54 protein-coding genes (1 of these 54 running past the window's edge) are annotated in these 56,322 nt (G+C 63.1%); 17 read left to right on the top strand and 37 right to left on the bottom strand.

The window, feature by feature from the left end; all coding sequences use genetic code 11:
• Positions 1–45 precede the first annotated feature (45 nt).
• Positions 46–345: a type II toxin-antitoxin system VapB family antitoxin gene (locus PJL15_RS02400; RefSeq protein ID WP_018778077.1), complete on the top strand. Its 300-nt coding sequence runs from the start codon at positions 46–48 to the stop codon at positions 343–345.
• Positions 346–403: 58 nt separating this feature from the next.
• Positions 404–1,051: a LytR C-terminal domain-containing protein gene (locus tag PJL15_RS02395; RefSeq protein WP_281449610.1), complete on the top strand. Its 648-nt coding sequence runs from the start codon at positions 404–406 to the stop codon at positions 1,049–1,051.
• A 2-nt stretch (positions 1,052–1,053) separates the two neighbouring features.
• Here PJL15_RS02395 and PJL15_RS02390 read toward each other — a convergent pair whose 3' ends face one another.
• A complete protein-coding gene (locus PJL15_RS02390) occupies positions 1,054–1,740 on the bottom strand; it encodes a TetR/AcrR family transcriptional regulator (protein ID WP_281449609.1) in 687 nt (228 codons plus the stop codon).
• A gap of 122 nt (positions 1,741–1,862) precedes the next feature.
• Between PJL15_RS02390 and PJL15_RS02385 the strand changes: the two genes are divergently transcribed.
• From PJL15_RS02385 to PJL15_RS02365, 5 genes are all read left to right on the top strand, one after another.
• Positions 1,863–2,861, top strand: coding sequence for a LacI family DNA-binding transcriptional regulator (locus PJL15_RS02385; protein WP_281449608.1), 999 nt, complete (start codon positions 1,863–1,865; stop codon positions 2,859–2,861).
• A gap of 182 nt (positions 2,862–3,043) precedes the next feature.
• Positions 3,044–4,378 carry an extracellular solute-binding protein gene (locus PJL15_RS02380; protein ID WP_281449607.1) on the top strand — a complete coding sequence of 445 codons (1,335 nt, stop codon included), beginning with the start codon at positions 3,044–3,046 and terminating at the stop codon, positions 4,376–4,378.
• Positions 4,379–4,414: 36 nt separating this feature from the next.
• Positions 4,415–5,362, top strand: a complete 948-nt coding sequence (locus PJL15_RS02375; protein WP_281449606.1) for a carbohydrate ABC transporter permease — start codon at positions 4,415–4,417, stop codon at positions 5,360–5,362.
• Positions 5,363–5,364: 2 nt separating this feature from the next.
• Positions 5,365–6,261 (top strand): carbohydrate ABC transporter permease, encoded by an 897-nt coding sequence (locus PJL15_RS02370; RefSeq protein WP_281449605.1) that lies wholly within the window; start codon positions 5,365–5,367, stop codon positions 6,259–6,261.
• Positions 6,262–6,312: 51 nt separating this feature from the next.
• A complete protein-coding gene (locus tag PJL15_RS02365; RefSeq protein WP_281449604.1) occupies positions 6,313–7,851 on the top strand; it encodes an alpha-N-arabinofuranosidase in 1,539 nt (512 codons plus the stop codon).
• 97 nt (positions 7,852–7,948) lie between these two features.
• Here the strand turns inward: PJL15_RS02365 and PJL15_RS02360 are convergent, their stop codons facing one another.
• Positions 7,949–8,647: a DsbA family oxidoreductase gene (locus tag PJL15_RS02360; RefSeq protein WP_281449634.1), complete on the bottom strand. Its 699-nt coding sequence runs from the start codon at positions 8,645–8,647 to the stop codon at positions 7,949–7,951.
• 128 nt (positions 8,648–8,775) lie between these two features.
• Here PJL15_RS02360 and PJL15_RS02355 point away from each other — a divergent pair, with 128 nt between their 5' ends.
• Positions 8,776–9,849: a glycosyltransferase family 4 protein gene (locus tag PJL15_RS02355; protein WP_281449603.1), complete on the top strand. Its 1,074-nt coding sequence runs from the start codon at positions 8,776–8,778 to the stop codon at positions 9,847–9,849.
• A gap of 52 nt (positions 9,850–9,901) precedes the next feature.
• Positions 9,902–12,037, top strand: a complete 2,136-nt coding sequence (locus PJL15_RS02350; RefSeq protein ID WP_281449602.1) for an amylo-alpha-1,6-glucosidase — start codon at positions 9,902–9,904, stop codon at positions 12,035–12,037.
• On the opposite strand, the gene PJL15_RS02345 is transcribed toward PJL15_RS02350, so the two are convergent.
• The 13 genes from PJL15_RS02345 to PJL15_RS02285 all read right to left on the bottom strand — a co-directional run bounded on the left by PJL15_RS02345 (position 12,034) and on the right by PJL15_RS02285 (position 26,007).
• Positions 12,034–12,564: a GNAT family N-acetyltransferase gene (locus PJL15_RS02345; RefSeq protein WP_281449601.1), complete on the bottom strand. Its 531-nt coding sequence runs from the start codon at positions 12,562–12,564 to the stop codon at positions 12,034–12,036. The genes PJL15_RS02350 and PJL15_RS02345 overlap by 4 nt on opposite strands.
• Positions 12,565–12,645: 81 nt before the next feature.
• Positions 12,646–13,989: a NosD domain-containing protein gene (locus tag PJL15_RS02340; protein WP_281449600.1), complete on the bottom strand. Its 1,344-nt coding sequence runs from the start codon at positions 13,987–13,989 to the stop codon at positions 12,646–12,648.
• On the bottom strand, positions 13,986–15,338 hold the full coding sequence (locus PJL15_RS02335) for a NosD domain-containing protein (protein ID WP_281449599.1): 1,353 nt from the start codon (positions 15,336–15,338) through the stop codon (positions 13,986–13,988). Before PJL15_RS02335 ends, PJL15_RS02340 begins: the two co-directional genes overlap by 4 nt.
• Before the next feature lie 32 nt (positions 15,339–15,370).
• Positions 15,371–16,324, bottom strand: coding sequence for a carbohydrate kinase family protein (locus PJL15_RS02330; RefSeq protein WP_281449598.1), 954 nt, complete (start codon positions 16,322–16,324; stop codon positions 15,371–15,373).
• A gap of 12 nt (positions 16,325–16,336) precedes the next feature.
• Complete coding sequence (locus tag PJL15_RS02325) at positions 16,337–17,896, bottom strand: glycoside hydrolase family 32 protein (protein ID WP_281449597.1); 1,560 nt, start codon at positions 17,894–17,896, stop codon at positions 16,337–16,339.
• Positions 17,897–17,937: 41 nt separating this feature from the next.
• Positions 17,938–18,978, bottom strand: coding sequence for a LacI family DNA-binding transcriptional regulator (locus PJL15_RS02320; RefSeq protein ID WP_281449596.1), 1,041 nt, complete (start codon positions 18,976–18,978; stop codon positions 17,938–17,940).
• Between the two features lie 71 nt (positions 18,979–19,049).
• Positions 19,050–19,913, bottom strand: a complete 864-nt coding sequence (locus PJL15_RS02315) for a carbohydrate ABC transporter permease (RefSeq protein ID WP_281449633.1) — start codon at positions 19,911–19,913, stop codon at positions 19,050–19,052.
• A 68-nt stretch (positions 19,914–19,981) separates the two neighbouring features.
• Positions 19,982–20,869 (bottom strand): carbohydrate ABC transporter permease, encoded by an 888-nt coding sequence (locus PJL15_RS02310; protein ID WP_281449595.1) that lies wholly within the window; start codon positions 20,867–20,869, stop codon positions 19,982–19,984.
• A gap of 80 nt (positions 20,870–20,949) precedes the next feature.
• Positions 20,950–22,236, bottom strand: coding sequence for an ABC transporter substrate-binding protein (locus tag PJL15_RS02305; RefSeq protein WP_281449594.1), 1,287 nt, complete (start codon positions 22,234–22,236; stop codon positions 20,950–20,952).
• Positions 22,237–22,521: 285 nt separating this feature from the next.
• Positions 22,522–22,914, bottom strand: coding sequence for a universal stress protein (locus PJL15_RS02300; RefSeq protein ID WP_281449593.1), 393 nt, complete (start codon positions 22,912–22,914; stop codon positions 22,522–22,524).
• Positions 22,911–24,497, bottom strand: coding sequence for a tripartite tricarboxylate transporter permease (locus PJL15_RS02295; RefSeq protein WP_281449592.1), 1,587 nt, complete (start codon positions 24,495–24,497; stop codon positions 22,911–22,913). The genes PJL15_RS02300 and PJL15_RS02295 overlap by 4 nt, the downstream gene beginning before the upstream one ends.
• A complete protein-coding gene (locus PJL15_RS02290) occupies positions 24,497–25,000 on the bottom strand; it encodes a tripartite tricarboxylate transporter TctB family protein (protein ID WP_281449591.1) in 504 nt (167 codons plus the stop codon). The genes PJL15_RS02295 and PJL15_RS02290 overlap by 1 nt, the downstream gene beginning before the upstream one ends.
• The gene (locus PJL15_RS02285; protein ID WP_281449590.1) at positions 24,997–26,007 is read right to left on the bottom strand and encodes a Bug family tripartite tricarboxylate transporter substrate binding protein; all 1,011 of its coding nucleotides are present in this window, start codon (positions 26,005–26,007) and stop codon (positions 24,997–24,999) included. The genes PJL15_RS02290 and PJL15_RS02285 overlap by 4 nt, the downstream gene beginning before the upstream one ends.
• A 257-nt stretch (positions 26,008–26,264) precedes the next feature.
• Between PJL15_RS02285 and PJL15_RS02280 the strand changes: the two genes are divergently transcribed.
• Complete coding sequence (locus PJL15_RS02280) at positions 26,265–27,863, top strand: sensor histidine kinase (protein WP_281449589.1); 1,599 nt, start codon at positions 26,265–26,267, stop codon at positions 27,861–27,863.
• The gene (locus PJL15_RS02275) at positions 27,860–28,528 is read left to right on the top strand and encodes a response regulator (RefSeq protein WP_281449588.1); all 669 of its coding nucleotides are present in this window, start codon (positions 27,860–27,862) and stop codon (positions 28,526–28,528) included. The genes PJL15_RS02280 and PJL15_RS02275 overlap by 4 nt, the downstream gene beginning before the upstream one ends.
• 73 nt (positions 28,529–28,601) lie before the next feature.
• Here the strand turns inward: PJL15_RS02275 and PJL15_RS02270 are convergent, their stop codons facing one another.
• Positions 28,602–28,793, bottom strand: coding sequence for a hypothetical protein (locus PJL15_RS02270; protein WP_281449587.1), 192 nt, complete (start codon positions 28,791–28,793; stop codon positions 28,602–28,604).
• 185 nt (positions 28,794–28,978) lie between these two features.
• Here PJL15_RS02270 and PJL15_RS02265 point away from each other — a divergent pair, with 185 nt between their 5' ends.
• Both PJL15_RS02265 and PJL15_RS02260 read left to right on the top strand, forming a co-directional pair.
• Positions 28,979–29,473, top strand: a complete 495-nt coding sequence (locus tag PJL15_RS02265; protein ID WP_281449586.1) for a hypothetical protein — start codon at positions 28,979–28,981, stop codon at positions 29,471–29,473.
• A complete protein-coding gene (locus tag PJL15_RS02260; protein WP_281449585.1) occupies positions 29,452–30,117 on the top strand; it encodes a nucleotidyl transferase AbiEii/AbiGii toxin family protein in 666 nt (221 codons plus the stop codon). The genes PJL15_RS02265 and PJL15_RS02260 overlap by 22 nt, the downstream gene beginning before the upstream one ends.
• Positions 30,118–30,142: 25 nt before the next feature.
• Here the strand turns inward: PJL15_RS02260 and PJL15_RS02255 are convergent, their stop codons facing one another.
• The 12 genes from PJL15_RS02255 to PJL15_RS02200 form a co-directional block, all read right to left on the bottom strand.
• A complete protein-coding gene (locus PJL15_RS02255; protein WP_281449584.1) occupies positions 30,143–30,619 on the bottom strand; it encodes a heme-degrading domain-containing protein in 477 nt (158 codons plus the stop codon).
• Positions 30,612–31,658 carry a Gfo/Idh/MocA family protein gene (locus tag PJL15_RS02250; RefSeq protein WP_281449583.1) on the bottom strand — a complete coding sequence of 349 codons (1,047 nt, stop codon included), beginning with the start codon at positions 31,656–31,658 and terminating at the stop codon, positions 30,612–30,614. The genes PJL15_RS02255 and PJL15_RS02250 overlap by 8 nt, the downstream gene beginning before the upstream one ends.
• 4 nt (positions 31,659–31,662) lie before the next feature.
• Positions 31,663–32,562, bottom strand: coding sequence for a TolB family protein (locus PJL15_RS02245; protein WP_281449582.1), 900 nt, complete (start codon positions 32,560–32,562; stop codon positions 31,663–31,665).
• 101 nt (positions 32,563–32,663) lie between these two features.
• Complete coding sequence (locus PJL15_RS02240) at positions 32,664–33,662, bottom strand: sugar phosphate isomerase/epimerase family protein (RefSeq protein ID WP_281449581.1); 999 nt, start codon at positions 33,660–33,662, stop codon at positions 32,664–32,666.
• 1 nt (position 33,663) lies between these two features.
• Positions 33,664–34,905: a Gfo/Idh/MocA family protein gene (locus PJL15_RS02235; RefSeq protein WP_281449580.1), complete on the bottom strand. Its 1,242-nt coding sequence runs from the start codon at positions 34,903–34,905 to the stop codon at positions 33,664–33,666.
• A 30-nt stretch (positions 34,906–34,935) separates the two neighbouring features.
• Positions 34,936–36,057: a Gfo/Idh/MocA family protein gene (locus PJL15_RS02230; RefSeq protein WP_281449579.1), complete on the bottom strand. Its 1,122-nt coding sequence runs from the start codon at positions 36,055–36,057 to the stop codon at positions 34,936–34,938.
• Positions 36,054–36,815, bottom strand: coding sequence for a sugar phosphate isomerase/epimerase family protein (locus tag PJL15_RS02225; RefSeq protein WP_281449578.1), 762 nt, complete (start codon positions 36,813–36,815; stop codon positions 36,054–36,056). The genes PJL15_RS02230 and PJL15_RS02225 overlap by 4 nt, the downstream gene beginning before the upstream one ends.
• A gap of 62 nt (positions 36,816–36,877) precedes the next feature.
• On the bottom strand, positions 36,878–37,771 hold the full coding sequence (locus tag PJL15_RS02220; protein WP_281449577.1) for a carbohydrate ABC transporter permease: 894 nt from the start codon (positions 37,769–37,771) through the stop codon (positions 36,878–36,880).
• A complete protein-coding gene (locus tag PJL15_RS02215; RefSeq protein WP_281449576.1) occupies positions 37,771–38,733 on the bottom strand; it encodes a carbohydrate ABC transporter permease in 963 nt (320 codons plus the stop codon). The genes PJL15_RS02220 and PJL15_RS02215 overlap by 1 nt, the downstream gene beginning before the upstream one ends.
• A gap of 11 nt (positions 38,734–38,744) precedes the next feature.
• Positions 38,745–40,064 (bottom strand): ABC transporter substrate-binding protein, encoded by a 1,320-nt coding sequence (locus tag PJL15_RS02210; RefSeq protein WP_281449575.1) that lies wholly within the window; start codon positions 40,062–40,064, stop codon positions 38,745–38,747.
• 129 nt (positions 40,065–40,193) lie between these two features.
• A complete protein-coding gene (locus PJL15_RS02205) occupies positions 40,194–40,997 on the bottom strand; it encodes a hypothetical protein (RefSeq protein ID WP_281449574.1) in 804 nt (267 codons plus the stop codon).
• Positions 40,994–42,112, bottom strand: a complete 1,119-nt coding sequence (locus PJL15_RS02200; RefSeq protein WP_281449573.1) for a Gfo/Idh/MocA family protein — start codon at positions 42,110–42,112, stop codon at positions 40,994–40,996. The genes PJL15_RS02205 and PJL15_RS02200 overlap by 4 nt, the downstream gene beginning before the upstream one ends.
• A gap of 192 nt (positions 42,113–42,304) precedes the next feature.
• Between PJL15_RS02200 and PJL15_RS02195 the strand changes: the two genes are divergently transcribed.
• Positions 42,305–43,522 carry an ROK family transcriptional regulator gene (locus PJL15_RS02195; protein ID WP_281449572.1) on the top strand — a complete coding sequence of 406 codons (1,218 nt, stop codon included), beginning with the start codon at positions 42,305–42,307 and terminating at the stop codon, positions 43,520–43,522.
• Between the two features lie 85 nt (positions 43,523–43,607).
• Positions 43,608–44,804 (top strand): MFS transporter, encoded by a 1,197-nt coding sequence (locus PJL15_RS02190; RefSeq protein ID WP_281449571.1) that lies wholly within the window; start codon positions 43,608–43,610, stop codon positions 44,802–44,804.
• Between the two features lie 230 nt (positions 44,805–45,034).
• On the opposite strand, the gene aceB is transcribed toward PJL15_RS02190, so the two are convergent.
• The gene (aceB, locus tag PJL15_RS02185; RefSeq protein ID WP_281449570.1) at positions 45,035–46,687 is read right to left on the bottom strand and encodes a malate synthase A; all 1,653 of its coding nucleotides are present in this window, start codon (positions 46,685–46,687) and stop codon (positions 45,035–45,037) included.
• Between the two features lie 209 nt (positions 46,688–46,896).
• Entirely contained in the window at positions 46,897–48,213 is a 1,317-nt protein-coding gene (gene aceA, locus PJL15_RS02180) for an isocitrate lyase (protein ID WP_281449569.1), read from the bottom strand.
• 153 nt (positions 48,214–48,366) lie between these two features.
• Here aceA and PJL15_RS02175 point away from each other — a divergent pair, with 153 nt between their 5' ends.
• Entirely contained in the window at positions 48,367–49,881 is a 1,515-nt protein-coding gene (locus PJL15_RS02175) for an XRE family transcriptional regulator (protein ID WP_281449568.1), read from the top strand.
• Positions 49,882–49,977: 96 nt separating this feature from the next.
• Here PJL15_RS02175 and PJL15_RS02170 read toward each other — a convergent pair whose 3' ends face one another.
• From PJL15_RS02170 to PJL15_RS02160, 3 genes are read right to left on the bottom strand one after another with little or no spacing between them, the layout of a single operon-like run.
• Entirely contained in the window at positions 49,978–50,517 is a 540-nt protein-coding gene (locus PJL15_RS02170; RefSeq protein ID WP_281449567.1) for a DUF6036 family nucleotidyltransferase, read from the bottom strand.
• Complete coding sequence (locus PJL15_RS02165; RefSeq protein WP_281449566.1) at positions 50,507–51,049, bottom strand: hypothetical protein; 543 nt, start codon at positions 51,047–51,049, stop codon at positions 50,507–50,509. Before PJL15_RS02165 ends, PJL15_RS02170 begins: the two co-directional genes overlap by 11 nt.
• A 28-nt stretch (positions 51,050–51,077) precedes the next feature.
• A complete protein-coding gene (locus PJL15_RS02160; protein ID WP_281449565.1) occupies positions 51,078–51,692 on the bottom strand; it encodes a TetR/AcrR family transcriptional regulator in 615 nt (204 codons plus the stop codon).
• A 302-nt stretch (positions 51,693–51,994) separates the two neighbouring features.
• On the opposite strand from PJL15_RS02160, the gene PJL15_RS02155 reads away from it, so the two are divergent.
• Entirely contained in the window at positions 51,995–52,924 is a 930-nt protein-coding gene (locus PJL15_RS02155) for a cytochrome b/b6 domain-containing protein (RefSeq protein ID WP_281449564.1), read from the top strand.
• Positions 52,925–52,988: 64 nt separating this feature from the next.
• On the opposite strand, the gene PJL15_RS02150 is transcribed toward PJL15_RS02155, so the two are convergent.
• The 4 genes in view from PJL15_RS02150 to PJL15_RS02135 are tightly spaced (at most 42 nt apart) and all read right to left on the bottom strand, a layout consistent with a single transcriptional unit that may run on beyond the window.
• Positions 52,989–53,825 (bottom strand): hydroxymethylpyrimidine/phosphomethylpyrimidine kinase, encoded by an 837-nt coding sequence (locus PJL15_RS02150; RefSeq protein ID WP_281449563.1) that lies wholly within the window; start codon positions 53,823–53,825, stop codon positions 52,989–52,991.
• A gap of 42 nt (positions 53,826–53,867) precedes the next feature.
• On the bottom strand, positions 53,868–54,845 hold the full coding sequence (locus tag PJL15_RS02145; RefSeq protein ID WP_281449562.1) for a TAXI family TRAP transporter solute-binding subunit: 978 nt from the start codon (positions 54,843–54,845) through the stop codon (positions 53,868–53,870).
• A complete protein-coding gene (locus PJL15_RS02140) occupies positions 54,838–56,253 on the bottom strand; it encodes a HAMP domain-containing sensor histidine kinase (protein WP_281449561.1) in 1,416 nt (471 codons plus the stop codon). The genes PJL15_RS02145 and PJL15_RS02140 overlap by 8 nt, the downstream gene beginning before the upstream one ends.
• Positions 56,250–56,322 carry the end of a response regulator transcription factor gene (locus PJL15_RS02135; protein ID WP_281449560.1) on the bottom strand. The gene runs 590 nt beyond the window's last position, so only the last 73 of its 663 coding nucleotides appear in the window; the start codon falls outside the window, past its right edge; it ends in the stop codon at positions 56,250–56,252. Before PJL15_RS02135 ends, PJL15_RS02140 begins: the two co-directional genes overlap by 4 nt.

Below are 56,322 nucleotides of genomic sequence, written 5' to 3'. Positions count from 1 at the left end.
GGGTCACAAGTTCCGTTAGGGCGGCTTCTTCCATAGGCTTGCAGGGTGATCTTCAAAGCAGTGGGCGAGGGACGCCCGTACCCTGACCATGGATACTCCGCGCCGCGGGACTGGGCGGCCCTGCCCCCGCGTCCCGTCCGCCTGGATGATCTGGTCACCACCAAGCGGACCCTGGACTTGGAGGCATTGCTGGCTGAAGACTCCACGTTCTTTGGAGATCTGTTCCCGCACGTCGTCCAGTACCAGGGCGTGATGTACCTCGAGGACGGCCTTCACCGGGCAGTCCGCACAGCCCTGCACCAGAGGACGGCCATTCACGCTCGTGTATTGGTCATCGATGGCTAGGCAGTCCGGTCCGGAGCAGGACACCGCCCGGCCAAAAAAACGTAAGCGTCCCAAGGATGTGACGCAGCTCCACGGCCACCACGTGGTGACGGGACCGGAACTCCGTGCAACTTTTGCCGATGACGCTCCCGTCCGGCGGGGCAGTTTCGGGCGCAGGCTGTTCCACGGGATTGTGCTGGTGCTGCTGCTCGGGGTTATTACTGCCGGTGCAGTAGGCGCCTGGGCTGTCATGAACGGCGTCATCAAAGTCCCCACGGCGATTGCCAGCAAGGCACCAGCCAGCCTCTGTCCTTCAGGCACGTTCGACTACGTGCCCAACGCTAACGTCCAACTCAATGTCCTCAACGCCACGTCCCGCGGCGGGCTGGCCGCAACGGTGGCTGACCAGCTCACGGCGCGCGGTTACAAGGTGGCGTCGGTTGGCAACAGCGACACCTCCTACTCAGGCACTGGAGTGGTGGTGTCAGGAGTCAAGGGCCAGGCGGCCGCTTTCAACATCCAGCGTAACCTTGCCGGTACGGACTACTTCCAGGACAACCGGGAAGACGAATCGGTGGACGTCATCATCACGCCGGGCTACCAAGGACTGGTGGATCCCCAGTTGGTGGACCAAACTCCCGGAAAGCTCCTATGTCCGCGTGAGGAACTGCGCATCGCCGACAACTCCAAGTGGCCAGTCATCCCCACTCGACCTGCGGGGCAGTAGGCTCAGCTTGCCAATGCGTCCCGCGCCGGAGCGTCCAGGCGAACGGGCTTGCCGTTGTCATCGAAGCGGGCACCCGAGCCGAGCTGGATGAACCGCACCGTTTGCGCGGTCAGAACCTCGACGTCGGAGGCCGGGGCCGGTGGGGGAGTCTCGCCGTCGGGCGTCCGGTTGCGTCGCGCGGCGCTGGCGGACAGCGTGCCGTGGATAAGCCGCGCGAGCTGGGCGACGTCGATGTCCGGAAGGTAGCCCTGCTGTACACCATCCTGGAGGATGTCCTGGAGCAGGGCGTTGAGGTCGCCCACGTGGTCCGCGAGCTTGGCGAAGGACCCCGGGGAGAGGACGGCAGCCATCGCCGGGCCCGGCGGCAGATGGCGGCGGCTGAGGTCCTCCACCTGGGCACGGACGTAGAGTGCCAGGCGATCCACCGGGTTTTCAAGCGCGGCCAGCGAGTCCCGGAGGTCCACGATGAAGCGTTCAGTCTCATCAAGGGCGTACGCGATGAGCAGCTGTTCCATGTCAGCGTAATAGTTGTAGACGGCGGTCCGGCCAACGCCGGCGTGCCGTGCAACGTCGGTCATGGTCAACCCCGGAAGGCCATGGGTGAAGAGGAGCTCACCAAACGCCGTGAGTATCCGACGCTGGGTCTCGGCACGTTGGGCAGCGTTCGTAGCAGCCGTGATCCTGGGCATATAGACACTTTACAGCGATCTGTCAGCAAACCGACTCCCGGCGCGGCTGGCACCCAACCGGGCGGTAACATCGTGGAAAACCGGGACACCAGATAACCGGAAAAATGCAGCAAGGGGGCGTCTTGCGCGCAACGGTCAAGGACGTAGCGCGCCGCGCGGGGGTCTCACCCAAAACGGTCTCCAACGTCATGAATGGAATCGTGCCGGTGAGCGGACCTACGCGGCTCAGGGTTGAGCAGGCCATGCAGGAGTTGGACTACGTCCCGAACCTCTCGGCGCGGGGACTTCGCAATGGGCGCTCGGGTGTCATTGGACTGGCGTTGCCGAACCTTGGCACTCCGTTCTCCGCGGAGATAGCGCAGTGCGTTGTTGAGGTTGCCCACGCGCAGGGTTGGAGTGTGCAGATCGAGGAAACGGGCTCCGATCCGCATCGCGAACAGGAGCTGATGACGCGTGCCCGGGCCAACCTGATCGACGGATTGATTCTCAACCCGGTGGTACTCAACGAGAGCGCTGTGAGGGTGGGTGTGGCCTTGCCGCCCGTCGTCCTCCTGGGGGAGGTGTCGCAGGAGTTGGCCGACCGCGTCTATGTGGACAGCTTCGCTGCGGCGAGGGACATGACCTTGGCCCTGGCCCGGCCCGGGCGGCGACGTATCGCGGTGCTTGGCATCAACAGGGGAAGGCAGTCGGCGACTGCGATCCAACGGACACAGGGGTACGAGGCCGCTTTGCAGTCACTGGGCATTCCCCGGGACGAAACCTTGATGATCGCCTGCGAAGAATGGACCCCGGGGTCCGCGGCGGATTCCTTGATGCAATATCTCGACTCCCACCCCGTTCCCGAGGCACTCTTTTGCTTCACGGACTCGATGGCCCTGGGTGCCCTCAATGCGCTCTGGAAGCGCGGGATCCGGGTGCCCGATGACATCGCCGTAGCGGGCTTTGACGACATCGCCGATGGCCGGTTCGCGGTGCCTTCGCTCAGCACGGTGTCCTTTGACAAGCGTGCAATTGCCGCGGAGGCCCTGCGCCTGCTCATCGAGCGGATGGCGGACAGGAGCCATCCGCAGCGCGTCGTCTCCGTTCCTTACACCATCGAGGAACGGGGCAGCAGCCGATAAGGCTGCCTGAAAGTAAAATTGTTCGCGCTAACAATTTCTCTTGCCCAGTCCATTACAACGATGTAATGTGAGAGCTGCGTCACCCCGGGGCCACCTTTTACCCACGCGAGGAGACGTACCGGAGCCGGACTTCAGTGCAGCAGTGTGTTTCCTTTCAGCGGACCCTTCCAAAGGAGTGACGGGTGAAGCAGTTTGAATCTTTGACCGGGAAAAATTTGTCCCGGAGACAGTTATTGGCAGGCTCGGCGCTGCTTGGCGGTGGGCTTTTGGCCACGAGCCTCACGGGATGTGGCGGATCAGCCGGAGCCGCGGCGGTGCCGACCATCAACTTCTGGCATCTCCTCTCCGGAGGTGACGGCACCAAAATGCAGGCCATGATCGCCAACGCCAACAACGGTAATCCTGGCTTCAAAGTCCACCCCACGGTGTTGGCCTGGGGTGCGCCGTACTACACAAAGCTGGCGATGGCATCTGCGGGTGGCCGGCCGCCCGAGGTCGCCATCATGCACGCAAGCCGCGTTCCCGGCTATGCCCCGGGTGGCCTCATTGAGCCCTGGGACCTGAAACTCCTGGCGGAAAACGGCATCACGCCGGAGAACTTCGCCCCGCGTATCTGGGAAAAGAGCCAGCAGGACGGAAAAGTGTTTTCCCTGGCCTTGGACTCCCACCCATTCATCATGTTCTACAACACGGACATAGCGGGTAAAGCCGGCTTGTTGGAAAGCAACGGCCAGTTGGGGGAGGTCAGCACCCCGGCCGAGTTCAAGGCTATGGCGCTGGAAATGCAAAAGGTCACCAAGTCCCACGGCCTGTCCTTCGGCTACTTGAACCTCGGCTCACAGATGTGGCGACTGTTTTACACGCTCTACAAGCAGCACGGGGCGGAAATCGTCCTCACTCCCGGCCAACCCATGCAGGCCGACCGGGACGCCGCCGTAGAGTCTCTGGAGTTCATGGCAACCCTCTTTGACGACACCATCGCCGCCAAAGGCAACGACATCAACACCGGCATCGCCGAGTTCGTCCGGGGCGACTCGGGAATGCTTTTCAGCGGCGGCTGGGAACTGCCCACCATGAAGAAGGCAAAGCTGCCCGTTGATGCGCTCACCATTCCCACCCTGTACGGGACGCCAGCTTCCTACGCCGATTCGCACTCGTTCGTCCTTCCGCGGCAGCTCGCTGTCGATGAGGAAAAGCGCAAGGACGCCTACAAGTTCGTCAGCGACATCCTCAAGGGTTCGTTGTCGTGGGCAGAGGCAGGCCACATCCCGGCGTACCAGCCCGTGGTGCAATCACAGGCCTATAAGGAGCTGACCCCGCAAGTCCACTACGCCAACGCGGCGGACATTATCTCTTACGATCCCGACGCCTGGTTCAGCGGATCCGGCTCGGACTGGCAGAACTATTTCGCCGAGTACATCCAGAACGTCCTTCTGGGGCGCAGCAAGGCAGCGGACGGGTGGGACGGCTTCGTGGCCCGCACCAACGACCTTCTATCCCGGCCCAACCCGGTCTGACCGGCATCAGCACACCGAGCGACAAAGGAGTCCTTCATGAGTTCCTCTACAGTGTCCCGGCAGACCCGCCAAGCACGGACAACACCAGCCCCCGGCCTAAAGCCCGGGCCCTCCCTGCGCACAAGCAGGAACAACGTAAGCGGTTGGGCATTCGCCGCCCCATTCCTCGTGTTCTTTTTGGTATTCCTCGTATGGCCCATTCTGTATGGCTTCTACATGAGCCTCACGGGCAAATCCCTGACAGGCGCCAATGACGCCCTCATCGGTTTTGCCAACTACTCCGAGGCCTTTGCCGATGCCGGGATGTGGCGTTCCCTGGGCAATACCGTCTACTTCACGGTCATCAGCACGGTTCCGCTGGTGGTGGTCGCTTTGGTGATGGCCGCGCTGTTGAATATAGGCCTGCCTGCCCAGTGGCTCTGGCGGCTTTCCTACTTTGCCCCGTTCCTGCTGGCCTCCACGGTTGTCTCCCTGTTTTTCGTCTGGATGTACAACCCGCAGCTTGGCCTGATCAACGATTTCCTGTCCAAGTTCGGAATCCCGAAAGTCGGTTGGCTCAACGATCCCAACGTGGCCATGTGGTCGATCGTCATAGCCACGCTCTGGTGGACGGTCGGGTTCAACTTCCTCCTCTACCTGGCAGCGATGCAAAACATCCCAGTGCAACACTATGAAGCGGCGTCGCTGGATGGTGCTGGAGCTTGGCGGCAGTTCTTCTCCATCACGCTGCCCCAGCTCACCCCCACCACGGTGATGATCGTGCTGCTGCAGATCCTTGCTTCCCTGAAGGTCTTTGACCAGATCTACCAGATGACCTCCGGCGGTCCGGGCGGGTCCACCCGACCCGTGGTCCAGTACATCTTCGAAACCGGGTTTACCGGATACCGGCTGGGATACTCCGCAGCCATCTCCTACATCTTCTTCGGACTGATCGTGGTGGTTTCTGCCCTGCAGTTCGTCATCACCCGCCGCAGGAGCGCATAGCCATGGCAAATACAACACTCACCCGTTCCATCCCGCGCAGCGATTCCGGACAAGCCATCCGCCAACCGCGCAAGAAGCTGAGCGCCGGCAAGATCGCCGCCGTCGTGGTCGCCGCGGTACTCGCCGTCCTTTGGCTGGTTCCCTTCGCCTGGGCGACGGTCACCGCCTTCAAGTCCGAAGCGGATGCCTCGGCGTCGAAGGTCAGCTGGTTCCCGCCGTCGGGCTTTACGTTCGATGCTTTCGTCAACGTGTTCCAAGCGGGCAACATCCCGCTCTGGACGTGGAACTCGCTCTACACGTCCGCGGCAATTACCCTCATCACGCTGGTGATCTCCGCCTTCATCGCCTATGCACTGTCCAGGATCGAGTTCAAGGGCAAGAAGGTGCTGATGATAGCCATCATCGCCAGCATCATTGTGCCGCCACCGGTGCTCATGATTCCGCTCTTCTACCAAATGCTCGCGTTCAAAATGATCGATACCCCGTGGGCCATCATCCTTCCGCAGGTGATCCACCCCGCCATGGTGTTTGTCCTCAAGAGGTTCTTCGACCAGATCCCGCATGAACTTGAGGAAGCGGCAGTGATGGACGGGGCCAGCCGGCTCCGGATCTTCATGCAGATCATCCTGCCGTTGTCCCGGCCTATCCTGGCCGCCGTCGCGATCTTCGTGTTCATCGGCGCGTGGAACAACTTCCTGTGGCCGTTCATCTCCACCAATGACGACTCCCTGCTGACCCTTCCCGTTGGCCTGCAGACCATCAAGAGCGCCTATGGCGTCCAGTATGCGCAGAACATGGCGTCCGCTTTGCTGGCCGCGCTGCCGCTGATTGTCGTCTTCCTGTTCTTCCAGCGCCAGATCATCAAGGGCATCTCGACGACGGGACTCGCCGGCACCTGACCGGCCCGCTTTTTACGCAGAACCAGACCTGAAACACAACCAAGGAGATCCATGTCCCGCGCACGCATCACCCTCGACCGCGACTTCACGGTTGGAGAAGTACCACGCCGCCTCTTCGGCTCCTTCGTGGAGCACATGGGCCGTTGCGTCTACACCGGCATCTACGAACCCGGGCACCCGGAAGCAGACGAAAACGGCTTCCGGCAGGACGTCCTCAAGCTGGTCAAGGAACTCGGCGCCACTGTCATCCGGTACCCGGGCGGCAACTTCGTCTCGGGCTACAACTGGGAAGACGGCATCGGCCCCCGTGAGAACAGGCCCCGACGCTTGGACGGCGCCTGGCACACCGTGGAGACGAACGCCTTCGGCCTGCACGAATTCGTCGACTGGTCCAGGCAGGCCGGCACCGAAATCATGGAAGCCATCAACCTGGGCACCAAGGGAGTGGAAGAAGCCCGCGCCATCGTGGAGTACTCCAACCACCCGGGAGGCACCTACTGGTCGGACCTTCGCGTCAAGAACGGCCACAAGGATCCGTTCGACATCAAACTCTGGTGCCTGGGCAACGAGATGGACGGGCCGTGGCAGATCGGGCACAAGACGGCCGACGAATACGGCCGCCTGGCCCAGGAAGCCGCCAAGGCCATGCGTTACGTGGATCCGTCCATCGAACTCGTGGCATGCGGCAGCTCAAAATCCGCGATGCCCACCTTCGGCGAGTGGGAGCAAACTGTCCTCACGCACACCTATGACGAGGTGGACTACGTTTCCCTGCACGCCTACTACTTCGAAGAAGAAGGCGACGTCGGCAGCTTCCTGGCTTCCGCCGTCGATACCGATTTCTTCATCGAGTCAGTGATCGCCACGGCCGATGCCGTGCGTGCCAAGGGCAAACACAAAAAGCACATCAACCTGTCCTTCGACGAGTGGAACGTTTGGTACCAGCGCGGCCGGGACACCGAGGACCAGCTGCGCAACATCGTCAAGGGTCCGTGGCGCGAGCACCCGCGGGTTATCGAAGACCACTACAACGTGACGGACGCCGTGGTGGTAGGGACCTTGCTCAACTCGTTGCTCCGGCACGGCGACAGGGTCAAGATCGCCAACCAGGCACAGCTGGTCAACGTGATCGCACCGATCCTTTCCGAGGAAAACGGACCGGCGTGGAAGCAGACCATTTTCCACCCGTTCGCGCGGATGGCGGAGCTCGCAAAGGGCCAGATTCTGCGGCTGTCGGTCGACTCTGACAAGTACTCAAACGACCGTTTTGGGGACACCGACCTGGTGGACGTCAGCGCCACGTGGAACGAGGAGACAGGCCGGGTCGCCTTGTTCTTCGCGAACCGCGGCCTGGAAGAGGCGGCCGACGTCGAGACCGCCCTGCGCGGTTTTGACGCCCGGCAGGTTGTCCGCGCCGAAGTCCTGGAGATTCCCGACGGCGGCGACCGCTTCAGCATCAACAGCCAGGACCAGCCTGGACGGGTGGCGCTCAAGCCGCTGGAAGGCGTGAAGGCGACTGGTTCGGAGCTACGCCTGACGCTGCCCGCCCTGTCCTGGGCCGTCGTCGAGCTTGAAGTGGCGAAAGCCTAACGCCGTTCCCAACTGTGTAACAGCAAACGTCGCAATGAGCGCTCATTGCGACGTTTGCTGTTACTTACTTGGGTAATGTACGACGGCGGGTGGCTGGCTAAACGGCGCAGCCGTCAGGGCCGCAGGCCTCGGCGTCGGAGGCACCCACCGGGATCAGCGGGTTGGCTTCCTGCCACGCCTGGTTCAGCGCCTGGCTGAAGAGCTCGGCGGGCTGGGCACCCGAGATGCCGTACTTGCGGTCGATGACGAAGAACGGAACGCCGGTGACACCGATGGCGCGCGCCTCGTTGATGTCCAGGTTCACTTCTTCGGTGAACTTGTCCGTGGTGAAGAGCTCCTGCACCTCGCTGGCCGGAAGCTCCAGGGCAGCGCCGAGTTCCGTGAGGTATTCCCGGCTTCCGATGTCCTTGCCGTGCTCAAAGTGGTCGCTGAGCAGCTTTTCCTTGGCAACATCCTGCTTGTCATGGGTGCCGGCCAGGTGGATGAGGCGGTGCGCAGTGAAGCTGTTGGCCACCACCACCTTGTCGAAGTGGTAGTCCAGGCCTTCGCCCTTGGCGGTCTCCGTGACGTGCGCGAACATCTGCTTGACCTGCTCCGGAGCCATGCCCTTGCGCTTGCTGAGGTAGTCCAGTTCCGTTCCGTCATAGTGCTCGGGAACAGACGGGTCCAGCTGGTAGCTCTTCCACTGGATGTCCACGGAGTCGCGGTGGGGGAACTGCGCCAGGGCGGTCTCCAAACGGCGCTTGCCGATGTAGCACCACGGGCATGCGACGTCTGACCAGATCTCTATCTTCATGTTCGCGTCAACCCCGCAGCCCGTGGAGGCATTCCGGTAACAGCCTGTTATTTTGCTCACGGGGCGAATAGCCTTGAGGAGGGTTGTGCAGCCAGCCCTCGGACTGGGGGTTATGCGCGGAGGCCCGGATGCGCATCGGACTCATTGTTGGACCATGGTTTACCGTCCCGCCCGAGAGATATGGCGGTACGGAAAGGGTGGTGGACGCCCTTGCCCGCGCGCTTGTTGATGCCGGGCACGAAGTCCTGTTGGCAGCGGCGTCGGACAGCACTTGTCCTGTGCCGCAAATGCCTGGATTCGGTCCCAGCCAGCCGGAGGAAATTGGACTCACCCTCAGCGAGTTGAGCCATGTCATTAAGGCGTACCGCGGGATGGGCGGCGTGGACATCGTCCATGACCATACGTTGGCTGGCCCCCTCTATGCCCACCGGCCCCCGGACATTCCCGTGGTCACCACCATCCACGGACAATTCACGGCCCAATCGGCGGAGCTGTACCGCGCCATGCAACAGGACACGTCCATCATCGCGATTTCCAACGACCAGCGATCGATGCTCCCGGACCTCAACGTTGCGGCCGTCATCCACCACGGGCTGGATCTGTCCACAGTGTCCGTGGGCGACGGTCAAGGCGGTTATGCATGCTTCGTGGGCCGGATGTGTCCGGACAAAGGGCTCATGGAAGCGGTGGCTGTTGCACGGGAGGCTGGTATACCCCTGAAAATAGCCGCGAAGATGCAGGCCAAGGACGAACGAGAGTTCTACAGGGACATCGTGAAGCCAGCGTTGGGGCCGCAGGAGGAATTCCTTGGCGAACTATCCGATCCCGAAAAATATGAGCTCATGGGCGGGGCCGTTGCCTTGGTCAACCCCATCCAATGGCCGGAACCGTTTGGCCTGGTCATGATCGAATCACTGGCCACGGGCACGCCCGTAGTGGCCACGCCGATGGGTGCGGCCCCGGAAATCGTCCAACATGGAAAGACCGGATTCCTGGGCGACGTCAGTGAGCTGGCAGGGTTCGTTGATGCTGCCGCCAACTTGAGCCGTGCGGACTGCCGGCGCTCCGTGGACGAGTACTTCAGCGCGGAACGCATGGCCGCCGAGCACCTGGACCTTTATTCACGCATCCTTGGACAATTCAGGAGCAAGGGGCTTCACGGCAGGCCCTTAGTGAAAGAGAATCAGAGGCAGGCCTCGTAGCCGAGGACATTTGTACGCGAAAACCGATCCCCTTTGAGGAGACCTGCCGCGCATGACCGCTTGGAACGCAGACACGGAAGCCGGAGCATCCGAACTGGGGGCGGTGACCGTCGTCGAAGGTTCGTCTTTCTGCATTTCCGCCCACGCCGGCGACATCCACGGCGGCGGTTCGCAAGGTGCGTACTACCAGGACACGCGCATCGTTTCCCGCTGGGTGCTGCGGATCAACGGCGAACCCCGGGAGCCGCTCGTGGCCCGGAACCCCGTGGCGTTCCAAGCCGAGTACGTGGGACGGGCGTGTACGGAGGACGGGCGTTTTGAAAGCCCGCTGCTGGTCCGGCACCAGCGCAGCGTGGGCTCGGGCCTGCGCGATGACCTCACCATCACCAACTATTCCGGTACGCCGTCAACCTGCACCATCGAACTGCTGATCGACGCCGACCTTGCCGACCTCTTCGACGTCAAAGGCGGCAGGGCGGGAACGGACGGGGAAACCATCCGGGTTGCGCGCGAAGACGGGCTGCACATCGACTCCGTGCATTCCACCGGGCAACGGCGAGGGGTGTTGTTCCAGGCGCAAGGGGCAAAAGTCACTGCGGAAGGACTCACCTTCAACGTCACCATCCCGGCCAGGGAGGACTGGACCACCACCATCATTGCCTTGCCACTGGTCAACGGCGAGGCCCCGGACGATCGCTTCACCGTTGGAACGCCCCTGCAGCACAGCACCGGAGCCCGCCGGCAAACCCAGTGGGAGGAGCACGTTCCACGCATCACGGTCACCGACCAGAACGTCACGGACGTGCTGGACCAAAGCCAGCGGGACCTCGGATCCTTGCGTATTTTCGATGACGAACACCCGGGCCGCGTCGCGATCGCCGCCGGTGCCCCGTGGTTCATGGCCCTGTTCGGGCGCGATTCACTCCTCTCTTCCTACATGTCCCTCATGGTTGATCCGGGCCTTGCTGCAGGGACGCTGCAGACACTGGCCGGCCTGCAGGGAACCAAGGTGGACCTCGACTCCGAGGAAGAACCCGGCCGCATGCCGCACGAGGTCAGGCTGGGAATCACCGCCGGGTTGTCCCTGGGAGGTACCGCCTACTACGGAACCGCCGACGCCACCCCGCTGTTCGTCTCCACCCTGGGCGAGCTCAGCCGGTGGGGCCTCGGGGAGGACATCATCGAATCCCTTCTCCCGCACGCCGACCGGGCCATCGAATGGATGGAGCAGTACGGCGACCGGGATGGCGACGGGTTCCTCGAATACCAGCGCCCCAACAACCACGGCCTGGTCAATCAAGGGTGGAAGGACTCCTGGGACGGGATCAACTTCGCCGATGGCCGGATGGCGGAGGCGCCCATTGCACTCTGCGAAGTCCAGGCCTATGCCTATGCTGCGTACGTTGCCCGGTCCCTGCTGGCGCGCGCGGCGGGCGATACCGCCGTCGAACGCCGTTGCGCCGACCGCGCGGAAGAGCTCAAGGAAGCCTTCAACAAAACCTTCTGGCTGCCGGACAAGGGCTATTTCGCGCTGGCGCTGGACAAGGACAAACAGCCCGTGGACTCGTGTACCTCCAACATGGGGCATTGCCTGTGGGTGGGCATCGTGGACGAGGACAAAGCGCCACAGGTGGCGGAACGGCTGATGTCCCCGGAGATGTTCACCGGCTGGGGGATCCGGACCCTCGGCTCCGACATGGGTGCCTATAACCCGGTCAGCTACCACAACGGATCGGTCTGGCCACACGACACGGCGCTCGCCGCCACCGGGCTCATGCGGTACGGCTTTGTGGACGAAGCCAGCCGGATAGCCAGCGGACTTTTCGACGCCGCCGAGCACTTTGGTGGGCAGCTTCCGGAGCTGTTCTGCGGCTTCGATCGTGGCGACTTTCCGGAGCCGGTCCCGTATCCGACGGCGTGTTCCCCTCAAGCGTGGGCGGCTGCGGCTCCGGTTCAACTGGCCAGGATCCTGCTGCGGTTCGATCCCGACTTCACCCGGGACGTGCTGCATTTGGCGCCGATCCTCCCGAGCTCGTTCGGCGAGTTCACGGCGGACAACGTACTGCTGGGGAAGTCCCGGATCACAGTGCGGGCATCCGGTTCCTCAGGAACCGTCACCGGGCTGCCGGAGGGACTCCAGTTGCGCAACGACCCGCGGCCGCCACTGACCGGGGACTTGTTTGGCTAGAGCCTGTTCTCCATGACGAAGTCGTGCTCCACGGTATTGCCAAGCTTGAATGACTTGGTGCCTACCCGCTGGAAGCCGCTCTTTTCATAGAAGCGGATGGCTTTGGCGTTCTCGCTGTTCACGCCGAGCCAAACACCTGCCGCGCCCTTGTCCGTTGCCAGCGCCAACGAGGCCTGGATCAGTCGGGACGCCGCGCCCTTGCCATGGTGGTCCGGGTGGACGTAGCACTTGCTCAGCTCTGTCGAGGGCAGCGCCGAAAGCACGGAGGCGACGTCGGGGTCCCCGGTTGGCTTGGCAATCAGCATCGTGTAACCGTTGAGCTGTCCGTCGTCGTCGAGCACCATGATGGTGATGTTCGGATCGGCGAGGTACTCCGAAAAGCTGGTTTCGCTGAGCGTCTTTTCCAGGTGCGCCTGGATGTCGGCCGGCGAGGAGCCCGGCGGGCACGCCAGCGGGAAGGTGACGGCGGCAAGCTCAGCCAGTTTCCCGGCGTCGTGGGCTGTTGCGGTTCGGATGGTCTCGGCCATGTGGTCCCCCTTGCGAGTTTGTGTACAGGTAATGCCCCTAAGAACGAATCTTAAGGGCATTAGCTGAAGGGAAACTGCTGGTCAGGGAGTGGGCCGGATGGCGGTGTCCGCGCTGTAGGAGGTGACAGCGGAGGCAGGTCCGCTGTCCAGGACCTTGGAGTGGCTCGTGGAAGAGTCGAGAACCACATGCTGGGCCGGGACGTTGCTCACCACGTGGTTGAGTGCCACCACGTTACTGTCCCCTCCCGCGACCAGTACGATCGTGGGCTGGGCGCCGGCAGGGACAACCTGGGCAGGTGGGACGTCATAGGCGAACAGATTGTTCGAAACAAGGTTGTTGTCGCCGGCCACATGAAGGACTCCGTAGAGATCATCCAGTCCGTTTGATCGGTTGAGAAATGGAGGGAAGCCCTCAACGCCTCGGCGGAAGTGGTTCGAAGTAATGAGGCTTTCTTTGCAGCCATTGAGCAGGCGCATGATGCCCGGGTAGAAGCCCTGAAGCCTGTTCGCAGTTACTGAGCATCGGTTGCAGCCCGTGAGTTGGATGAGGCTGCTTCCCCTGGGAAAGAGGTTGTTGCCTGTGACCAGGAGGCCCTCGTGGTTTTCGGCAAGGAGCGTTACGCCTTCAGGGCCTGCACCCATGAGGTTGTCGCTGACGATGGTGGCCTGCCCGGCACCGGTAAGCTCAACGCAGTTTCCGCACTCCGCGATCATGTTGTCGTGGACCCGGAGGGCATCCGCGCCGCGCACGATCAAAGCGTGCTCGAGGTACACGAACCCCATCCCAGTGATGTGCAGGGAATCGTTGTCGGAGGCCACCTCGATTCCTGTCCTGCCGTTCTTATAGCTGTTGGCATCCGGCGTGAACTCCACCCCGTCAAGGCAGAAATCCCTGAACACGATGCCGGAAAGCCGGGGACTTCCGCTCCGCCGGACCAGAAATGCCTGGGGTGCGTCCGCGGAGGTCAGGACGCGGATGTGGCTGCCGCCCGGCTGGATGTTGAGCCAACCGGTGGTGTCGACATTGTCTTTGATGCTCCGCGAAAAGAAGCCGTGTCCGAATCCGGCGATGGTCAGGTAATCGACGTCAACCACCACTTGCGTGCGGAGGTCGTAGTTTCCCGGCGGAATGATGATGACGGCACCCGGCCGGCTGTCCGGCGTCGACTGCCGTTGCTTGATGTCGGCGATGATGTCGTTGATGACCGCGCCGACGTCGGACTGTGCAGTGACCTTTGGCTGTCCCTTGATGCGCCAAGACGTCACGTCATAGGTGTTTGGCGAGGTCAGGGGAGTGCCTTCGGCTGCGTCCGCTTTGGGTGACAGCCCGAGGCTCAAGGCCGCCGCGAGGGTGCCGACCGCCCCTGTGCCGACCAGCAGCCGGCGGCTTGGATCTGCTGCGTCCATCTTTGTGACCGTTTTCATGCTTCTCCGTGGGTTGTGGGCGTAGCCCGGATGGCGTTGGCAGCCCTGTCCGCAAGTACTTGGGCTTCGCTGCCGGAATCGAGGATGGTGTTGCGGGTTGATTCGGGATCAACCAGGACAGCCGTCACGGCCAGGGCCTCAGCGGCGTCAGTCGCCAGCAGGGCGTCCACCTGTCCTTCGAAGCAGTCGTCGCTGGAAGTGGCGTGAACGTTCCTGGCAACCACGTGGTTGTTGGACACGAAATTTCCGGCGCCCTCGCGCAGCCGGATGGTGACCGGCGTCGCGCCTTCCGGACGAATGTGCTCCGAATCGATGATCTGTGAAAAGTGGTTGCCGATCACCGAGTTGTTGCTGCCGCTTACGCTGAGGACTCCGTGAAGATCATCGAGCCCGTTATCGATCCCCAGGAACGGCGTCCAGGGCTCGTGGTCGCGGAGGAAATGGTTGGTGGCCACGAGGTTTTCCGAGCTGTTCCGCTCCAGGACCACCATGCCGGGGTAGAAGGAATGGAGCCGGTTGTTGGTGATGCTGGAGCGCGTCACGCCGCTGAAAAAGACGCTGCTGGCTCCGCGTGGAAAAACGTTGTTCGCCGTCACCAGGAGCCCGCCATGGTTCTCCGCGTAGATCGAGTGGCCCTTGAAACCGGCGCCAATCAGGTTGTCGGTGATCTTTGACGCCTGTCCCCATCCGCGCAACTCAATGCAGCTGCCGCATTCCGCGATGAAGTTGTTGTGGATGGAAAGTGCGTCCGCGTTGTGGATGGTCAGGGCGTGTTCGAGGTAGATGAAGCCCATCTCGTTGACGCGGAAGGAGTCGTTGGCACTTGAGACGTGGATGCCGGTTTTTCCGTTGACGTACGTGTTTTCCGCTGGCAGCTCCGAGCCGTCCGGTGCGAAGTGGAGCCCATCGATGCAGAAGTTGGCGAACTCCACCGAACTGATCCGGGGGCTGCCCGTACGCTCCACGAGGAAGGCAGCTCCCTTGGCCGGGTCAGCGCCGTTGCCGGGAAGCTCAGGCAGGTCCACCAGGACCCGGCTGCCTCCGGGCCACAGCTCATGGAGATCGGGCCATTCGTCCTCGGGCACGTTGAACCTGATGCTTGAGGACGTAAACCCGTGGCCCGAGCCCTGGATCCTGAGGAAGCTGATGTCGATCAACACCTGGGTGCGCAGGCGATAGTCACCGGGCGGGAGGTAGATGACCGCTCCCGGCTTGCCGCCGTCGTTCACGTCTGAGGCGTTTTGCCGTTCCTTGATGTCGGCGATGATGCTGTTGATGACCTCGCCGACGTCCTCGGACGGGTCGCCGGTGGGCCAGGTGGTCACGTCGTAGTAGTTGCTGCTGGACATGGTGTGGATCCTCTTGATGGGGTTGAGCGTGGTCAGTTGGCGGGCTGGTGTTCGGCTGTTCCGGCCAGTTCAGGCAGTTCGGCCAGCAGCTCGTCCGACGTCGGCGGGTTGGCGCCCGCGCGGCGCACCGTGATGGCCGCGGCCTTGGTGGCGCGGCGGCCCAAGGACTCCAACGCCTCCGGTGTGAGCCGGTCAACGCCGGTGAGGAGAAGACCGTAGATCAGGGCGGACATGTACGAGTCCCCCGCGCCGATGGTGTCCGCCACCGTGGATTTCACGGACGGGACCAGGACCTGAGCGCCTGCGGTCGAGAGCATGGATCCTTCGGAGCCCTTGGTGACCACTACAAGTCCGGCCCCCAGGTCCAGGATGCGTTGCGAAGCGTCCTCGAGGGAGACCCCCGGGTAGAGCCACCGCGCGTCCTCGTCGCTGAGTTTGACCACGTCCGTGAAGGGAATCAGGTCCTCGAAGATGGCCTTGGCGCTGGCCTGGGTGCCCAGCAGGGCCGGGCGGATATTGGGATCGTAGGTGACAATGCATCGCTGATGTACCTGCCCAAGCAGCTCCCGTACCACTGCTGCTCCGGGTTCCAGGAAGGTGGCAATCGAGCCGGTGTGCAGGATCTTGGGCACCGTCATTGGAGCGATCCGGGGAAGCTCCCACTGGATGTCGAAGTCGTAGTGGGCTGAACCGTCCGACGCAATGGTGGCGGTGGCCGTCGCGGTGCGGCCGCCGAGGCTGGCGCCGCCCAGGAGTTCGACGCCGGCACTCGCCAGGTGCCGCTCGATGGCAGCACCGTGGTGGTCGTCTCCGATCGAGGTCAACAAAGCGGTAGGCACGCCAAGCCGTCCGAGGCCGTAAGCCACGTTCGCGGGAGATCCTCCCGGGTGTTCCACGCTGCCTTGGGACGAGACGACGATATCCACCAAGGCTTCGCCGACGACCACGACTTCTGTTTCCGGGTGGGTGTCTTGTACTTTTTGCATTCGGACTTCTCCTTAGGCGAGTGATGAAACCGCGAGCTTCAGAACTGTTGCAATGCCGCCCTCCGCGGCCAGCGAGTTCTCCTGGCTGTGGGCTTCCGGGAAGACAAGATCGGTCAGGACCACCTTTCCGTCCTGCGCGAAGACTTCCACGGAGCACTGATCCACCACGATGAGCAGTTTGAGGACACCGTCCTCCAAGCCAACGGGCGCGGATTCGACGGACGCGAACTTTTCGTGGAACGTGGTCTCTCCTGACCGGGAGCGGTCAAGGGTGAGCCGGCCATTGCCTGCGGCGTAGCTCAAGACAGTGCCTTGGCGGCCGTCGGAGCTGGCGAGCAGCCGCAGCTCAACACGCTCTGCGGTTCCCGGCGCGATTTCAGCTTCGATCACCTGGGCTGCACCCGGAACGGCGTCGGGCAAGCGCAGGGCTGATGCTCCCAACTCGATGTTGCCCGCGTGAAGCAGTTCTTCCTCCGAACCTCCAAGGACTGGATGCTGGACCAGCCGGGCGCCGCCATTCCCGGAACTTAGACGCAACTCGCGGGCAAGGGTCATGGAGGACCGCCAAGGTGCCGTGGGCAATTGGTTGGCGTAATCCCAGTTGTTCATCCAGCCGATGATGATGCGCCGGTCATCCGGGGCGTTGCTGAAGGACACGGAGGCATAGCAATCACGTCCCCAGTCCAGCCACAAGCTCTGCTGCAGTGCTTCCGACCGGGAAGCATCGTCCGGCAGCGAGGTGATTCCGGCAGGCGCCGCGAGTGAGCCTGCCTCCGGAACGAAACTGACGCCGTCGAACTGTCCCACGAAGTACTGGCCGCCCGAACCTCCCGCCACCGCACCGGGGTTGACGTTGACGATCAGTACCCAATTGACGTTCTCCGGATCCCCGTCCACCGGCAAAGGAAAGAGATCGGGGCATTCCCACTCGCCGGCGTCAGCGTTGGCCGGGCCAAAGTCGCTCAGGAAGTCCCAGGTTTTGAGGTCATCAGAGCGGTAGAGGACCACCTTCTGCTGCTGAGCTTCGACGGCGACCATCACCCAGCAGGAATCCTGTGCGCTTTCGTAGCGGAACACCTTGGGATCGCGGAAGTGCGCGGAGTCCCTGGTGAGAACAGGGTTCCGATCGTATTTTTGCCACGTCATTCCGCCGTCAACGCTGTACGCGAGGGACTGGGCCTGCGTGCCGCTGTGAACCGACCCTGCTTTGAAGGCGCTGGTGTAAATGGCCACCAAGGCCGGTGACTCCGCGGTGCCAAAACCGGAGGTGTTGCCGTGGTCCACCACCACGCTCCCGGAGAAGATGTCCTCTGTCTCATCGCCCGCGATGGCCACCGGATGTTCCGTCCAACGGAGGAGGTCGGTGGAGGTGGCGTGGCCCCAGGACATGTTGCCCCAGACGTTGCCGTAGGGGTTGTTCTGGAAGAACAGGTGGTACAAACCGTCGTGGAAAACCAGGCCGTTGGGATCGTTCAACCAGGTGTCCCGCGCCGTGAAGTGAACGGCAGGCCGGAATCTGGGTGTTTCGGCCGGGGCTGTTTCCGGGCGTGCGGCATCAAGGCTACTGGACATGTGGTGCGTTCCTTTTGGGACGTTGAAGGGCTGGGTGGGTGCTACCGGGGAGCTGCGACGGAATCGCGGCTTACCAAGGGGCAGCCCAGAATGGTCGGGTGGAGCGCCATCAAGGAGAGATCGTCCTTGCCCTCGATGGCGTCGATGAGGTGTTCAGTGGCCCAGGCCCCCATTTCGTAGTGGGGGAGGGCCACGGTGGTGAGGCCCGGATAGAGGTTGGCTGCGATCAGTTCCTGGTCGTCAAAGCCCACCACCGAAAGGTCGTGGGGGATACTCAGCCCCAGCTCGCTGGCGGCCCGATAGGCGCCCATGGCCATCCGGTCGTTGTAGCAGAACAATGCCGTAGGCCGGTCCGCCCGCGACAGGATCCGCTTGGCCGCTTCATAGCCGCCGTGCACCTCGGAGACCTCGGACTCCACAGGTGCCGCGTCGCCGTCGAGCCCTGTTTCGGTGAGCATGGCCCGGAAGGCCTGCAGCCGCTGGCGGGTCGCCGGAACGTCGTCGGTGTTGTTGATGAAGCCCACTTTGGTGTGGCCAGCGTCCAGGAGTGCTCCAACAGCGGCCCGGGCACCTCCGTCTTCGTCCGGGACCACGGCCGTGATGTTCCCGCCGATGGCCACGGAGTCCACCAGGACAGAGGGGACGCTGCCAAGGTTGGCCGGGAGTTCGACGTTGCGGTGGTACATGGTGGCATAAAGGATCCCGTCCACGCGGCGTTCCAGAAGGGCTTGGACATCGGCTTGCCTGGACTCGAGGCTCGCTGATCCCGGGGTATTGATGATCATCAGGTTGTAGCCCCTGGCCTTGGCGGCTTCGTCAGCACCGAGGATGATCCGGCCGGCGTGGGGAGTCGTGGCGATTTCCTCGCTCACCAACCCCAGCATGCCGGTCCTTTGCGTGCGGAGGGCCTGGGCCAGGCGATTGGGCCCGTAACCGAGTTGTTCGGCCGCCGTCCGGACCTTATCCCTGGTTTCTTCGCTGATCCGGGCGTAAGAGACCTCGTTGAGAACGTGGGAAACGGTGGTGACGGACACGCCGGCGGCGACGGCAACGTCCTTGATACCGATGTTCTTGCTGCTCATGTGGCTCCCACGTCCTTATGGTTTGTGATGCCCCGGAGGGGCTATCAGTAGGCTACTGCTTGATGGTGGCGCTAGCCCTTGACCGCGCCCAGCGTCATGCCCGCTACGATCTTGCGCTGCAGCAGGAGCGTCAGCAGGATGACCGGGATCGAGTAGACCGCAGCCAGGGCAGTCATGGAACCCCAGTCCAGTCCGAACTGCGTCTGGAAGTTAGCGATGACCACCGGCGTTGTTTGGGACCGGATGGCTGTCATCAGGAGGGCGAACAGGAACTCGTTCCAGGAAGCCAGGAAGGCGAAGATCGCCGTGACCGCAATACCGCCGGACACCACAGGGATCACCACCCGCCACAGTGCGCCAAGCCGGCTGCACCCGTCCACGGTTGCGGCTTCTTCCAAGTCACGGGGGACGGATTCGAAGAAGCTGGACATCAGCCAGATGGAGAGGGGAAGCGAGATGGTGGTGTGTGCAATGGACAGGGCAATCGGGGTATCTGCCAAGCCCACGGAAGCCATCATGGAAGCCAGCGGAATGCCGATGGCCACCGGAGGGACCATGCGGGTAACCAGAGCGGCCATGATGAACACCTGTCCGCTGGGGGTCTTGTACCGTGTGATGCCGTAAGCAGCCGGAACGGCCAGGACCAGGGACAGCACGGTGCTGATTACCGCTGTTTGGATGCTGTTGATGAACGATGCCACCACGCCGCTGCGGCCCAGGGCGTTGGTGTAGTTCTCCAGCGTCCACTCCCGGGGCAGGATGGTGGGCGGAACGGCGATGGTGTCGATCGGTGTCTTGAATGACGTGAACAGCAAGTACAGGAACGGGAAGCCGTAAAGCACCATGGCCGCGGCCAGCAGGATCCACAGGATGGTCCGGGTGCTGCGCCTGCCGGCTTCGAGGCCTTCCCGGTTGACTCCCCGCCGTCTCCTCATTGGCGGTTCGGTGGTGGAAACGTTCGACGACGGCTGCTCAGGTTTGGTGGCCAGGCTCGCGTTGCTCATCAGTTGTCCTTTCCTGGCCGCCAGATGGTGGCCACTGCAACGAAGGCAATGGCGAGCATTGCGAGGAGGTAGATGGTGCCCATGGCGCTGGCCAGGCCGGGGTCGCCGAAGCGGATCATGGTCCGGTAGATCAGCAGGCTCATCGTTTCGGAGGCCGACTGGGGTCCGCCGTTGGTTTGGATGAGGATGGTGTCGAAGGCCCGCGCGGCGTCAATACCGCGGACCACCAAGGCAACGGCGATCACCGGACGCAGCAGGGGAAGGATGATCCGGAACAGGAGTGCCGGAGCCCGTGCACCGTCCAGGCGGGCAGCCTCGAGGAGGTCGCCCGGGATGTTCTGGAGGCCCGCGAAGAGCACCAAGCACATGAAGGAGGTGGTGAGCCAGATGTCCGGGATGGCAACGGAGAACAACACAATGTTGGGATCGGACAGCCAACCGATCTGGTTGGGGTCGGAGAGGATGCCTGCCTGGTGGAGGAGCGTTCCGATGAGGCCGAAGTTATCGATCATCAGGAATTTCCACAGCAGGCCTGCCACGATCGGGGCGATCATCAGCGGGTAGAGGAAGACGGTCCGCCAGATCTGGGATTTCTTACCCAGCGTGGTGAACAGCAGGGCCATGCCCAGGCCGAGTGCGAATTCGAGGGTCACCACCACCAGGGTGTAGGCGAGGGTCCGCCATCCGGCATTGGTGAACGCTTCGGAGGTGAAGGCGGTGACGTAGTTCTGGAACCCCACGAAATCGCGGGGTCCGCCGGCGATGGGGGAGATCTTGAAGAAGCTGTCAGCCACCAGGCGGAAGAGCGGGTAGGCCACAAATACGGCCAGGAACAGTGCCGCGGGCGTCATCAGATAGAGGGCGAAGCGGCGATCGGAGATACGCACGGTATTTCTTTTCTGCTGGTTGGGACCGCGGCCGGCACTGTTTTTCGCGCGGTGCGCGTGCCGGTGCCGGCCGCGGAGTTCTACTTCAGGAGGTCCTGGATCTGCTTCTTGGCATCGGCCAGGAGCGCCGAGGTGTCTCCACCGGCCACGGCCTTCTGCAGCAGCGGGATGAGGACGGTGTCAACGATCTGCTGCCACTTGGCGGTTGCGGGCCGGGTGGCTGTTGCCGGAGCGTTGAGGGTTTCAATCAGCGGCTTGAAGCTCTCGTAACCAGGCTGGTCCTGGTACTTCTGGAAGGCACTGATGCGGGAGGCCAAGCCAAGCTTGGATTCAATTCCCTTGTCGTTGTAGTCGTAGGCGCACTTGATGAACTTCTTGGCAGCGTCCGTGTTCTTGGTTGTCTTGGGAACTGACAGGTACCACGGTCCCGGAACGCCTGCGACGCCGGCGCTGCCGCCAACCATCGCGGCGGCTCCTACCTTGCCTGCCACGGGAGCATCGGCGGGGATCTGCCGGTACGCGTGGGCCCAGAAGCGGGTCATGGCCGTCTTGCCCTGGTTGAACAGGTTTTGCGCTGCAGCCCAGTCAACCTGTGCAGCACCACTCGGGGCGTCCTTGGCCAGGCTTACGTAGAAGTCCAGGGCTTCCTTGTGGGCGGCGTTGTCGATGACCACGTTGTTGTCCTTGTCCAGGACCATCGGTGAGCCGGCCTGGAGGACGTGGGCCAGCCATTCGGTTTCCACGGCGCCTTTGACGTCCGTGCCGTACATTCCGTCCTTGGTGAAGAACGCGGAAATGTCCTGGTACTGCTTCCACGTCTTGGGGGCAGCGAGCTCGTAGCCGTACTTGGCCTGGAAATCACTCTTGTTCTTGGCGTCCTCGAACAGGTCCTTGCGGTACAGGATGATCTCGGCATTGGTCCAGGCAGGCATGCCGATGAAGTGGCCGTCCACGTTGGCTTCCTTCACCAGGGCGGGGAAGATGTCCTTCTTGACGTCATCGGTGAACAGCTCATCGATGGGCTGGACGGCGTCCTTGAAGCTTGGCAGCCATACGGAATCCAGGGCCGCGACATCGAAGGACACGTTGCCCGAGGAGAACTCGCTGGAGAGGCGGTTGAACATGCCGTCGTAGGGGAGTTCGACGAAGTTCACGTCCACGCCGGCGTCCTTTTTGCACTGCTCGGCTACGCCGGTTAGTTCGGCGTGGCCGCCGGCCTCGACCAGGACGTTGATGGAGCTGGAGCCGCCGGAGCCGCCCGACGATGGTGCGGGACCGCCGGCGCCACAACCGGTGGCAACGAGTGCGACGGCGGTGCACAGCCCGCCGAGGGTGACGAGCTTGGAGATGGTGTTTCGAGTGGACATCGCTGTCGACTCACTTTCTCTTGAACGGAAATTGCAGAGAGATGAGGGGTAACACTTTTTGGCTTGAAAAATCGTTTTGCCAAAACGACTTGGCACTCAGATTAGGCCCATCCTTGGAAGGCTGTCAACGGTTGGTTATCAGAAAATTTCAGCCCTTGACGATGTGCCAGAGGCGGAAATAGAGTGACTGCACGTCTTGGACAAATCGTTTTGGCAATTTTGGCATAAAAAACGACGGCGGCCGGTCACCAAAGTGACCAGCCGTCGTCGTGCGTCGTGAAACTCCTAGTCCGCCTTCACGGCAAGGACCGGGCAGTCCGCCTCCAGGAGGATGCGCTGGGACACGCTGCCCATGATGAGCTTGCCCACCGGGCTGCGGCGCCGGAGGCCGATGACGATCAAGCCGGCGTCATGTTCCTCGGCAGCATCCAGCACCTCCGCCGCTGCGTCATGGCCGCGGATGGGTTGCTTGATGATGTGCTGAATGCCGTGTTCGGCCAGCCGGTCCTCGATGCTCTGGATATCCGGCTCCTGCGCGAAGCGGTTGTCCACCAGGGCATCGCCCTTGGAGGAGTTGATGACCAGCAGGGTGTCGTTGCCCTTCTTGGCCTCGGCAATCGCTTGCGTCAGTGCTGCTTCGCCTTCCGGCGTGGGGACGTATCCCACCACGATGGTCATGGTTTCTCCTGTTTGTGCTGGACCGGGGTGGTCTCGTGGTGGATTGATTCGGGCCCTGCATGGCTGTCCGGACTGGACGGTACAGCGGGCGCTGCCGCCGGGCGGTTCCGCCGAATGAGCCTGAGCACCAGCGGCCAGGCCAGGATGATGCCGATGATGACGTAAATCCCGACGGCGATCGGCTCGCTGAAGAGCCCTGCCGGGTCGCCGGCGCTCAGCTGGAGGGTCTTGCGGAGCTGGCCTTCCAGGCGCGGACCCAGGATGACGCCGAGGATGAGCGGCAGTACGGGGAGCCCGAACCGACGCATCATGAACCCCAACGCGCCCAGGACCAGCAGGATCACCAGGTCGAACGCCTGGAGATTCACCGAGTAGGCGCCCAACGTGGCGAAGAACAGGATGCCTGCGTACAGGTAGGGGCGGGGCAACTGGAGCAGCTTGGCCCACAGCGGTGCCAGGGGCAGGTTGATCAGCAGGAGCAGCAGGTTGCCGATGAAGAGGCTCGCGATCAAGGCCCACACCAGAGGTCCTTGGCTTGAGAAGAGCTGCGGGCCTGGCTGGATGCCGTAGGACGTGAACGCTGCCAGCATCACAGCGGCCGTGGCGTTGGTGGGCAGGCCGAGCGCCAGCATGGGGGTGAGGGTGCCCGCGGCGGCCGCGTTGTTCGCAGCTTCCGGTCCGGCCACACCTTCGATGGCTCCATGCCCGAATTCTTCAGGGTGCTTGCTGAGGCGCTTCTCGGTGACGTAACTAAGGAACGTCGGAATTTCGGCACCACCGGCGGGCAAAGCCCCGAACGGGAAACCGAATACCGTGCCGCGAAGCCACGGCTTCCAGGAACGTTGCCAGTCCTTCTTGCCCATCCACGGACGGCCAACGGGAATGATGTGCAACGGGGTGCGGCGCAAATGGGCGGCTACCCAGAGTGCCTCGCCCACGGCGAAGATGGCCACGGCCACCACAACAATGTCCAGTCCGTCAGACAACAGCGGAATGCCGAACGTGAGGCGGCTCTGACCGGTCACGGAATCCAGGCCCACCAGGCCGATAGCCAAACCGAGGCCCAGAGAGGCGAAGCCACGCAGGCGTGACTTGCCCAGGACTGCGGTGACGGCCAGGAGCGCCAGCATCATGATGGCGAAGTAGCTGGGGGAGCCCAGGCTGACAGCGAACTTCACAACGATCGGTGCGCAGACGGCAAGGAGGGTGGTGCCAATGGTGCCCGCCACGAACGAGCCGATGGCCGCCGTCGCAAGCGCCTGGGCGGCGCGTCCCGCCTTGGCCATCTTGTTGCCTTCGATGGCCGTGACCACAGACGACGATTCGCCGGGAGTATTCAGCAGGATCGACGTGGTGGAACCGCCGTACATGCCGCCGTAGTAGATGCCGGCGAACATGATGAACGCACTGGTGGGTTCAAGCGCGTACGTGACCGGAAGCAGCAAGGCAACGGTCATGGCCGGGCCGAGTCCGGGGAGGACACCCACAGCGGTGCCCAGAATAACGCCGATCATGGCGTACATGAGGTTCAAGGGGGTCAGGGCGGTGGAGAAACCGTCCATCAGGGAGGACCAGACGTCCATCAGAGGATTCCTTCCAGGAGCCCGGCCGGCAATGCAATGCCGAGGCCGAGGTAGAAGCCGTAGAAGGTCAGCAGGGAAAGCGCCACGGAGATGATTCCGTCACGGATGTAGCGGCGGCTGCCGAGGGCCAGGACGCTGCCCCAGAAAAGTACGGTGCCGGAGATGACCCATCCTGCCCAGTCGATGAGCAGGATGTTGAGCAGGAAAGCTCCAGCCAAAGGCAGGACAGTCTTCCAGTCGGCGGGGTGGGCCAGGTCCACATCCTCGCCGCCTTCAGCCTCGCCTTTGCCGCCACGCAGGACGTTGATGGCCAGCAGGACGGCACAGACCACCAGTAGTCCGGCAACGATGAACGGGACAGTCTTTGGACCCACCGGATCCGATTTCGAGTACGGGGTCACCAGGCCGTTGGCGTCCAGGAAGACAAGGACCCCGACCACGCCGAGCAGGTGGGCAACCCCCAGCTCGGCGCGGCCTTTCAAGCCTGTTACTGCAGAGCTCACGCCAAACCAAGCTTGGTGAGGACGTCAGCCACCCGCTTGTCCTGGTCGGTCAGGAACGTCTTGAACTCATCACCGGTGACAAAGGCATCCGTCCAGCTGTGGGTCTTGAGCGCTTCTTTCCAGCCCGCGGACTCGTGCATCTTCTCGAGTGCGGCAATCAGGGATTTCTTGTCCTCGTCGCTGATACCGGGAGGGGCCACAACGCCGCGCCAGTTGCTGAACACGAGGTCGATGTTTGATTCCTTGAGTGTGGGGGCATCCACGCCCTCAAGCCGCTTTTCGCCGCTGGTTGCAAGGACGCGGACCTCTCCGGACTTGATCTGCTCCAGGTACTCACCGGCACCTGAAGCGGCGAAGCCCAGCTTGTTGCCCAGGATGGCGGGCAGGAGATCGCCGCCGCCGTCGTAGGAGACAAAGTTGACCTTGGTGGCGTCGATGCCTACGGCACCGGCCAACTGCATCGGCAGGAGGTGGTCCGGACCGCCGGGGGAGGAGCCGCCACCTACGGAGATCGATGCGGGATCTGCCTTCCAGGCCTTCACGAGATCGTCAATGGTCTTGTAGGGGGAGTCCTTGCTGACCATGATGGCGCCGGGCTCTTCAATGAGCTTGGCCAAGGGGGTGGTGTCCGTCAGTTTGGACTGGGACTTGTTGGTGTAGCTGGCCCCGACAACGCCCAGGCCCATGAGCATGGTGAGATCGCCATTGCCCTTTTCGTTCACCACACGTGCCAGGCCAACAGTGCCGCCCGCGCCTGCAAGGTTGAACACCTCGGTGTTGCTGGCGATCTTCTCGTCGTCGAGTACCTTGGCTGCTGCCCGGGCGGTGGTGTCGTAGCCGCCACCGGGAGTGTTCGGAACCATGATCTGGAGGCCGGTGATGGGTCCGGCGGCAGCGCCGGAGCTTTCAGAACCAGTGGAGTTCTTGCCGGTGGCACCGCAACCGGTGGCCATCAGGGCGAGACCGGCGGCGACGGCGGCGACTCGCAATGCGCGGATCTGGCGCATGGTGTTCCTCTTCTCAGTTTTGAATTCTCTGCAGGGCGATCAACGTTGTGCCCCGTGAATCGATGCTAGGGGTGGGCGTGACGGCGATCACTCTTGTGTTCGCAGTGATCTTTAAGTTCATTGCGTTCACGGTGTTGGATGGTCGCCTGCAGCTCTGGGGTATAGTTCCGATACGCCACGCGGGAGCGCCCCAGACACCCCGCACTCTGGCACCACCTAAGGAAATCTCAGTGACCCGACTGGCTCGAAGAAGAGGCATGTCCCTTGCCGGACAATACCTTGTGCTGCAGTTGCTGATTGTTTTGGCCGTCCTGGTGGCAGTGGTGGCAATCTCCCTGGCACAGTCGGCCGCCGCCTTTGAACGGACCGAGGGACGCCGGGCGTTGTCGGCAGCTGAAGCCCTGGGCAACAACCCCACCGTACGCGAGATGCTCCCTGCCGCGGAGCCACGCGGCGGCTCCGCACTGCCCGCCGTCGCCGAATCCGTTAGGACCGTTTCAGGCTCGGCGCACGTGGCCCTCGCCAAGCTGGACGGCACAGTGATCACTGCCTCCGATCCCGGCCTGATCGGCAGGCCTTTGCCATTGGGCGAGAGCAGGGTAATGGAAGGGCGGGCCTGGACCGGTGTCCTCAACGGCAGTACCGGGGCGGTCCTGTCGGCGCATGTGCCGGTAATCGACGATTCCGGTCAAATGATCGGCATCGCCTCCATCAGTCGCAACTACCCCTCCACCCTGGAAAGACTCGGCGACGCCGTCCCCAACCTCCTCACTTATCTGGGAGTGGCCAGCATCCTGGGAGTTGCCGGTTCGCTTCTTCTCTCCAGGCGGGTAAAGCGGCAGACCCTCGGCATGGAACCAAGGGAAATCACTGGACTGGTGGAAAACCGCGAGGCCATGCTGCAAGGCCTGAAGGAAGGCGTGGTGGCCTTGGATCCGCACGAGAGGATCACGGTAGCCAACCAAAGTGCCCGCCAATTGCTCGGCCTGCCCGACGACTGCGTGGGCAAGAAGCTCCGGTCCCTGCCCGTCGATTCTGCGCTGAAGGTGGTGCTCACCCGCGAACAATCGGACCCTGACCAACTGGTGTTGGTTGGGGAGCGCCTGGTGGTGATGAACCGTGTTGCCTTGCACTCGCACGGACGCGACATCGGCTCAGTGACCACTTTGAGGGACCGCACCGAGCTGTCCTCCCTTGAAAGTGAACTCGGTGCCACCCGCACGGTTACCGATACCCTTCGTGCACAGGCCCACGAATTCGCCAACCAACTCCACGTCATCTCCGGACTGATTCAAATCGGCGAATACGATTCCGTGGTGCAGTTCGTCAACGGCGCCACTGTGGAGCGCACCCGGCTCAACGACGACGTCACCAGCCGCATCGAAGATCCCGCGCTCGCCGCCCTGCTGATCGCCAAAGCCAGCCTGGCCACCGAGCGCGGTGCCGACCTGAAACTGGATCCCCGGTCCGCGCTTCCGCGCGTCAAGGATGAACTCTCCCGGGACATTACCACCGTGGTGGGCAACCTGGTGGATAACGCGTTCGACGCCGTCACGGGTCTCGCCGGCGCATCGGTCAGCGTACTGGTGGTGGACTCGCCGGAGGGTGTCGCGGTGACCGTCCGGGATAACGGCCCCGGCGTGCCCTCGGGTTCCGCCGAGGATATTTTCCAGCAAGGCTACTCCACTAAGGAACCGGGACCCGGGGATGCACGGGGTTTTGGCTTGGCGCTTTCACGGGTCATCTGCCGGCGGTCCGGTGGGGACTTGACCGTGTCCAACGACGCCGGTGCAGTATTCACCGCACGATTCAGCAAGAACCAAACGGGTTTGGATAAAGGGGCACAACAACAGTGATCAAGGTCCTGATTGTCGATGACGACTTCATGGTGGCCAAGGTGCATGCGGGCTTCATCCAACGAAGCCCCGGTTTCGGGGTGGTGGGAGTGGCCCACACAGGTGCGCAGGCGTTGGCGGAAACGCAACGGCTGCAGCCCGACCTGGTGCTGCTGGATATCCATCTCCCGGACATCAATGGCTTGGACCTGATGCACCAGTTGCGGGACGTTGCCCCGGATCTTGATGTGCTGGTGATCAGTGCTGCCCGCGAGGTGGAGACGGTGCGGAAAGCCCTTCGCGGCGGCATAGTCCATTACCTGATCAAGCCGTTCTCACAGTCCGATCTCCAGGAGCGGTTGGAGCACTATCTCAGTGCCTACCAGGGGCTGGATGCTTCCAAGGTCGAGGCTGAACAATCCGACGTGAACAGGGTCTTTGGCCTCAGTGTTTCCGAGCGTTCGTTGCCCAAGGGCTGCAGTGGTGAGACGCTGGAACTTGTCGAGTCCGCATTGAAATCAGCGCCGGGTGACCTTTCCGCAGCGGAGGTTGCCGAGCAGTTGGGTACGTCCCGGGTCAGTGCGCGCCGCTACCTTGAGTACCTCCACGACGAAGGTGCGCTGGACGTGAGACTTAGGTACGGCGTCGGGCGTCCTGAGAGGCGGTACGTGCTCAAGGGGCGGTGACCTGCTTGCCTAGCAGACGGCCCCCAGCAGGCTTCAGCTGTCGCGGCAAACAGCGCCGTGAAAGCACCGCCATCTATCGCAGCGGATCATGCGGTTTGCCACTTTCGATGGCCCCTATGAGTGCCCGCATCGTTCGAGAGATCGTCGAGCGGACTTCCTCGTCGTGGACGATTCCGTCCTTGCCGACGAGTGCCCGTGGCACAGGGATGTCGACGCAAGCCTGTTCGACAACGTTCGCGCCGGTGTAGTCCAGCACGGTCCGCAAGGAGGCATATGTACCCGCGGCGTGGGTGACGTCGCAGCTCCGAGACGTAGCGGGGCAAAGGGTCCCGATCCGAGTCAGGGTTAAAGTGCGGGAGGTCCAGGCGAAGTGCGAACTTTGACCCCCGCACGAGTGTCATGACACCCCTGTAGAATGGGACTTGAGCACTCCTTGGAAGGGAGATCACTATGTCGGCGGGCACGCCCAGACGCTCCGTCCGTATTGAGGACGAGCTATGGAACCAGGCACACGCGAAGGCGGCCAGGGAAGGCACCACCGTAGCTGAACGCGTGCGTGCCGGGCTCCGCGAATACGTACACGGACCAGAAATCAGGCACACAATCGCCGATTCCCTTGTCTATCTCGTCCCTGGATCCCTGGAAGACCTCAAGGGCCCAGCATCAGGCACTATCGAACTGCCAATCCATCTGGACTGGGGACCTGAGCGTCGCTACGACGTCGCCGATGATGCGAGCTGCAGGTCCCTCTACCAGCTGACGCTGCAGAACTCAGGGTCCACGGAGGAGATGGCAGAGATCATTAACGCTGGCAGACTGGTCAGTTTGTGGCCCTCCATACGTCTCCCGGAACGTTGCCGTCAGCTATGGAGTGACGCCTTTGCCCAACTGCCCAGGCATCGCGAAAGCAAGGAACATCCCGCATGGACGACGCTCAACGCGTAGCAACAGAGCTAGCCCTGTCCGTTCTCGACGCCGAGGGGTTCATCCTCGCTGGTGGACAGGCCCTTGCCGAACACGGTGTCATCAGCCGTATGTCCGATGACATTGACCTCTTCGCCCAGTACCGGAGCCACACCCCGCAGAGCTTCGCAGCTTCCGTGGACAAGATCACGCATGCGCTTGACGAGGCGGGGTACTCGGTAGAGGTCACCCGTCAATACGAGGAGTTCGCCAGCCTTACCGTGACCAAGTTTCAAACGGCCGTTGTGATTGATCTAGGACTGGACTGGTGGGAGAACAAACCCGCAATAGTGGACATTGGGCCGGTCATGTCACTGGAGGATTCGGTGGCTTCGAAGTTGCTCACCGTCTACTCACGCGGCTACGCCCGTGACTACCTCGATGCCTACTCCATCCTCAGCAGCAAACGCTTCACCCCGCAGCAGCTGATTTTGCTGTGCCAGCGCCGAGACCCGCACCTGGACCTTGAAATGCTCGCTGCGGCCATGACCGGCCACCGCATACTCGCCCCCACAGAGTTCATTAAGTACGGGCTTCCCGAAGCTGAGCTTCCACAACTGGATCAGACGCTTACAGGCTTCGCAAAAACCATAGGCCAACACGCTTCCACGACGGTTGTCGAGTGACCAAAATGCTCGACGGAAGCCCGTCTTAAACCCCCACCGTCTTCAGGTAGTTCCTGATCCCGTCCACCACGAGCTGATGATCCTCGTCGGAGCTCAGGCCGGACACCGTCACAGCACCGATCACACCTGCACCACGCACGCGGAGAGGGAAGGAACCACCCGCCAGCGTATAGTCCTCGTGGGCCAGCCAACCTCCGCCCACCGGGCTGTGGCCCCGGCCAGCGAATTCCTCGGAAAGCAAGGCAGTACTGTGCTCAAACCGCAGCACCGAAGCGGATTTCCGTCGGATCCACTCTTCCTGGTCGGACGTTGCGCCGGGCAGGACGCAGCGGAAGAGCACGATGTTGTGCCGGCGGATGTCGATGGCCACACCGAACTCCGAAGCGATGGCATGGTTGGCGATCAACGAACCAAGCCGCCAAGCGTCATGGTGGTCGAAGCTCGCAAAGACCAGTTCTTCTTCCTGCTGGCGGAGTTCGGCGAGCCGTGGTGAATCAGTCATTGTGGTTCCCCTCCAGGGCTGCGTCGGCCAGGATAGCGTCCGCCTCGTAGCTCAGCCCGATCTGTCGGCGGATCTCATCCATGGCGGCCATGACGGCGACGGTCTCAGCCGGGGGCAAGATGGCTCCGGCCGTCTCGCCGGCCTTGACCAGACGTTCCAGTTCAGCGGCCTGGTACTGCATGCCACGGCTGCTCACTGCTTGCTCGTACCGCTCCACAACGCTGCCATCCACCGCGTGAACCGTGAACGGAACGGGGTTGTACCAAGTGTGCTCGATGTCGATCCACCCTTCGGTGCCGATCACCAGGGCACGGTTGGCGCTGGCCGCGTCCAGTTCGCAATCCACCAAAGCCTGGGCGCCGCCGTCGTAATCAAATATCGCCGCAGTCTGGCGGTCGACGCCGGTGGCTGTCATTGATGCGCTGGCGCGGATGGCAGACGGGGTGCCAAGAACGTCGAAAGCGAAGGAGATGGGGTAGATGCCAAGGTCCAGCAGGGCACCGCCGCCAAGGGCGGGATCGTTGAGCCGGTGTGCAGGGTCTTTGGGCAGGCTCTGGTTGTGGCTGGCCACCACCTTGCGGACCTCGCCGATGGTCCCGTCAGCGATGATCTCGCGGATCCTGACGATGTGCGGCAGGAACCGGGTCCACATGGCTTCCAAGGCCACAAGTCCCTTGGATTCTGCAAGATCCACGATGTCCTGAGCTTCGCGGGCGTTCATGGTGAACGACTTCTCCACCAGCACGTGCTTGCCCGCGTTCAATGCCAGCAGGGCATTCGCATGATGGAAAGGGTGCGGCGTGGCGATGTAAACCACGTCAACCAAAGGGTCTGCCACCAGGTCTTCATAACTGCCGTGCGCCGTAGCCACACCATATTGCTCCCCGAAAGCATGGCTGGACTCCGCTGAACGCGAGCCGACGGCCTGCACGGTGAAGCCGTTGTCCTTCAAGTCCTGCGTCTGCAGCCCGGCGATGAATCCGGTGCCCAGGATGCCCCAGCGGATTGTTCCGTCGGAAGCGCCGTTGTTCAAGGTCACGTAGTCAGTCCTTTGTTGAGTCAGTGATCGGGTACGCCACAAACGCAAAGCGCCCGGAATCCGGCGACCAGCTGTTGACGTTGAGGGTACCCTGACCGCCCAAAAGTGGCCATGTCCGGAGTGGGGTGGTCCAGTCCTCGGTCGAAACAAGTACGACGTCGACAGACAAGTCGGCTGGGTGGCCCACCGTTCCGCTGGGGAACCGGACGTAACTCGCGTAGCGGCCATCGGGGGAGAGATGGGGGAACCAGTCGACGGTTGCGGACTCAAGCAGTTGCTCGAATCCGGTGCCGTCCACGCGAATCCGGGCCAGCTGGGCATGGCCTTTGGCCGTGGTGAAGGATTCCGTGTTCAGGTACAGCCACTTGCCATCGGGTGCATACTCCGGCCCGTCGCAGTGGCCGGTGCCGACGTCGATGCGCTTGGCCCCGAAGCCGGCGGCAGCACCGCCGTCGGACGCCATGGTCATGAGGTGGCCCGGTTGCGTGAAGTCTCCGCCCTCGATACCTACGTAGGCCAGCTGGGCGCCGTCAGGGCTCACACCATGGAGGAAATGGAAGGATCCACCGTCCTCGGTGAGGCGTGTGGCCGGGCCGCCGCTGAGCAGGGCGCGGTAGATGTGGCCGTCGTTGGCGGAAAGGAAGATGTTTCGGCCATCAGGTGCAAGCACGTGGTCGTTGTTGAGGTCCGGGCCGCCGCTGATCGGAATGTGCGCAAGTTCGCGGGTGTCCGTGTCGAGACGCCACAGCTTCCCGTCTCCGTTGAGAATCAATGCCGAACCGTCGAACGTCCAGTTGGGGGCTTCAAGGAGGATCTCATCGGTGCTGAACAGCAGCTCGGTTTCGCCGGTCACGGAGGCTGTCCACACTTCGCAACGCTGACCCGGTTGAAGGGTGCGGATCACGGCTGGCTCCTTGCCATTTTGATGGGAGTTTTTGTACAGATAACGCCCTAAAGAAGGCTTCTAAAGGGCGTCATCTGTATAAAAACTCCGGAGGGAGGCGGTTAGTCCTGGCTGAACGCGGCGTCGAAGGAGGTTTGTGAGGCGGGGAAGTCGAACTTCTTCAGGGCGGCGAGGGCTTCGGGGGCGCCGTGGAGGCGGTCCATGCCGGCGTCCTCCCATTCGATGCTGATGGGACCGTTGTAGCCGATCGCGGTGAGGGCGCGGAAGGACGCTTCCCAGGGCACGTCTCCGCGTCCGGCCGAGACAAAGTCCCAGCCGCGGCGGGGGTCGCCCCAGGCCAGGTGGGAGCCCATCACGGTGTTCCGGCCGGTGAAGCGGAGCTTGGTGTCCTTGCAGTCCACGTGGTAAATCCGGTCTTTGAAGTCCCAGATGAAGGAGACGGGATCGATGCCCTGCCACATGAAGTGGGAGGGGTCCCAGTTCAGGCCGAACGCTTCGCGGTGGCCGATCGCTTCGAGGGTTCGGACGGTGGTCCAGTAGTCGTAGGCGATTTCGGAGGGGTGGACTTCGTGGGCGAAGCGGACCCCGTTCTCGTCGAAGACGTCCAGGATGGGGTTCCAGCGGTCGGCGAAGTCCTGGTAGCCGGCCTCGATGACTTTCTCCGGGACGGGCGGGAACATGGCCACGTACTGCCAGATGGAGGAGCCGGTGAACCCCACCACCGTGTCCACGCCCAGCGCTTTGGCGAGGCGGGCGGTGTGCTTCATTTCTTCGGCGGCGCGTTGGCGGACGCCTTCGGGGTCCCCGTCGCCCCAGACCTTGGACCCGACGATTGCCTGGTGGCGGAAGTCGATGGGGTCATCGCAGACTGCTTGGCCTTTGAGGTGGTTGGAGATGGCCCAGACCTTGAGGTTGTACTTCTCCAGGATGGCGAGTTTGGACTCGACGTAGCCGGGTTCGTCCCAGCGCCAGGCGTCCAGGTGGTCTCCGGAGACGGCGATTTCCAGGCCGTCATAGCCCCAGCCCGAGGCAAGGCGCGCGACTTCCTCGAAGGGGAGGTCGGCCCACTGGCCGGTGAACAGGGTGTACGGGCGGGGCATGTCAGGCTCCTTCAATAGTGGTTGCGGTGGCGGTGTTCGTTGCGTGCGTGGAGAGTTGGATCAGTGAGCTTTTCGCGGCGGCGGACTCTTCGATCGCGGCCAGGATGTGTTGGACCTTCAAACCCTCTTCGAACGACGGCGAGGGTGCCTCACCGGAGGCGATGGCGGACAGGAAGTCCCGGATCTGGTGGGTAAAGGTGTGTTCCCAGCCGATGATGTGTCCCTGCGGCCACCACGCTTCAAGGTACGGGTGCTCGGGCTCGTTGACCAGAATCCGCCGGAAGCCCTGCTCCCGGACCGGGGCTGTGGCGTCCAGGAAGCCGAGTTCGTTGAGGTTCTCCAGATCGAAGAGGATGGTGCCCTTGTCGCCGTAGATCTCGAGTTTGAGGGAGTTTTTCTGCCCGGTCGCTACGCGGCTGACCTCAACTGAGGCGATTGCTCCAGAGGCGAGGGTCAGCGTGGCCCAGGCGGCGTCGTCGACCGTCACATCCTCCAGGGCGCTTTCCGGATCAGCCGACCGGGGGCGGCGGTCCACGAACGTGTGCAGGCGGCCCGAAACCTCGGTGACGTCGTCCCCGAGCAGATAGAGGACTTGGTCGATGGCGTGGGAGGCAATGTCCCCGAGGGCGCCGGATCCTGCGGTTTCCTTGCGGAGGCGCCAGGTCATGGGGGATTCGGCGTCGGATAGCCAGTCCTGCAAGTACGCGGCACGTACGTGGCGGACGGTCCCGAGGCGGCCTTCGGCGATGAGTTCGCGTGCCAGGGCGAGGGCGGGGACGCGGCGGTAGTTGAAACCGATCATCGACTGGACGCCGCGTTTTCGTGCAGCAGCTCCGGCGGCGACCATCAGTTCGGCCTCACCAAGGGTGTTGGCGAGGGGTTTCTCCACAAGGACATGTTTGCCGGCGTCAAGTGCTGCGATGGCGATTTCGGCGTGCATCCAGCCCGGAGCGCAGATATCGATGATGTGGATGTCGTCGCGCTCGATGACTTCACGCCAGTCGGTGGCGGACTCGGCCCAGCCGTACTTGGCTGCGGCTTCGGCTACTTGGGTGGCGTCCCGGCCAACGAGTACTTTCTGCTCGAAGGCCGGGACGTCGAAGAAACTGGCCACGTTCCGCCACGCATTCGAGTGCGCCTTTCCCATGAATGCATAGCCAATGGCGGCCACGCCGAGGGGGCGCGAGGCCAGCGAGGGCGCCGGTCGGTCGGAAGGCAGGGACGAGTCAGTGGGCGTGGTCATGGTTTCAGTCTCTTTCTATCGCCTTGCGTGCTAGAGCGTTGCTGTTTCGGGTGCCCAGTCCTCAGGGAGGGCCGCCGAAACAGGTGCGTTGCTGGTGACGTCCACGAACGAGCCCGACTCCACGGACTCGGCGATCGAGACCATGGAATCCAGCACGTGGTAGGCGAGGTCGCCGGTGGCTCGATGGGCGGTCCCGGCGCGGAGGGCCCGGGCCATGTCCAGCACGCCGAGGCCACGGCCTTGGGCGGGACCCGTCGCGGCAATGATCTCGGGTTCTTCCGCGCCCGGTCGCCAGAGCTTCAGGTCGCCGTCGAAATAGTTCGGGTCCGGAAGGGACAGCGTGGCTTCGGTGCCGGTTATCTCCACGAAGCCCATCCGCAACCGCGGTGACTCGAAGGAGAAGACGCTGTGGCTGGACTGGCCGCCCTCGAACTGCGCCATCGCGGAGACGTGCGTGGGGACTTCGACGGCGAATTCCTCTCCGGCCTTGGGACCGGAACCGATCACGCGGGTGGCTTTGGCGGAGGAGCCGACGGCGGCCACCTTGCGGATCGATCCGAAGGTCTGGATCAGTGCGGTGAGGTAGTACGGGCCCATATCGAACAGCGGACCGGCGCCGTGCTGGAACAAGAACGCGGGGTTCGGGTGCCAGGACTCCGGACCGGGGGTCTGGAATGTGGTCATGCCGGTCAGTGGGGTGCCGATATCACCGCGTTCGATGATGCGGCGTGCCGTCTGCAGGCCCGCGCCGAGGAACGTGTCCGGGGCCGTGCCGAGCCGGATGCCTGCGGCGTCGGCTGCCTTGAGCAAGCCCAGGCCCGATTCGCGGTCCAGCGAGAACGGCTTTTCGGTCCACACGTGCTTGCCCGCGTTCACGGCGGCGGTGGCCACCTCCACGTGCGCCGCCGGGATGGTCAGGTTCACGATGATTTCGACGTCGGGATGGTTCAGTGCCAGCTCCGGGGCGCCGAACTCGGGAATGTTGTATTCCTTGGCGCGGGCCTCGGCGGCCTCGACGAACAGGTCCGCGATCACCAGGACCTTCAGGTCCGGGAACGTGGTGAGGTTGTCCAGGTACTGCTTGCTGATGTTGCCCGCACCGATGACGGCGACGCCAACCGGGCCCTTGCGGGTAGAAGGGGTGAAGCTCATGCCTTGGCTCCTTCAGTCTGTGCGGTGCTGGCAGCGGCGGTCAGGTAGTTCAGGGATTCGGTGATGCCTTGGAAAATGTCACCGGAATAGTCATCGAATTCCACCACTCCGACTTCCAGGGACTTGGCGGCGGCGATCACGTCCAGGACCGGGATGGTGCCCTGGCCGGCGGGCTGCTGTGCCTTGATATCGGTCGTGGCGGGGCCGTCCTTGATGTGGATGAATTTCACTCGGTCACCCAGGCGGGCCAGCAGTTCCACCGGGTCCTGGCCACCAACGGCTGCCCAGTACGTGTCTACCTCAAGAACCAGTTCCGGATCCAGCAGGCCTTCGAAATACTCCAGTGCGGTGGTGCCTTCAATGGTGGACTCCAGCTCCCAGGCGTGGTTGTGGTAGCCAACCCGGATGCCGTATTCAGCACCCTTCTTCGCGGCCGCGTTGAGCTTGGCCGCGGTGGCCTGGATGGTTTCGGCGTCCTGCCAGTGCTCGGCGGGGAGGTAGGGATCGATCACGGTAGTAATGCCCAGTTCCTTGGCGGCCGCGAAGATCTCGTCCTGGTCCTGGCTCAGAAGCGGTGCGTGGCCGGAAGGAGCCGTGAGTCCATTCTCCTTCAGGGCCGTTCCGAGCTCTGCTGCGGTGGCCACGAAGTTGTACGGCTCAACCTGGGTGTAGCCGATCCCGGCAACCTTCTTGATGGTTCCCGGCAGGTCCTCGGCGATGGCGTTGCGGAGCGTGTACAGCTGGAGTGAGTAAGACATGGGATTCCTTTGTGGTGTTTCGGTTCTTTAGGACAGTGTTCTCAAAGACAGTCTGGCTGGAGCTACCTGCCGGCGAGGGATCCGCCGATGCCGCCCACGCTGAAGTACTTGTTCAGGGCGGCGAAGACGATGATCGGCGGGAGCATCATGATCACGGCCAAGGCCATGACTCCGGACCAGTCGGTGAGGTTTTGCTGGAAGAAGGACTGGACGCCCATGGGGAGGGTGAAGATCTCGTTGGAGCGCAGGAACACGATGGCTACCAGGTAATCGTTCCAGGCCAGCAGGAACGCGAAGATAGCGGTGGAGAGGACGCCGGGCAGGGAGTTCCGGAGGACCACCTTGGTGAAGGACCCGAACACGGAGCAGCCATCAATCCAGGAAGCTTCCTCAAGGCTGATGGGGATGGAGTCGAAGTAGGCGGCCATCATCCAAGTGGCAACCGTCATGGTGGAACCGACGTAGATGATGGTCAGGCCCATCAGGTTGTCCACAAGTCCCATGGCGGCGAAGAGGATGAACAGCGGCACCACGGAAGTGATGATGGGCAGGGACTGCATGACGAAGAGCAGCAGCGAGTAGCCGGAGACTGCTTTGGAACGGCCGCGGGAGAGGACGTACCCGGCAGGTGCCGCAACGGCTACGGAGACCACAACGGTGGACAACGTGGTGATGAGGCTGTTCTGCAGCCAGACGCCGGCGAGGGTTTTGCTGAAGACGCCGGTGATGTTCTCCAAGGTCAGGCCGGTCGTGGTGCTGTTCGGTGCCGGGGTCAGGGCCAGGATGACGGTGACCATGATGGGGATCAGGACGATCGCCGTGATGGCCAGGATCAGGGCGAAGCGCCACCAGCGACCACGCATGCCGGCGTCGGAGAGGACGCGGCGGGCCTTGCCGGTGTTGGCGACGCCGAGTGCGGGCCCGGACTCGGGGTGGGCGTGAAGTACTGCGCTCATTATTCGACGCTCGACTTTCGGATCTGGCGGTACAGGATGACCGAGACGATTACCAAGGTGATGGTCATGAGGAAGGCGATGGCTACGCCGGGACCTGTTGCGAAGTCCTGGAAGACGGTGCGGTAGGCGAGGACCACCAGGGAGGTGGTGGCATCAACGGGTCCGCCGCCGGTAAGCAGGTAGATGGTGGGGAAGTCGTTGACGCAGAAGATCGTCATGAGGATCCACGAGATATACGTGGAGCGGGCGATCAGCGGCAAGGTAATTTGCGTGAACTGCTGGAAGCGGGAGGCGCCGTCCATGTTGGCCGCCTCGTAGACCGTGGAGTCAACGGACGCCAGGGCAGCTGAGGTCATCATCATCATGAAGGGGAAGCTGACCCAGACCTTGAAGATCATGACAGTCACCGCTGCCAGGGTGGGGTCTGCCAGGAACAGCGGGGTGCCCAGTCCGAGGTTTCGGAAGATGGACGGGATAAGGCTGTCCGGGGTAGCTACCAGCCAGTTCCAAGCCGTGGAGGACACTACGATCGGGACCACCCACGGGAGGAGCAGGAGGACCTTGAAGGTGCCGCCGGCGGGGATCTTGGTGCGGAGCAGCAAAGCCAGGCCAAGGCCCACGGCCCAGGATCCGAACACGCCAACAATCGTGAACAGCAGCGTGAACTGTGCGGCCTTCCAGAACGCCGGTGAGGCAAGGACCTGCTGGAAGTTTTCGATGCCCACGAAGTCGCCGGTTTGGATCAGGTTTCCGTCGTGGGTGGCCTGGACGCCGGCCTGGAAGAGCGGGTAGCCGTGGATGAGGACGAGCAGGATGACCGAGGGCAGCAGCAGCCAGAAAAATGTCCTGGATGTCTGGGCCGACAGTTTGCTCTTGCGGTTTCGGGCCCCGCCCCCGGACCCGCCGGGGGCAAGCCCCTTGCGGGCCCGGGCAAGGCCGGACGGTGCTGTTGTAGAGGACATGGTGCCGGCGCCTACTTCTTCAGGACGGACTTGAGGCCGGTCTCGAAAGCCTGCAGTGCGGACTTGGCGTCAGTCTTGCCCGTCAGCACGGTCTGGGTGAACTGGTTCAAGGCCTGGCCGCCGTCGAGGGCAGCAAGGTCAGCGCTGAGGGCGGTGCCCTGAGAAGCGAAGGTCTTGGCGATCGGCACGTATTCGTTGACCACTTTGACGTTGTTGGCGTCGGAGGTGAACTCGGGAAGCTCGGTGATGGACTTGAAGACCGGAAGGGCGTTCATGAGCTTCTGCTGCCAGAGGTTCTTGAGCTGGCCCAGGTAGTAGACCAGGAATTCCTCGGAGGCGTCCTGCGAGGGAGTGTTGGTGTACATCATGATGTTGTTCGGGAAGACCAAGGCTGTCTTGTCGCCGTGGGGTCCGGCAATGGGGCTGGCCACCACGATGTCGCCGGAGGTATCGCCGACGCGCTCGGGAACACCCAAGACGTACGGGCCGAAGGCTGCCTTGCCGTCCTTCCACTGGGCGTTCAGGTTGTCCGTGGTGTAGCTGACGGCAGCGGGATCGATGATGCCGTTGGAAACCAGCTCGAGCATGTACTCGATGGCCTCCACGTTGCGGTCGTTCATGACATCCAGCTGGCCATCCTTGGTGAAGACGCCGCCACCGTTGTTGATCATCATGAGGATCATGGAGTGATTGCCGATGTTGTTGCCGGCGCCGGAACCCGTGGCGAAGCCGAACGCACCGATGGTCTTCAGCTTCTTGCCGGCCTCGAGAAGGGAGGCCCAGTCCTTGGGGACTTCCACGCCGGCCTTCTCGAACAAGGACTTGCGGTACCAGAGCGGACGCATGTCCAGCTGCCACGGAACAGCAACATAGCCCTTGTCGGTCTTGAACGGCTCCAGTACGCCGGGCAGGAAGTCGTCGAACTGTCCGTTGGACTTCAGCTTTTCAATGACCTTGTCCGCGTACGCGATCTGGCCTTGCTGCTCAAACTGGAACGCCTGGAAACCGCCACCGGTGGACACTGCGGGGCCGGTCTTGGACGCGATGGCCGAGGAGAAGGTCTGGTAGAAGTTGTTCCACTGGATGATCTGGTAAGTGGCCTTGCTGTTGGCTCCGGAGAAGCCTTCAGCGATCTTCTTCGCGGCGTCGTTGTAGGCCGGTGTTGCCCACGGCATGTCCCAGAACTTGAGCGTTCCGCCAGCGCCACCCCCGCCCTGGCTGGCTGAGCCGCCACCGCAAGCGGCGAGCAGCGGCACTGAGGCAGCGGCAGCTGTCAGGCCGAGGAAACCGCGGCGGGAGAAGGAACGGTTGGCTGCGGACTGAACATTCATGATGATTCCTTTCGGGACCGGAAACGCTGACTCTGCGTTGGTGTACCGGTCCAGCTCAACTTTGAGTGGGGTAATGCGTACTGAATGGCTGGGTAATGCTGTGGAACGGTGGGACAAAAACGGTGGGACTCAGTTCAGGGCTGTGATGGCTGCCGTCAGCGCCGCGAAGCGATGCAGGTCGGCGGGGAGGGTGCCGGCGTCGAGGTGTTCCTTGAGCCGGCGCCACGTGGCGCGGTGGGCGGATTCGTAGATCGTTGGGAGAATCAGTTCCCCCTGTGGCCCGGTGACTTTGACCGTTGCAGGCCAGGCAGCCACCGGTTCGGGCAGCGTCACGGTGACCCCGCCGTCGTCGGTCAACAGGGTGACGTTCACGCCCGCCGGCCGCGCGCTCGAAATGGCACCCTGCAGGGCTGCCGGTGCATCGTTGGCCAGTACCGCCGTCGCCGTGTAACCGTGCGGTCCGCGGGCCAGGATGCGGAGGTTCGCAAGCGGTCCGGCAACGCGTACGACGGCGGCAAGATGGTCTGCGAGCAACTCGGCTGAGTCGGTTCCCACCCCAGCTGTGGCCACGCTGTCCAGGACGGCGGCGCGGCCGGCCATGGAGCGGACTGCGTCCTCTGCGCCAGGAACAGCAGGGCTTGAAGCCCAGCGCTGGTCCAGGACCACTACAGTGCGGGCTTTCCCGGCCGCTGACTGGAGCCGGTCGGTGTTTTCCGGCGCCGGGTTCACCACCACGATGCCGCGGGCACCGCCGTCGATCGCTTGCTGCGCTTGGGTGCTCCAGCCGGACTGGCCGTCGATCACCTGAATGTCGGCGGCGCCCTCGGTTGCGGGCCCGAAGGACTCCGGGAGGGACGCGACGGCCAAGGCTACGGCGCCGGCTTCCTGCGCGGCAGGTGTGGCGCGGACGGTGTACTGCTTGTGCCCAATCATGCGTGGGCTCCTTCGCGTGCGGGCTGGGTGGTCGGTTGGGTGTCGCCAGTCAGCTGGGCGTCGACGGCGGCCAGGGTTGCGTCGGCGATGTCCAGGGCGAAGGTGAGGTCGTCGATCAGGGTTTGCGCCGATGGCGGCTGCTTGGTTCCGGCCGCCAGGGCCGCAAGTTCGCGCCATTCGCCCTCGTAGCCGTTGTGTTCGAACGGGCCATGGATGGTGGTTTCGGGACCGGATTCGGTGGCGCGGCTGAAGGTGGCCACCGCGGATCCGGCCTGTACATAGGACGGGGTGAAGTCGATGCGGAGCGCCGCGTGGTCTGAAAGGGCTTCGAAGCTCCATTCCGGCTTCCACGTGTTGTTCATGGCTGCGCGAAGTTCGATGGTCCGCGTTGGCGTGCGCAGCGAGATGACGTAGCCGAAGGGCCGGACGATGCGTGCCTCCAGGACTTCGATGTCCTTGAAGTCCGGGGTGAAACGGCGGACCAGGGGGAGATCATGGATGGCCAGGCCCATGATGCCGCCCTTGAGCGACTGCTTGATGACCTCGGGATCGGAGTAGTCAGGCGTACCGCCTGCGGGCCGGGTGATGATCTCCGTGGCGAAGTCCTCGAACCGGGAGTTCGGGGGCAGGACGATCGAGGAGCGGATGGTGTGCGCGGTGTCCGGGAGGTTGTCCCAGTGTTCCTGTGCGGCGCTCCAGCCGGGATCGAACGTGTGCATGGCGCCTACGATGATCGGCACACCGGTTTCTTCGCTGACGGCCGAGATGCGCGCGGCTTCCTCGGCGTTCATGGCGAAGGGCTTCTCGCAAAGGACGGCTTTCTTGCCTGCCCGGCAGGCGGCGATGACTTGCTCAGCGTGGAACTGGTGCGGGCTGCAGATGGCGACGATGTCCACTGCAGGATCGCCGAGGAGGGCATCGATGCTGGTGCTGTGAGTTGCGCCAACCCGGGCTGCAACTGACTCTGCCACGGAGGCGTCAACATCCATGATGTGGCGGACGGTGAGGAGATCGCCGAGTCGTGCGAGGGACGGCAGGTGGATGGCTTGGGTGACGGGGCCTGCGCCGAGAATGCCTACCCCGAGTGTTCGGGCGGCGTCTGTGTGGCTGGACAAGTTCAGTTACCTCTTCGTAAGCAGAATCAAGAGCGGGAGATCGATGCTGGCGATACCGGGCATCGGTTGTCGTGATGTGTTGCTGATCACAACTTAGAAGGACTTTTGCCGAGCGTCAAGCAAAAGTTGAAAAACCATCGACAAACTTCCAGCAGATGACACGCATAACTCCGGCGTGCTATCACTAAAGGCATGACCACAGCCACCGGAAACGACGCCGGATCGACCTCCGTCCTGGAGGCCGGCAGTCTTTCCCGCGCTGGAGACCTCTTCCAACTCCTGCGCGACGGCCGGGCCAGGACCAGGGCCGAACTCGCAGTCACCACCGGGCTCGCCCGATCCACGGTCGCGTCCCGCATCGACGCCCTCATCAGCTCTGGCCTCGTTGGGCCCGCAGGCGAGGCCTCCTCCAGTGGCGGCAGGCCGCCGTCGCGCTTTGCCTTCAACCCCGCCGCGCGGGTGGTGCTGGCGGTCGACGTCGGAGCTACCCACGTGATTGTTGCCGTCACCGACCTCGGGGGCAGTATCCTGGCCGAGCGCCGGCTGAAGCAGGAAGTTGCCGACGGGCCGGAAACGGTCCTGGGTCGCGTAGTCTCCGCAGGCCGTGAGCTGCTTACCGAAGCCGGTCGTGAACTTGGCGACCTCGCCGGCATGGGCATCGGCCTGCCCGGTCCCGTCGAACACGACACGGGACGGCCCGTGAAGCCGCCGATCATGCCGGGCTGGGACGGATTCGACGTCGTCACTTACGTCCAGCGCTCTCTGCCTGTTCCCGTATTGGTGGACAACGACGTGAACATCATGGCCCTCGGTGAGCGGACCGCGTACTGGCCGGACCACGACAACTTTCTCTTCATCAAAGTCGCCACCGGCATCGGTGCTGGCATCATCAGCAGCGGTGAGCTGCAGCGGGGCGCCAATGGCACCGCCGGCGACCTCGGCCACGTCCGGGTCCCGCGCGGGGATGACGTCCTTTGCCGTTGCGGCAACTACGGGTGCCTCGAAGCGCTCGCCTCAGGGCCCGCCGTCGCGCGCCAACTGCAAACGCAAGGGCTTGAAGCGGCCAACGGAGCCGATGTGTTGCGCCTGGTGGGTGAGGGAAACCTGCAGGCCATCCAGGCGCTGCGACAGGCCGGGCGCGATGTCGGGGACGTCTTGGCGACCGTGGTCAACCTGCTGAACCCGTCCATGATCGTCATTGGCGGCAGCGTGGGAGAAGCCGGCGAACACTTGGTGGCCGGCATCCGCGAAGTGGTCTACCGGCGTTCCTTGCCGTTGGCTACCACGCATCTTCGTATTGGCATTTCGATGGCGGGAGACCGGTCCGCCATCCTCGGTGCCAGCCAGATGGTCACGCAGTATGTCCTCTCGCCCGCCGTGATCGAGGCCACGCTGCAAGCTACGGGCTGAGCCTTCATGGATGCCGGTGGGTGGGCAGGGGCGTGATAGCAATGAAACTGATGAAAACGCTTCCTGTCACCCTCCGGTCCACACCATGAGCCAGCTCCTCGCCAAAGTTCCCCGGGGCTGGCTGATCCTCGCGTGCATTGGCTTGATCGCCCTGAACATGCGTGGGCCTTTTGTCGCCGTGGCACCCGTGGTGGATCTGCTCCGGCAGGACCTCGGATTCTCGCCCGTCGAACTCGGGCTGCTGACAGGGATCCCGGTGCTCTGCTTCTCGCTTGCCTCGCCCCTGGCTTCACTGGCCGGACGCCGACTCGGCGCCGAATTCGCCGTCATGCTCACATTGCTCGGCGTGCTGGCGGGGGTGGTGATCCGCTCCAGCGGTGGCAGTGCGCTGGTGATGGCAGGCACGGTGGTCATCGGCGTGGCCATCACCATTGGCAACATCGCGGTGCCGCTGATCATTCGCCGCGACTTCGCTCCCCGGCGGCAAGCGACCGCCATGGGTGTTTACACGGCAGCGCTGAATATCGGCTCGTTCCTCACATCCGTTGCCACTGCTCCGTTGGCTGAGCTGGTGGGGTGGCGGCTTTCGCTGGCGGCAAGTGCGTTGCTGGCGTTGGCGGCGATTCTGTTTTGGGTACCCACAGTGGGTGCGCGGCGCGCTTTTGTGCCGGCTCCTGTTGCGGCTTCCGTTCCTTCAGGTTCGGGACACGTGGCGGGCGTGGGCTGGCTGACGGTGGGATTGACGCTGGGCTTCGCCGGCCAGGCGTTCTCCTACTACGGCGTCACCGCGTGGCTCCCGAGCTTCCTGTCCGACGAACTCTCCATGGGCACGGCCGAGGCCGGGGCCGGTTCCTCGCTGTTCCAGATTTTCGCGATTGTAGGCGGCCTGGGCGTGCCGCTCCTGGCCCGTTTCACCAGTACGACGACGGTGGCGGTCACCTTGAGCACGCTGTGGCTGACGGTTCCCGTTGGCTTGTTACTGGTGCCTTCGTGGTGGTGGATGTGGTCCTCCCTCGGCGGGGTTGCCCAGGGCGGCGGGATCACGGTGATCTTCATTGCGATCATTCAGTTCGCCCGTTCACAGGCTGCTGCCGGGAAGATGTCCGCCGTGGTCCAGGGGGTCGGATACTGCTTCGCCGCCTTGGCGCCCACTGTTGTTGGATACGTGCACAGTGTCTCCGAAGGCTGGACGGTCCCGCTGTTCGTGATCCTCGGCTCTGTGCTCGCGTTCTGTGTGTGCACCACGTTGTCCGTGCGCTGGGTGTCCCGGCAGGGAAGGTGAGCCACGCCGCGAGGTGAGTCTGTCCCGCGAGGTGAGTACCGCCGTCGTAAACCCAACTAGGTGACAGCAAACGCTCCACTGAGGGCTCAGTGGGACAGTTGCTGTCACCTACTTGGGTACGGAGAAGCCCCGCTGCTGGGCTGCCTCCCCGACCATCGGGGTCACTTGTTGCGAAGAGTGCAGGCAGCCCAGCGTCGGGGCTCGGTGTGTCGCTTGCTCAGGTCCTGGACCTAGGCGGCGACGAGTTCCTCTTCTGTGGCCTCTTCACGGGCCTCGGTGAGGAAGCGGGCGTAGGCGGGGATGGTCAGGAAGGTGGGGAATTCTTCTGCCAGGGTGACTTCTTCGAAGATGGCGCGGGCGTCAGCGAAGCGGTCTCCATCGAAGCGTTCCAGGCGGGCAAATTCCTCATCCAGCATGTCCTCCACCCATTCGCGGGTGATGATGTCGCCGTGGTCCGTGATGGCGTGGGAGTGGATCCACTGCCAGAGCTGGGAACGGGAGATCTCAGCGGTGGCGGCGTCTTCCATGAGGTTGTGGATTGCCACAGCCCCGTTGCCCCGCAGCCAGGACTCGATGTAGCGGATGCCTACCTCGATGTTCAGGCGAACCCCGGCTTCGGTGATGGTGCCCTCGGTGCTGGCGATGTCGATCAGCGCACGGTCATCGGGGGTGACGTCCTCGCGGCTGCGGTCCAGCTGGTTCGGCTTGTCTCCGAGCACTTCGTCAAAGACTTCGCGGCATACCGGCACCAGGTCCGGGTGGGCCACCCAGGAACCGTCGAAACCGTCGTTGGCTTCGCGGGTCTTGTCAGCACGGACTTTCTCGAACGACGCCGTGTTGGCGGCTTCGTCTTTCCGGTTCGGGACGGCTGCTGCCATGCCGCCGATAGCCATGGCCCCACGTCGGTGGCATGCCCGGACCAGTTGCTCGGTGTAGGCACGCATGAACGGCTGGGTCATGGTCACCTGGCCGCGGTCCGGGAGTACGAAACGGGGCCCGCGGGTGCGGAAGTTCTTGATCAGCGAGAAGATGTAGTCCCAGCGGCCGGCGTTCAGTCCGCTCGCGTGGTCGCGCAGTTCGTACAGGATCTCCTCCATCTCGAACGCTGCGGTGATGGTTTCGATGAGCACCGTGGCGCGGATGGTGCCCTGCGGGATGCCGAGCAGGTCCTGGGCCAGGATGAAGATGTCATTCCACAGGCGTGCTTCGAGGTGGTTCTCGATCTTGGGCAGGTAGAAGTACGGTCCCTTGCCCTGGGCGAGCAGCCGTCGGGCGTTGTGGAAGAAGTACAAACCGAAGTCCACGATGCCGCCGGCGATCGGCTTGCCGTCGATGAGCATGTGCTTTTCGGGCAGGTGCCACCCGCGCGGGCGGACCACGATGGTGGGCAGGTCCTCGGCGGCCTTGAGCTTGTATTCCTTGCCCTCCGGGGAGGTGAAATCGATCCGGCGTTCCAGGGCATCGGTCAGGTTCAGTTGGCCTTGGATGACGTTGCGCCACGTCGGCGTGGAGGAGTCTTCCATGTCCGCGAGCCAGACCTTCGCACCCGAGTTCAGGGCGTTGATGGTCATCTTCTTATCCACCGGGCCGGTGATCTCTACGCGTCGGTCCTCCAAACCCGGCGCCGGGGGAGCAACCCGCCAGGACGGGTCATTGCGGATGCCCTCGGTCTGCGGGAGGAAGCGAGGATCCTGGCCACTGGAGATCTGGTTGCGGCGGGCATGCCGTGCCTGCATCAGCTCCTGCCGACGATCAGCGACGGCCCGGTGCAGCTTGCCGACGAACTCAAGCGCATCCGGAGTAAGGACCTCGTTCTGCCGGCTAATGGGCTGGGCGGTCAAGGTGATGCCATTAATAGTGAAGTTGTCGGTGAAGCTGTTCATTTCAAGACTCCTAAGAAAAAGTTCGACGGCGGCTGGTTCCGTGCGGTGCGTACGAGGCCGGAGGTGCGGTGATGCGGCAGCCTGCGTAAAAGGGGCCCTGCGTCCCGGTCCGTCCTCGCTCAGCGAGGTCGAAACCGGGACGTGGGGAATAGCAGGCAGAGCATTACCGGTCCGCAGGCCGGAGGCGACAATCGCCGTCGGGGTGGTGGTTAGTGGAACTGGCCTTCTTCGGTGGATCCCACCAGGGCCAAGGTTGATGCGTTCGGGTTGAGCGCGGTTGCGATGTCGTCGAAGTAGCCGGTGCCGACTTCGCGCTGGTGCTTCGTGGCGGTGTAGCCGCGGGACTCGGAGGCGAATTCCTTTTCCTGGAGCTCGACGTAGGCGCTCATGCCTTCACGGGCGTAGCCGTGGGCGAGGTCGAACATCGAGTAGTTCAGGGCGTGGAAGCCGGCCAGGGTGATGAACTGGAACGTGAAGCCCATGGCACCGAGTTCGCGCTGGAACTTGGCGATCGTGGCGTCGTCCAGGTGCTTGCGCCAGTTGAAGGACGGGGAGCAGTTGTAGGAGAGCATCTGGTCCGGGAACTCGGCCTTGACCGACTCGGCGAACTTGCGGGCCAGCTCCAGGTCCGGGGTGCCCGTTTCCATCCAGATGAGGTCGGAGTACGGTGCGTAGGCCTTGGCGCGGGCAATGCAGGGTTCGATGCCGTTGCGGACCTTGTAGAAGCCCTCGGCGGTACGTTCACCGGTGATGAATTCCTGGTCGCGCTCATCGACGTCGGAGGTGATCAGGGTTGCTGCCTCGGCGTCGGTGCGGGCGATGACGACGGTCGGGGTACCGGCGACGTCGGCTGCCAAGCGGGCTGCGTTCAGGGTCCGGATGTGCTGCTGGGTGGGGATCAGGACCTTGCCGCCCAGGTGTCCGCACTTCTTCTCGGATGCGAGCTGGTCTTCCCAGTGCACGCCTGAGGCGCCGGCGGTGATCATGGATTTCATGAGCTCGTAGGCGTTGAGCGGGCCACCGAAGCCAGCCTCGGCGTCGGCGACGATCGGAACCAGCCAGTCCTCAACGGTCTTGACACCCTCGGCGTATTCGATCTGGTCTGCGCGGAGCAGGGCGTTGTTGATGCGGCGGACAACCTGCGGCACCGAGTTGGCCGGGTACAGGGACTGGTCCGGGTAGGTGTGGCCGGAGAGGTTGGCGTCGGCTGCAACCTGCCAGCCGGACAGGTAGATCGCTCGCAGGCCGGCCTTGACCTGCTGGACGGCCTGGTTGCCGGTCAGTGCGCCCAGGGCGTTGGTGTAGCCGCCGTTCGGGGCTTCCTCGGTGAGCTGCTTCCAGAGCTTCTCCGAACCGCGGCGGGCCAGGGTGTGCTCTTCAGAGACGCGACCGCGGAGGCGGACGACGTCGGAAGCTGAGTAATCACGGGTGACGCCCTCCCAGCGCGGGTTGGCGGACCATTCAAGTTCCAGCGCTGCTGCCTGCTGCTCGGCGGTCTGCTCTGCTGGTTCAAACGATGCGGTCATTGCATGTCTCCTAATATCCTGGCGGGGCTCCCGGGCTGGCCTCCGCAGCTTCCTTGCTGCTTCGGCCGGCTCACCGGGGTCTGTATTTCTTTTTCGTGAGAACTACTTTTCTGCACTTTCAAGGGCCTTTCTAGAGGAAAAGTATGGAAAGAAATGCAGTTCTTCGCGTATTCTCAAGAAATGTCGCCTTCAAGCTGGAATCGAGACGTCGCGTCGCCGTCGTCGTCCCCTGCAACCCCCGAACTGGACGTCATCAGCCTCGGCCGCCGCGTGCGCCACCTGCGCAAGCAAGCCGGCCTGACGCTCGATGACCTGAGTGCCGCCGTCGGAACCGCTCCGAGCCAGCTGAGCCTCATCGAAAACGGCAAGCGCGAGCCCAAGCTGGGGCTGCTTCAGCAGCTGGCCGCGTCCCTACATGTGAGCATCGACCAGCTCCTGGGAGCCGAGCCTCCGAGCCGCCGCGCCGCCCTGGAAATCGAGCTGGAACGGTACCAGCGCGGACCCCTGTACGAGTCGCTGAACCTGCCCAAAATCCGCATCAGCTCGCGGCTTCCGCTGGAGGTCCTGGAGTCGCAGGTGGGGCTGCTTCAGGAGCTCGAACGCAAACTTAATGAGCAAGCCGCGACGCCGGAAGAAGCCCGCCGCGCGAACGGCGAGTTGCGTGCCATGATGCGCGAGCGCGGTAACTATTTCCCCGAGTATGAGGCCGAGGCGCAGAAGGTCCTGAAAGGGGTCGGCTACACTACGGGTCCGCTGAGCCAACACGTCATTGCGGACATCGCCGAGAACCTCGGTTTTTCGCTTCACCATGTGGGTGACCTGCCGCATTCAACGCGTTCCGTGACGGATTTGAAGAACCGCAGAATTTACCTGACACAGAACCAGAGGCAGGACCACGACCCCCGCTCAGTGCTGCTGCAGGCGCTGGGGCACTACGTCCTTGGGCATGAAACTCCGCGGAACTACGGCGACTTCCTGGCACAGCGCGTGGCGACCAACTACTTCGCTGCGGCCTTGTTGCTGCCCGAGCACGCCACAGTGGAGTTCCTGCAAAAGGCCAAAGCTGCCAAGGAAATCGCGGTGGAGGACATCCGCGATGCCTTCGCCGTGTCGTACGAAACCGCCGCGCACCGCTTCACCAACCTGGCTACCAAGCACCTGGGCATCACCACGCACTTCCAGAAGACCCACCAGTCCGGCATCATCTACAAGGCCTACGAGAATGACGGCGTGACCTTCCCGCAGGACCACACCGGGGCGATCGAGGGGCAGCCGTCGTGCAAGGCATGGACATCGCGGGCCGTGTTCGACGTCCCCGACAAATTCAGTGCCTACAGCCAGTACACGGATACCCCTTCGGGCACGTACTGGTGCACCGCACGGACAGAGCGCTCGGCTTCAGGGGAGTTTTCGCTGAGCATCGGCGTCCCTTACCAGCACGTGAAATGGTTCAGGGGGCGCGAAACCACGGCCCGCGCCACGTCCAACTGCCCTGACCCGAATTGCTGCAAGCGCCCGCCGGCTGCGTTGGCGGATGAGTGGGCCGGGAATGCGTGGCCCTCTGCCCGGGCCCACTCGCACCTGCTCGCCGCCATGCCTCCCGGAGCGTTCCCGGGCGTCGACGAAACCGAGGTGTACTCCTTCCTGGCTGCCCACTCCGGGCGCTGAGCTTCACCCCGCGGCTCGAGTTCGCTGGAAGCGTGCGGGACCGCCGGAAGTGTCCTTGCGATTTCGGCGTTTTCCGGCGAACACGCGGCGGGGGGGCTAAGGGTTCAACGCGTTTGCCCAGTCCAGCGCTGTTTTCCGTCTGGTTTCCGCCGGGTCGATTAGCTTAATGCGTTCTGCCAGAACGATGGGGTCGATAAGTTTCGACTCAACAAGGGCGAGAACGAACGCATGGTCCTTGGTTCTGGCGGCAATCAACTTTGCGGCGCAAAGGTCGTAGGGGTCCAGGCAGAGGCCAGTGCTGTTCTTGGTGTTTTCGTTCCGGACGCTAACGAGACGGTATTCCCAGTCTTTGGGAAGCACGGCGGTCCGCCTTCCAACGCCTTGGACGTAGAAGCCGAATTCGGCGTGGAAGGGCGACCACTCGCCGATGGCGGCGTCGATGCTGTCCGCCAAGGTTCCCGCGTCGTCATCAGACAACGGTGCTATGTCCACTTCGTCCGACATGGTGGCCGCGAGTGGCAGTTGGTCCTCGGTGTAAGTGCCCAGTATCGACTGGCTACCAATGACAATGACACGATCGTTGTGGATGATCTCGGTAGCAGCCCGAATGGCGTGCTCGAGTTCCTCACGGCGCAAGAGCGGCTGCCTTCCTGATCGCAATTAAGCGCTCTTGTTCGGAGAGCGCTCCTGCGAAAGGGCTCATCTGCCTGAGCTCAGTGGCGAAAGCGCTGTCTTCGAGCATCGCTTCTTCAATCTCTTCAACCGTCTGGCCCAAGAGCTCATCCCATCGGTTAACCCACTCGTTGGCAACGCTGCTTCTGGGCCGCTCACGCATCCTTTCGACGCCGGCACGACCGATGCTCCGGATTCGTTCTTCATCGGCGTGGAGTTTCAGGCTCAGTTGGATGTGCAGTTCAAAAGGGATGCGCTCTTCCCTGCGGACCAATCGAGGGCGTCGCGAACGAGCGGAACTGATGGATGACTGGACCACAGCCGGGCTGCAATGGATCTTCTTAGCAATTTCCCGGATGGATAGTCCCAAAGAATGGAGAGACAGGATTGCTTCTTGGCGTCGGTGGGCAGCAACGAGTTGCTGTCGTCGCAAATCCTCACTGATCCTGCCCAGATCTTCGGCTTCCTGAACCAGCTCGTCCATGTTGATCCCCACATGTGTATGGTACCCCCATGCGCCAACGCTAGGGAACCAGGCGCGCTACGAGCACCGCCGCAGCGTTTACGACGTCGTCCGCCGCCTTTTTGCTGGCACTCAAGGCGACTTCGTGGCCGGCTACCGTGATCATGTCCGTGATCACGGCGACCGTGAGCCGCCCGAGGGTGTCGTCACTGGTCCCGAGAAGTACCGAGTTCTGCCGGACCCACTCGCGTCCGCGTTCACGCCGCAGAACCTCGAAGCCCGGGGGAGTGTCGCCCTCAATGAACACCCGTTCGAGCTCCCGGTGCTTCCAGGTGTAGTCGAAGTAGCTGCGGCTGCCTACGTTGAAGAGAGCCAGGGGATCGGACTCTCCTGCATTGCGGGCCTTGGCCACTGCGGCCGCCACCAAGCGTTCGTGTTCGTTTTGGTAGTCGTCCCAAAGGGCCAGGAAGAGCTCGGTTTTGCCGCCGAAATGGTGGTAAAGGCTGCCGACGCTGGACCCGGCGCGGGACACGATGTCCGAGATGCTGGCATCGGTGAAGCCATGATCCACGAAGACCCCAGCAGCCGCGTCGAGCAAGTTGCGCTGTGTGGCTGCGGTTCGTGTCCACTGCCAGGAGCCAGCGGTGGTTGCTGCCTCGGAGGTTTTGCGGACCATGCTTCGCACTCCTCTCACAACCGGGAAAAACGCGGCGTGTTCTCCGGTGTTTTTCTGGAATCGTACCTTCATGATTATCCACATAGCCAGTAGTGAACCTTGACTGGCCCCCAAACTACGGGAAATAATTCTGGAAAGTAGTTCTAGAAACATACATTGCGGCATGTATCCGAATGCTGCGATTTTTGACGTCCGACGCCCCGAAACCCGGGTGCCGTTTTCGCCGTCGGGCTGTAACTGGTTGAATCGCTATATAGCGCCAACTGGTCGCAGCCAACCAAGCCAGAGAGGAACGCGGCCTGATGTCCGTTTCAAGCAAGTCGTCCGGGATCACGTCGAACAGGTGGTTCAAGCCAGTCGTCGTCACTGCGGGAGCTTTGGTGGTGGCCCTGATCCTGGTGCTGGTGGCTCAGTGGCTCCGAACCCTTCAACCGGTTCAGCAGTTCTTGACGGACTACCCCGGTCATTCCGCCATCCCCGAGGGAACCCCCACGGGATTTCCGGCATGGCTTGGCTGGCAGCACTTCCTGAACATGTTCTTCATTGTTCTGATCATTCGTTCCGGCTGGCAGGTTCGGACCACCACGCGTCCTCCGGCGTATTGGACCAGGAACAACAAGGGATTCATCAAAACCAAGAACCCGCCCAGCAAAATCAGCCTGGATCTGTGGTTCCACCTGACACTGGACGCCTTGTGGGTCTTGAACGGCATCATTTTCATCGTGCTGCTCTTCGCCACCGGTCAATGGTTGAGGATCGTGCCCACCAACTGGGACGTCTTCCCGAACGCTGTCTCGGCCGGCCTGCAGTATGCCTCCCTGAACTGGCCGGTTGAGAACGGCTGGAACAACTACAACAGCCTCCAGCTCCTGACCTACTTCATCACTGTCTTCATCGCCGCGCCCCTGGCCATCATCACGGGTATCAGGATGTCCGGCGCGTGGCCCAAGAAGTCCGCGGTGAACAAGTTCTACCCAATTGAGCTGGCCCGCAAGATCCACTTCCCGGTGATGATCTACTTCGTGGCTTTCGTGATCGTCCACGTGAGCCTGGTGCTGGCTACCGGCGCGCTGAACAACCTCAACCACATGTACGCCTCGAACAACGACTACAGCTGGTGGGGCTTCGGCATCTTCGCGGCATCCATCGTTTTCACGGCCGCTGCGTGGTTCCTGGCGCGGCCACTGTTCCTGCGCCCGATCGCCTCATTGATGGGTAAGGTTTCGCGCTAAACACACCCAAAGAAACAGCCGCCCTGGAAGGCTTCCACGGCGGCTGTTTCTGTAAGAAATGAGGCTAGCTCAAGGCCCCGCCCTGCCACAGCGCATCGAACGGAGCACCGGACGCCACGCGGTTCTTGATGCCTGCCGTCACGAACGCTTTAGCAGTCCGGGCTGCTTCCAGGGGTGTCGCGCCCTTGGCCAGTTCCGCAGTCACAGCGGCAGCAAGCGAACAACCGGCACCCGAAACAGCCACTTCGCCAACCTTCGGCGCGCGCAGGACTTCCAGCGTGTCGCCATCGTAGTAGACGTCGACGGCGTCCGGGCCTTCCAGCCGTACCCCGCCTTTGGCGAGGACTGCAGCGCCGCTGATCTCATGGATCCGGATGGCTGCGGCCTTCAGCGATTCTTCGTCCGTGATGGTGAGCCCGGACAGTGATTCGGCTTCGAAGTGGTTGGGTGTCACGAACGTGGCCAGCGGGAGGATCTGGGCCTTCAACGCCTGGTCGGTATCCAGGGCGTGGCCCGGCTCCTGGCCCTTGCAGATCAGGACCGGGTCAAGGACCACATTCGCGAAGGCGCCATCGGCCAGGGCCTTTTCCACCGTGCTGATGGTTGCCGGGCTGCCGAGCATGCCGATCTTCACGGTGTCCAGAACCGAAGGTGCGCCGGACGCGGCGCCGTATGCCGCCGTCGTGGCTTCCAGTTGGTCCGCGATGACTTGCTGATCTACCGGCACAAAACGGTGGTTCCAGTCGTCGTTCGGGTTGAAGGAAACGATGCACGTGAGGTTCGCAATTCCGAACACTCCGAGTTCCTGGAAGGTCTTGAGGTCGGCCTGGGCGCCGGCGCCACCGGTCGCTTCGGAGCCGGCGATGGTCAGAGCAATGGCAGGGGCAACGGCTGAGGTCATGACTCCATTTTGGCAGTTGCTCCGGTTCCAGTCCTAACGAGGCTAGCCGTGCAACGTCCGGTAGGCGGCCTCCGCGGCCGGATGCAGGGGCACTCCCGCGGTGTTGATCAGCGTTTCGGGGCTGAGGAATTGAACCCCCGCGCTGGACTTTGGCACCAGGTCCTGGGCATTCCCCACCATGAGTTCCACGGTCTGCCGAACAACATGGTCCGCCAGGTCGCTGCGGCAAAGGAGGAGGTTGGCCACCCCCACTGTCCACACAGCTGGGGCGTTCGCATAGCTGTTCGCCGGGATGAGGACCCGGTCGTAGAAGAACCCTGACTGCGCACGTGTTGCCGGAATCAGTTCGGAGAGATCCAACAGCCGCACGCGAAGGTCCTGGGCTGCAGCGGCGATGGGCGCCGTCGGAACCCCTCCGGACTGGATCATGACATCAATCGAGCCGTCGGCAAGCGCAGCAATAGCCTGGTTCAGGCCCAGGTTTACCTGCTTCAGGGCCCGGCCCGGTGTTGCGGACTGCGGCGCCAGCCCGGCAGCGGCGACGATCCTTCCTGCGGTGAGGGTGGTGCCCGAACCCACTTCGCCCACGCCCGCGGTCTTCCCGGCGAGGTCCGCGAACGTCCGGATGGGGCTGTCCTCCCGCACGATGCAGTGGACGTAGTTTTGGTACACCTTTCCCAACGCCATCAAACGCCCTTCGCTGTGGCTGCTGGCGGCGGGTTGGGCGGCCGCGTCGGCAAGGGCGACGGCGAAGGTTGCGTCGCCGGACAGCACGCGCTGAATGTTCTCAAGACTCCCGCCAGTGGTCAGGGCCCGTGCCTTGTCCGTGATCCGTTCACGTTGCAGCAGGTCCGCCAGGAGGGTCGCGAATTCAAGGTAGAAGCCGCCCGACTCGCCGCCGGCCACCGTTAGCTCTTTCGGTTTCTCCTCCGGGGAGCAGCCAATTGTTGAGGCCAGCACGCCGAACGTAACGGCCGCCTTGAGGGCATTTCGCCGGGTGATCACAGGGAATTCAGGCATCGAAACCACCCTGCGGATGCGCAAACTCGAGCCGTACGGTCAGCCCATGCGGCTCCTTCGGTTCCAGCGTCAGCTTCGCTCCGTTCGCCTCGGCCAGCCGCTCCACAATGGTCATCCCCAAGCCGTTGCCGGGAATCCTGCTGTGCTGGGGCGCCCGCCAAAACCTGGTGGTGGAAGCGGCACGCTGATCGGCTGGGAGGCCGGGACCGTCGTCGGAAATCACGACGGCGGTGCCTCCCGGGGCAGGTTCGGTCGCCACTGTGATGTGGGCGCCCGGGGCGTACTTGATGGCGTTGGCCAGTAGTTCCCCAACCATGTGCGCGAGTTCTTCCGGGTTGCACGCGATGGTGACCGGGAGGGCTGGCTCGATGAGGGTTATGGTGGCGCCAGCCTGGAGGGCCGCGGGCGCGGCCCGTTCCGTCTCGCCTTGCAGCACAGGAAAGGGATCGATGACGGCCAGGCGCTGGTGGTCCGTCGCCTGATCCGCACGGGCAGGGCCGGCAGAGGCGCGATGCTCCGCAGTAGCCAGCTTCAGCACGCCGTCGAGCATTCCTTCCACCCGCTCAAGCTCGGCAACAACGCCTGCCGCTGCGGCCTTCTCCGGTTCTGACCGCAACGCCAGCTGAAGCAGATCGATCCTCAGTCGAAGCGCTCCCACAGGGTTGCGGAGCTGGTGCGAGGTATCCGCGATGAGCCGGCGCTGGGACTCCATGCTCTCGCTCACCGTGTGCGCCATGGCGGTGAAGGAACGGCTGAGTTCGCGAAGCTCGGGCGGGCCGGCCTCGGGGAGCTGGCTCGTTGTCCCGGTGGCTTCGAGCTCGTGAACGGCCTTGCTGAGGCGATGGACCGGGCGCAAAACCCAGCCCGTGACGCGCGCCGCGGCCAGCAGGAGCAGCGCGCCAAGCGCCACGGCGGCAAGCACGACGACGAGCCACCGCTCCCGCAGCTTCTGGCGGGCGGCGTCGAGATTCACCTCCATGACAACCTCGCCGAGCACCTGGCTGGCCGTGCCAAAAGACCTGGACACGATCTCATTTCCCGTTCCGAAAGCGCGGACGGGGTTCAGGGTGGTGTCGCTGAGGTTCAGGCTTGCCCGGCCGAGCGCGTCCTTGACCTCCGATTGGTCATCGTGGAGATTCCCGGAACGGATGGTTTGCCCTTGCATGTGGATCAGGATCCCTTCGCCGTACAAATCGGCGTAGCGGTCCATCTCGCGCTGCAGTTGGGTGGTGTTGTTGTCGGCCAGGGCGTCGCTGGCCAGCTGTGCGAAACGGTTGAGGGCAGCCACCCTGTTGATCTGCAATTCCTGGGTGAGCTCGCGGCTGGCCGAGGTCAGGATGACGCTGGACACCGTCACCACAATGACCACCACCAGCAGGCTCAGGATGCCCAGGACGCGGAGTTTCACGGCTGCTCTACGCGGTAGCCGACGCCCCGGACATTGATGATGAAGCCCGGCATCTGGAGTTTGGACCTA

The sequence above is a fragment of the Paenarthrobacter nitroguajacolicus genome, from assembly GCF_029952445.1.
In the GTDB taxonomy this organism is placed as follows: domain Bacteria; phylum Actinomycetota; class Actinomycetes; order Actinomycetales; family Micrococcaceae; genus Arthrobacter; species Arthrobacter nitroguajacolicus_B.
Note: the sequence above shows the minus strand (reverse complement) of the source record. Positions and strands in the feature narration are given on the sequence as shown.

Excerpts from the sequence above, each read along its gene's own strand:
- PJL15_RS02390 (WP_281449609.1), bottom strand. The coding sequence starts at position 1,740 with ATGCCCAGGATCACGGCTGCTACGAACGCTGCCCAACGTGCCGAGACC.
- PJL15_RS02375 (WP_281449606.1), top strand. The coding sequence starts at position 4,415 with ATGAGTTCCTCTACAGTGTCCCGGCAGACCCGCCAAGCACGGACAACA.
- PJL15_RS02370 (WP_281449605.1), top strand. The coding sequence starts at position 5,365 with ATGGCAAATACAACACTCACCCGTTCCATCCCGCGCAGCGATTCCGGA.
- PJL15_RS02365 (WP_281449604.1), top strand. The coding sequence starts at position 6,313 with ATGTCCCGCGCACGCATCACCCTCGACCGCGACTTCACGGTTGGAGAA.
- PJL15_RS02360 (WP_281449634.1), bottom strand. The coding sequence starts at position 8,647 with ATGAAGATAGAGATCTGGTCAGACGTCGCATGCCCGTGGTGCTACATC.
- PJL15_RS02355 (WP_281449603.1), top strand. The coding sequence starts at position 8,776 with ATGCGCATCGGACTCATTGTTGGACCATGGTTTACCGTCCCGCCCGAG.
- PJL15_RS02350 (WP_281449602.1), top strand. The coding sequence starts at position 9,902 with ATGACCGCTTGGAACGCAGACACGGAAGCCGGAGCATCCGAACTGGGG.
- PJL15_RS02345 (WP_281449601.1), bottom strand. The coding sequence starts at position 12,564 with ATGGCCGAGACCATCCGAACCGCAACAGCCCACGACGCCGGGAAACTG.
- PJL15_RS02340 (WP_281449600.1), bottom strand. The coding sequence starts at position 13,989 with ATGAAAACGGTCACAAAGATGGACGCAGCAGATCCAAGCCGCCGGCTG.
- PJL15_RS02335 (WP_281449599.1), bottom strand. The coding sequence starts at position 15,338 with ATGTCCAGCAGCAACTACTACGACGTGACCACCTGGCCCACCGGCGAC.
- PJL15_RS02330 (WP_281449598.1), bottom strand. The coding sequence starts at position 16,324 with ATGCAAAAAGTACAAGACACCCACCCGGAAACAGAAGTCGTGGTCGTC.
- PJL15_RS02325 (WP_281449597.1), bottom strand. The coding sequence starts at position 17,896 with ATGTCCAGTAGCCTTGATGCCGCACGCCCGGAAACAGCCCCGGCCGAA.
- PJL15_RS02320 (WP_281449596.1), bottom strand. The coding sequence starts at position 18,978 with ATGAGCAGCAAGAACATCGGTATCAAGGACGTTGCCGTCGCCGCCGGC.
- PJL15_RS02315 (WP_281449633.1), bottom strand. The coding sequence starts at position 19,913 with ATGAGGAGACGGCGGGGAGTCAACCGGGAAGGCCTCGAAGCCGGCAGG.
- PJL15_RS02305 (WP_281449594.1), bottom strand. The coding sequence starts at position 22,236 with ATGTCCACTCGAAACACCATCTCCAAGCTCGTCACCCTCGGCGGGCTG.
- PJL15_RS02300 (WP_281449593.1), bottom strand. The coding sequence starts at position 22,914 with ATGACCATCGTGGTGGGATACGTCCCCACGCCGGAAGGCGAAGCAGCA.
- PJL15_RS02295 (WP_281449592.1), bottom strand. The coding sequence starts at position 24,497 with ATGGACGTCTGGTCCTCCCTGATGGACGGTTTCTCCACCGCCCTGACC.
- PJL15_RS02285 (WP_281449590.1), bottom strand. The coding sequence starts at position 26,007 with ATGCGCCAGATCCGCGCATTGCGAGTCGCCGCCGTCGCCGCCGGTCTC.
- PJL15_RS02280 (WP_281449589.1), top strand. The coding sequence starts at position 26,265 with ATGTCCCTTGCCGGACAATACCTTGTGCTGCAGTTGCTGATTGTTTTG.
- PJL15_RS02265 (WP_281449586.1), top strand. The coding sequence starts at position 28,979 with ATGTCGGCGGGCACGCCCAGACGCTCCGTCCGTATTGAGGACGAGCTA.
- PJL15_RS02260 (WP_281449585.1), top strand. The coding sequence starts at position 29,452 with ATGGACGACGCTCAACGCGTAGCAACAGAGCTAGCCCTGTCCGTTCTC.
- PJL15_RS02255 (WP_281449584.1), bottom strand. The coding sequence starts at position 30,619 with ATGACTGATTCACCACGGCTCGCCGAACTCCGCCAGCAGGAAGAAGAA.
- PJL15_RS02240 (WP_281449581.1), bottom strand. The coding sequence starts at position 33,662 with ATGCCCCGCCCGTACACCCTGTTCACCGGCCAGTGGGCCGACCTCCCC.
- PJL15_RS02235 (WP_281449580.1), bottom strand. The coding sequence starts at position 34,905 with ATGACCACGCCCACTGACTCGTCCCTGCCTTCCGACCGACCGGCGCCC.
- PJL15_RS02230 (WP_281449579.1), bottom strand. The coding sequence starts at position 36,057 with ATGAGCTTCACCCCTTCTACCCGCAAGGGCCCGGTTGGCGTCGCCGTC.
- PJL15_RS02225 (WP_281449578.1), bottom strand. The coding sequence starts at position 36,815 with ATGTCTTACTCACTCCAGCTGTACACGCTCCGCAACGCCATCGCCGAG.
- PJL15_RS02220 (WP_281449577.1), bottom strand. The coding sequence starts at position 37,771 with ATGAGCGCAGTACTTCACGCCCACCCCGAGTCCGGGCCCGCACTCGGC.
- PJL15_RS02215 (WP_281449576.1), bottom strand. The coding sequence starts at position 38,733 with ATGTCCTCTACAACAGCACCGTCCGGCCTTGCCCGGGCCCGCAAGGGG.
- PJL15_RS02210 (WP_281449575.1), bottom strand. The coding sequence starts at position 40,064 with ATGAATGTTCAGTCCGCAGCCAACCGTTCCTTCTCCCGCCGCGGTTTC.
- PJL15_RS02205 (WP_281449574.1), bottom strand. The coding sequence starts at position 40,997 with ATGATTGGGCACAAGCAGTACACCGTCCGCGCCACACCTGCCGCGCAG.
- PJL15_RS02195 (WP_281449572.1), top strand. The coding sequence starts at position 42,305 with ATGACCACAGCCACCGGAAACGACGCCGGATCGACCTCCGTCCTGGAG.
- PJL15_RS02190 (WP_281449571.1), top strand. The coding sequence starts at position 43,608 with ATGAGCCAGCTCCTCGCCAAAGTTCCCCGGGGCTGGCTGATCCTCGCG.
- aceB (WP_281449570.1), bottom strand. The coding sequence starts at position 46,687 with ATGAACAGCTTCACCGACAACTTCACTATTAATGGCATCACCTTGACC.
- aceA (WP_281449569.1), bottom strand. The coding sequence starts at position 48,213 with ATGACCGCATCGTTTGAACCAGCAGAGCAGACCGCCGAGCAGCAGGCA.
- PJL15_RS02175 (WP_281449568.1), top strand. The coding sequence starts at position 48,367 with ATGCAGTTCTTCGCGTATTCTCAAGAAATGTCGCCTTCAAGCTGGAAT.
- PJL15_RS02160 (WP_281449565.1), bottom strand. The coding sequence starts at position 51,692 with ATGGTCCGCAAAACCTCCGAGGCAGCAACCACCGCTGGCTCCTGGCAG.
- PJL15_RS02155 (WP_281449564.1), top strand. The coding sequence starts at position 51,995 with ATGTCCGTTTCAAGCAAGTCGTCCGGGATCACGTCGAACAGGTGGTTC.
- PJL15_RS02150 (WP_281449563.1), bottom strand. The coding sequence starts at position 53,825 with ATGACCTCAGCCGTTGCCCCTGCCATTGCTCTGACCATCGCCGGCTCC.
- PJL15_RS02145 (WP_281449562.1), bottom strand. The coding sequence starts at position 54,845 with ATGCCTGAATTCCCTGTGATCACCCGGCGAAATGCCCTCAAGGCGGCC.